60 protein-coding genes and 5 pseudogenes (1 of these 65 running past the window's edge) are annotated in these 53,837 nt (G+C 69.0%); 29 read left to right on the top strand and 36 right to left on the bottom strand.

Annotated features, from left to right (window positions below; translation table 11 throughout):
• Positions 1-2,399, top strand: the 3' portion of a protein-coding gene (locus ACOBQB_RS10070; protein ID WP_423590880.1) for an RHS repeat-associated core domain-containing protein. Its footprint begins 721 nt before the window's first position; the window shows 2,399 of its 3,120 coding nt (coding positions 722-3,120); the start codon falls outside the window, past its left edge; the stop codon is at positions 2,397-2,399.
• Positions 2,400-3,135: 736 nt separating this feature from the next.
• On the opposite strand, the gene ACOBQB_RS10065 is transcribed toward ACOBQB_RS10070, so the two are convergent.
• The 4 genes from ACOBQB_RS10065 to ACOBQB_RS10050 all read right to left on the bottom strand — a co-directional run bounded on the left by ACOBQB_RS10065 (position 3,136) and on the right by ACOBQB_RS10050 (position 4,916).
• Positions 3,136-4,035: a Ku protein gene (locus ACOBQB_RS10065; protein ID WP_423590726.1), complete on the bottom strand. Its 900-nt coding sequence runs from the start codon at positions 4,033-4,035 to the stop codon at positions 3,136-3,138.
• A gap of 127 nt (positions 4,036-4,162) precedes the next feature.
• A complete protein-coding gene (locus ACOBQB_RS10060; protein ID WP_423590702.1) occupies positions 4,163-4,495 on the bottom strand; it encodes a DUF6233 domain-containing protein in 333 nt (110 codons plus the stop codon).
• On the bottom strand, positions 4,492-4,719 hold the full coding sequence (locus ACOBQB_RS10055) for a LexA family protein (protein WP_423590700.1): 228 nt from the start codon (positions 4,717-4,719) through the stop codon (positions 4,492-4,494). Before ACOBQB_RS10055 ends, ACOBQB_RS10060 begins: the two co-directional genes overlap by 4 nt.
• Positions 4,716-4,916, bottom strand: a complete 201-nt coding sequence (locus tag ACOBQB_RS10050) for a hypothetical protein (RefSeq protein WP_423590698.1) — start codon at positions 4,914-4,916, stop codon at positions 4,716-4,718. The genes ACOBQB_RS10055 and ACOBQB_RS10050 overlap by 4 nt, the downstream gene beginning before the upstream one ends.
• 370 nt (positions 4,917-5,286) lie before the next feature.
• Between ACOBQB_RS10050 and ACOBQB_RS10045 the strand changes: the two are divergent.
• The 3 genes and pseudogenes from ACOBQB_RS10045 to ACOBQB_RS10035 form a co-directional block, all read left to right on the top strand.
• Positions 5,287-5,421 (top strand): annotated as a pseudogene (locus ACOBQB_RS10045) (hypothetical protein); the annotation flags it as partial.
• Positions 5,422-5,445: 24 nt separating this feature from the next.
• Positions 5,446-5,883: a hypothetical protein gene (locus ACOBQB_RS10040; RefSeq protein ID WP_423590889.1), complete on the top strand. Its 438-nt coding sequence runs from the start codon at positions 5,446-5,448 to the stop codon at positions 5,881-5,883.
• An 11-nt stretch (positions 5,884-5,894) separates the two neighbouring features.
• The gene (locus ACOBQB_RS10035; protein ID WP_423590724.1) at positions 5,895-6,695 is read left to right on the top strand and encodes a hypothetical protein; all 801 of its coding nucleotides are present in this window, start codon (positions 5,895-5,897) and stop codon (positions 6,693-6,695) included.
• Here the strand turns inward: ACOBQB_RS10035 and ACOBQB_RS10030 are convergent.
• Together ACOBQB_RS10030 and ACOBQB_RS10025 are read right to left on the bottom strand one after the other, a co-directional pair.
• Positions 6,679-7,338 carry a hypothetical protein gene (locus ACOBQB_RS10030; protein ID WP_423590723.1) on the bottom strand — a complete coding sequence of 220 codons (660 nt, stop codon included), beginning with the start codon at positions 7,336-7,338 and terminating at the stop codon, positions 6,679-6,681. The two genes, ACOBQB_RS10035 and ACOBQB_RS10030, sit on opposite strands and share 17 nt — an antisense overlap.
• Positions 7,339-7,637: 299 nt before the next feature.
• Positions 7,638-10,289, bottom strand: a complete 2,652-nt coding sequence (locus ACOBQB_RS10025) for an ATP/GTP-binding protein (protein WP_423590722.1) — start codon at positions 10,287-10,289, stop codon at positions 7,638-7,640.
• Positions 10,290-10,467: 178 nt separating this feature from the next.
• Here ACOBQB_RS10025 and ACOBQB_RS10020 point away from each other — a divergent pair, with 178 nt between their 5' ends.
• Entirely contained in the window at positions 10,468-10,809 is a 342-nt protein-coding gene (locus tag ACOBQB_RS10020) for a hypothetical protein (RefSeq protein WP_423590721.1), read from the top strand.
• Here ACOBQB_RS10020 and ACOBQB_RS10015 read toward each other — a convergent pair.
• The 3 genes from ACOBQB_RS10015 to ACOBQB_RS10005 form a co-directional block, all read right to left on the bottom strand.
• A complete protein-coding gene (locus ACOBQB_RS10015) occupies positions 10,773-12,575 on the bottom strand; it encodes a zeta toxin family protein (protein WP_423590719.1) in 1,803 nt (600 codons plus the stop codon). The genes ACOBQB_RS10020 and ACOBQB_RS10015 overlap by 37 nt on opposite strands.
• 98 nt (positions 12,576-12,673) lie before the next feature.
• On the bottom strand, positions 12,674-13,078 hold the full coding sequence (locus ACOBQB_RS10010; protein ID WP_423590717.1) for a DUF4357 domain-containing protein: 405 nt from the start codon (positions 13,076-13,078) through the stop codon (positions 12,674-12,676).
• 137 nt (positions 13,079-13,215) lie between these two features.
• Positions 13,216-14,271 (bottom strand): hypothetical protein, encoded by a 1,056-nt coding sequence (locus ACOBQB_RS10005; RefSeq protein ID WP_423590715.1) that lies wholly within the window; start codon positions 14,269-14,271, stop codon positions 13,216-13,218.
• A 398-nt stretch (positions 14,272-14,669) separates the two neighbouring features.
• Between ACOBQB_RS10005 and ACOBQB_RS10000 the strand changes: the two genes are divergently transcribed.
• The gene (locus tag ACOBQB_RS10000) at positions 14,670-14,933 is read left to right on the top strand and encodes a hypothetical protein (protein ID WP_423590713.1); all 264 of its coding nucleotides are present in this window, start codon (positions 14,670-14,672) and stop codon (positions 14,931-14,933) included.
• A 7-nt stretch (positions 14,934-14,940) separates the two neighbouring features.
• Here ACOBQB_RS10000 and ACOBQB_RS09995 read toward each other — a convergent pair whose 3' ends face one another.
• Together ACOBQB_RS09995 and ACOBQB_RS09990 are read right to left on the bottom strand one after the other, a co-directional pair.
• Complete coding sequence (locus ACOBQB_RS09995; protein WP_423590712.1) at positions 14,941-15,390, bottom strand: hypothetical protein; 450 nt, start codon at positions 15,388-15,390, stop codon at positions 14,941-14,943.
• Between the two features lie 96 nt (positions 15,391-15,486).
• Complete coding sequence (locus ACOBQB_RS09990) at positions 15,487-15,789, bottom strand: hypothetical protein (RefSeq protein ID WP_423590710.1); 303 nt, start codon at positions 15,787-15,789, stop codon at positions 15,487-15,489.
• Between the two features lie 469 nt (positions 15,790-16,258).
• On the opposite strand from ACOBQB_RS09990, the pseudogene ACOBQB_RS09985 reads away from it, so the two are divergent.
• The 5 genes and pseudogenes from ACOBQB_RS09985 to ACOBQB_RS09965 form a co-directional block, all read left to right on the top strand.
• Positions 16,259-16,444, top strand: a pseudogene (locus ACOBQB_RS09985) (helix-turn-helix domain-containing protein); the annotation flags it as partial.
• A 903-nt stretch (positions 16,445-17,347) separates the two neighbouring features.
• Positions 17,348-17,617 carry a hypothetical protein gene (locus ACOBQB_RS09980; RefSeq protein WP_423590709.1) on the top strand — a complete coding sequence of 90 codons (270 nt, stop codon included), beginning with the start codon at positions 17,348-17,350 and terminating at the stop codon, positions 17,615-17,617.
• Positions 17,618-17,925: 308 nt separating this feature from the next.
• On the top strand, positions 17,926-18,549 hold the full coding sequence (locus ACOBQB_RS09975) for a hypothetical protein (protein WP_423590708.1): 624 nt from the start codon (positions 17,926-17,928) through the stop codon (positions 18,547-18,549).
• Between the two features lie 435 nt (positions 18,550-18,984).
• Positions 18,985-19,755, top strand: a complete 771-nt coding sequence (locus ACOBQB_RS09970) for a transposase (protein ID WP_423590706.1) — start codon at positions 18,985-18,987, stop codon at positions 19,753-19,755.
• Positions 19,756-19,982: 227 nt separating this feature from the next.
• Entirely contained in the window at positions 19,983-20,444 is a 462-nt protein-coding gene (locus ACOBQB_RS09965; protein WP_423590705.1) for an RICIN domain-containing protein, read from the top strand.
• Positions 20,445-20,724: 280 nt separating this feature from the next.
• On the opposite strand, the gene ACOBQB_RS09960 is transcribed toward ACOBQB_RS09965, so the two are convergent.
• The 5 genes from ACOBQB_RS09960 to ACOBQB_RS09940 form a co-directional block, all read right to left on the bottom strand.
• Entirely contained in the window at positions 20,725-21,639 is a 915-nt protein-coding gene (locus ACOBQB_RS09960; RefSeq protein WP_423590704.1) for a Ku protein, read from the bottom strand.
• A 127-nt stretch (positions 21,640-21,766) separates the two neighbouring features.
• Positions 21,767-22,099 (bottom strand): DUF6233 domain-containing protein, encoded by a 333-nt coding sequence (locus tag ACOBQB_RS09955; protein WP_423590702.1) that lies wholly within the window; start codon positions 22,097-22,099, stop codon positions 21,767-21,769.
• Positions 22,096-22,323, bottom strand: a complete 228-nt coding sequence (locus ACOBQB_RS09950; RefSeq protein WP_423590700.1) for a LexA family protein — start codon at positions 22,321-22,323, stop codon at positions 22,096-22,098. The genes ACOBQB_RS09955 and ACOBQB_RS09950 overlap by 4 nt, the downstream gene beginning before the upstream one ends.
• Positions 22,320-22,520, bottom strand: a complete 201-nt coding sequence (locus tag ACOBQB_RS09945; RefSeq protein WP_423590698.1) for a hypothetical protein — start codon at positions 22,518-22,520, stop codon at positions 22,320-22,322. The genes ACOBQB_RS09950 and ACOBQB_RS09945 overlap by 4 nt, the downstream gene beginning before the upstream one ends.
• A gap of 103 nt (positions 22,521-22,623) precedes the next feature.
• Positions 22,624-22,752: a hypothetical protein gene (locus ACOBQB_RS09940; protein WP_423590697.1), complete on the bottom strand. Its 129-nt coding sequence runs from the start codon at positions 22,750-22,752 to the stop codon at positions 22,624-22,626.
• Positions 22,753-23,233: 481 nt separating this feature from the next.
• Between ACOBQB_RS09940 and ACOBQB_RS09935 the strand changes: the two genes are divergently transcribed.
• The gene (locus ACOBQB_RS09935; protein ID WP_423590695.1) at positions 23,234-24,310 is read left to right on the top strand and encodes a hypothetical protein; all 1,077 of its coding nucleotides are present in this window, start codon (positions 23,234-23,236) and stop codon (positions 24,308-24,310) included.
• A 10-nt stretch (positions 24,311-24,320) separates the two neighbouring features.
• Here the strand turns inward: ACOBQB_RS09935 and ACOBQB_RS09930 are convergent.
• Positions 24,321-24,605 (bottom strand): annotated as a pseudogene (locus ACOBQB_RS09930) (2'-5' RNA ligase family protein); the annotation flags it as partial.
• A 170-nt stretch (positions 24,606-24,775) separates the two neighbouring features.
• Between ACOBQB_RS09930 and ACOBQB_RS09925 the strand changes: the two are divergent.
• A complete protein-coding gene (locus ACOBQB_RS09925; protein ID WP_423590693.1) occupies positions 24,776-25,195 on the top strand; it encodes a hypothetical protein in 420 nt (139 codons plus the stop codon).
• A gap of 97 nt (positions 25,196-25,292) precedes the next feature.
• Here ACOBQB_RS09925 and ACOBQB_RS09920 read toward each other — a convergent pair whose 3' ends face one another.
• Positions 25,293-25,712, bottom strand: coding sequence for a hypothetical protein (locus ACOBQB_RS09920; RefSeq protein WP_423590691.1), 420 nt, complete (start codon positions 25,710-25,712; stop codon positions 25,293-25,295).
• Between the two features lie 47 nt (positions 25,713-25,759).
• Complete coding sequence (locus tag ACOBQB_RS09915) at positions 25,760-26,152, bottom strand: winged helix-turn-helix transcriptional regulator (RefSeq protein ID WP_423590689.1); 393 nt, start codon at positions 26,150-26,152, stop codon at positions 25,760-25,762.
• 147 nt (positions 26,153-26,299) lie between these two features.
• Here ACOBQB_RS09915 and ACOBQB_RS09910 point away from each other — a divergent pair, with 147 nt between their 5' ends.
• The gene (locus ACOBQB_RS09910) at positions 26,300-27,145 is read left to right on the top strand and encodes an NAD(P)H-binding protein (RefSeq protein ID WP_423590687.1); all 846 of its coding nucleotides are present in this window, start codon (positions 26,300-26,302) and stop codon (positions 27,143-27,145) included.
• Positions 27,146-27,341: 196 nt separating this feature from the next.
• On the opposite strand, the gene ACOBQB_RS09905 is transcribed toward ACOBQB_RS09910, so the two are convergent.
• From ACOBQB_RS09905 to ACOBQB_RS09875, 7 genes are all read right to left on the bottom strand, one after another.
• Positions 27,342-28,220, bottom strand: a complete 879-nt coding sequence (locus ACOBQB_RS09905) for a protein-L-isoaspartate O-methyltransferase family protein (protein WP_423590685.1) — start codon at positions 28,218-28,220, stop codon at positions 27,342-27,344.
• 18 nt (positions 28,221-28,238) lie between these two features.
• A complete protein-coding gene (locus tag ACOBQB_RS09900) occupies positions 28,239-28,583 on the bottom strand; it encodes an SPASM domain-containing protein (protein WP_423590684.1) in 345 nt (114 codons plus the stop codon).
• Positions 28,584-28,601: 18 nt separating this feature from the next.
• Positions 28,602-29,132 (bottom strand): radical SAM protein, encoded by a 531-nt coding sequence (locus ACOBQB_RS09895; protein ID WP_423590683.1) that lies wholly within the window; start codon positions 29,130-29,132, stop codon positions 28,602-28,604.
• A gap of 76 nt (positions 29,133-29,208) precedes the next feature.
• Complete coding sequence (locus ACOBQB_RS09890) at positions 29,209-30,345, bottom strand: hypothetical protein (RefSeq protein ID WP_423590681.1); 1,137 nt, start codon at positions 30,343-30,345, stop codon at positions 29,209-29,211.
• Positions 30,339-31,241 (bottom strand): lactate/malate family dehydrogenase, encoded by a 903-nt coding sequence (locus tag ACOBQB_RS09885; RefSeq protein ID WP_423590679.1) that lies wholly within the window; start codon positions 31,239-31,241, stop codon positions 30,339-30,341. Before ACOBQB_RS09885 ends, ACOBQB_RS09890 begins: the two co-directional genes overlap by 7 nt.
• Complete coding sequence (locus ACOBQB_RS09880) at positions 31,238-32,404, bottom strand: phosphotransferase (RefSeq protein ID WP_423590677.1); 1,167 nt, start codon at positions 32,402-32,404, stop codon at positions 31,238-31,240. Before ACOBQB_RS09880 ends, ACOBQB_RS09885 begins: the two co-directional genes overlap by 4 nt.
• Before the next feature lie 128 nt (positions 32,405-32,532).
• Positions 32,533-32,730 carry a hypothetical protein gene (locus ACOBQB_RS09875; protein WP_423590675.1) on the bottom strand — a complete coding sequence of 66 codons (198 nt, stop codon included), beginning with the start codon at positions 32,728-32,730 and terminating at the stop codon, positions 32,533-32,535.
• A gap of 184 nt (positions 32,731-32,914) precedes the next feature.
• On the opposite strand from ACOBQB_RS09875, the gene ACOBQB_RS09870 reads away from it, so the two are divergent.
• The 6 genes from ACOBQB_RS09870 (at position 32,915) to ACOBQB_RS09845 (ending at position 38,474) form a co-directional block, all read left to right on the top strand.
• On the top strand, positions 32,915-34,195 hold the full coding sequence (locus ACOBQB_RS09870; RefSeq protein ID WP_423590673.1) for a Tat pathway signal protein: 1,281 nt from the start codon (positions 32,915-32,917) through the stop codon (positions 34,193-34,195).
• On the top strand, positions 34,192-34,743 hold the full coding sequence (locus tag ACOBQB_RS09865; protein WP_423590671.1) for a GNAT family N-acetyltransferase: 552 nt from the start codon (positions 34,192-34,194) through the stop codon (positions 34,741-34,743). Before ACOBQB_RS09870 ends, ACOBQB_RS09865 begins: the two co-directional genes overlap by 4 nt.
• A gap of 76 nt (positions 34,744-34,819) precedes the next feature.
• Complete coding sequence (locus tag ACOBQB_RS09860) at positions 34,820-35,329, top strand: hypothetical protein (RefSeq protein ID WP_423590669.1); 510 nt, start codon at positions 34,820-34,822, stop codon at positions 35,327-35,329.
• Between the two features lie 946 nt (positions 35,330-36,275).
• Positions 36,276-36,506, top strand: coding sequence for a hypothetical protein (locus tag ACOBQB_RS09855; protein ID WP_423590667.1), 231 nt, complete (start codon positions 36,276-36,278; stop codon positions 36,504-36,506).
• Positions 36,507-36,595: 89 nt separating this feature from the next.
• Complete coding sequence (locus ACOBQB_RS09850; RefSeq protein ID WP_423590666.1) at positions 36,596-37,396, top strand: XRE family transcriptional regulator; 801 nt, start codon at positions 36,596-36,598, stop codon at positions 37,394-37,396.
• A 10-nt stretch (positions 37,397-37,406) separates the two neighbouring features.
• Positions 37,407-38,474: a hypothetical protein gene (locus ACOBQB_RS09845; RefSeq protein ID WP_423590664.1), complete on the top strand. Its 1,068-nt coding sequence runs from the start codon at positions 37,407-37,409 to the stop codon at positions 38,472-38,474.
• Between the two features lie 178 nt (positions 38,475-38,652).
• On the opposite strand, the gene ACOBQB_RS09840 is transcribed toward ACOBQB_RS09845, so the two are convergent.
• The 5 genes from ACOBQB_RS09840 to ACOBQB_RS09820 form a co-directional block, all read right to left on the bottom strand.
• Entirely contained in the window at positions 38,653-39,270 is a 618-nt protein-coding gene (locus ACOBQB_RS09840) for a nucleotidyl transferase AbiEii/AbiGii toxin family protein (RefSeq protein ID WP_423590662.1), read from the bottom strand.
• The gene (locus ACOBQB_RS09835) at positions 39,267-39,632 is read right to left on the bottom strand and encodes a hypothetical protein (protein WP_423590661.1); all 366 of its coding nucleotides are present in this window, start codon (positions 39,630-39,632) and stop codon (positions 39,267-39,269) included. Before ACOBQB_RS09835 ends, ACOBQB_RS09840 begins: the two co-directional genes overlap by 4 nt.
• A gap of 236 nt (positions 39,633-39,868) precedes the next feature.
• Positions 39,869-41,407, bottom strand: a complete 1,539-nt coding sequence (locus ACOBQB_RS09830; protein WP_423590659.1) for a hypothetical protein — start codon at positions 41,405-41,407, stop codon at positions 39,869-39,871.
• A gap of 64 nt (positions 41,408-41,471) precedes the next feature.
• Complete coding sequence (locus ACOBQB_RS09825; RefSeq protein ID WP_423590657.1) at positions 41,472-42,068, bottom strand: hypothetical protein; 597 nt, start codon at positions 42,066-42,068, stop codon at positions 41,472-41,474.
• A gap of 725 nt (positions 42,069-42,793) precedes the next feature.
• Positions 42,794-43,096, bottom strand: a complete 303-nt coding sequence (locus ACOBQB_RS09820) for a hypothetical protein (protein ID WP_423590656.1) — start codon at positions 43,094-43,096, stop codon at positions 42,794-42,796.
• A 253-nt stretch (positions 43,097-43,349) separates the two neighbouring features.
• On the opposite strand from ACOBQB_RS09820, the gene tap reads away from it, so the two are divergent.
• Both tap and tpg read left to right on the top strand, forming a co-directional pair.
• Positions 43,350-45,482, top strand: coding sequence for a telomere-associated protein Tap (tap, locus tag ACOBQB_RS09815; protein ID WP_423590654.1), 2,133 nt, complete (start codon positions 43,350-43,352; stop codon positions 45,480-45,482).
• Positions 45,483-45,486: 4 nt separating this feature from the next.
• Positions 45,487-46,044 (top strand): telomere-protecting terminal protein Tpg, encoded by a 558-nt coding sequence (gene tpg / locus ACOBQB_RS09810; RefSeq protein WP_423590652.1) that lies wholly within the window; start codon positions 45,487-45,489, stop codon positions 46,042-46,044.
• Between the two features lie 252 nt (positions 46,045-46,296).
• Here tpg and ACOBQB_RS09805 read toward each other — a convergent pair whose 3' ends face one another.
• Positions 46,297-47,361, bottom strand: a complete 1,065-nt coding sequence (locus ACOBQB_RS09805; protein ID WP_423590651.1) for an aldo/keto reductase — start codon at positions 47,359-47,361, stop codon at positions 46,297-46,299.
• Between the two features lie 126 nt (positions 47,362-47,487).
• Between ACOBQB_RS09805 and ACOBQB_RS09800 the strand changes: the two genes are divergently transcribed.
• The gene (locus ACOBQB_RS09800) at positions 47,488-48,345 is read left to right on the top strand and encodes a helix-turn-helix domain-containing protein (protein WP_423590649.1); all 858 of its coding nucleotides are present in this window, start codon (positions 47,488-47,490) and stop codon (positions 48,343-48,345) included.
• A gap of 131 nt (positions 48,346-48,476) precedes the next feature.
• Here the strand turns inward: ACOBQB_RS09800 and ACOBQB_RS09795 are convergent, their stop codons facing one another.
• Positions 48,477-49,175: an endonuclease domain-containing protein gene (locus tag ACOBQB_RS09795; RefSeq protein ID WP_423590647.1), complete on the bottom strand. Its 699-nt coding sequence runs from the start codon at positions 49,173-49,175 to the stop codon at positions 48,477-48,479.
• 521 nt (positions 49,176-49,696) lie between these two features.
• Between ACOBQB_RS09795 and ACOBQB_RS09790 the strand changes: the two genes are divergently transcribed.
• The 4 genes from ACOBQB_RS09790 (at position 49,697) to ACOBQB_RS09775 (ending at position 50,865) form a co-directional block, all read left to right on the top strand.
• Complete coding sequence (locus tag ACOBQB_RS09790) at positions 49,697-49,975, top strand: hypothetical protein (protein ID WP_423590645.1); 279 nt, start codon at positions 49,697-49,699, stop codon at positions 49,973-49,975.
• A gap of 77 nt (positions 49,976-50,052) precedes the next feature.
• Positions 50,053-50,226 carry a hypothetical protein gene (locus tag ACOBQB_RS09785; RefSeq protein ID WP_423590643.1) on the top strand — a complete coding sequence of 58 codons (174 nt, stop codon included), beginning with the start codon at positions 50,053-50,055 and terminating at the stop codon, positions 50,224-50,226.
• 76 nt (positions 50,227-50,302) lie between these two features.
• Positions 50,303-50,608: a DUF6247 family protein gene (locus tag ACOBQB_RS09780; RefSeq protein WP_423590879.1), complete on the top strand. Its 306-nt coding sequence runs from the start codon at positions 50,303-50,305 to the stop codon at positions 50,606-50,608.
• Positions 50,605-50,865, top strand: coding sequence for a hypothetical protein (locus tag ACOBQB_RS09775; RefSeq protein WP_423590641.1), 261 nt, complete (start codon positions 50,605-50,607; stop codon positions 50,863-50,865). The genes ACOBQB_RS09780 and ACOBQB_RS09775 overlap by 4 nt, the downstream gene beginning before the upstream one ends.
• A gap of 44 nt (positions 50,866-50,909) precedes the next feature.
• Here the strand turns inward: ACOBQB_RS09775 and ACOBQB_RS09770 are convergent, their stop codons facing one another.
• Positions 50,910-51,488, bottom strand: a complete 579-nt coding sequence (locus ACOBQB_RS09770) for a hypothetical protein (RefSeq protein WP_423590639.1) — start codon at positions 51,486-51,488, stop codon at positions 50,910-50,912.
• A gap of 399 nt (positions 51,489-51,887) precedes the next feature.
• Positions 51,888-52,160, bottom strand: coding sequence for a beta/gamma crystallin domain-containing protein (locus ACOBQB_RS09765; RefSeq protein WP_423590637.1), 273 nt, complete (start codon positions 52,158-52,160; stop codon positions 51,888-51,890).
• Positions 52,161-52,883: 723 nt separating this feature from the next.
• On the opposite strand from ACOBQB_RS09765, the gene ACOBQB_RS09760 reads away from it, so the two are divergent.
• Positions 52,884-53,222, top strand: a complete 339-nt coding sequence (locus ACOBQB_RS09760) for a hypothetical protein (protein WP_423590635.1) — start codon at positions 52,884-52,886, stop codon at positions 53,220-53,222.
• 41 nt (positions 53,223-53,263) lie between these two features.
• On the opposite strand, the pseudogene ACOBQB_RS09755 reads toward ACOBQB_RS09760, so the two are convergent.
• Positions 53,264-53,389: pseudogene (locus ACOBQB_RS09755) on the bottom strand (peptidylprolyl isomerase); the annotation flags it as partial.
• 228 nt (positions 53,390-53,617) lie between these two features.
• Between ACOBQB_RS09755 and ACOBQB_RS09750 the strand changes: the two are divergent.
• Positions 53,618-53,837, top strand: a pseudogene (locus tag ACOBQB_RS09750) (hypothetical protein); the annotation flags it as partial.

The raw sequence follows: 53,837 nt of genomic DNA, 5'->3' as shown, positions 1-53,837 counted from the left end.
ACTCCGGCCGCACCGCCGTCTTCGACCTCGACCCCGACGGCAACCTCCACAAGACCACCGACGCCGAAGGCAAGACCACCACCTTCGGCTACGACACCTCCAACCGCCTCACCAAAATCACCACAGCCGAGGGCCGCGTCACCGTCTTCACCTACGACGACGCCAACCGCGTCACCTCCATGCTGCGCGCCACCGAGCTCAACGGCACCGGCCACACCGGCCCCACCTGGACCTACGCCTACACCGCGGACTCGCCGACGGCCGCGGGCACGACGACCGTTACGGATCCGGAAAAGCACGCGACGAAGTACAAGCACGACGGCGACGGCCAGGTCACCGAGGTCACTGACGCACTCGACCGGAACCGGAAGACGAAATTCGACGCGAACCACAACGTCGACACGGCCACCGACGCGATGGGCACCGGCACCACCGGCGGCAACGTCACCGACTACACCTTCAACACCCGCAACAACCTGGAGTCGGTGAAGTCGCCTACCGGCGGGAAGTCGGTCACCAGCTGGCAGACGATCGCCGGCGGAGACAAGCCCAAGGACTCCACCAACGCCGACGGCGAGAAGACCTCCTTCACCTACGACACAGCCGGCAACACCAAGTCGGTCGCGCAGACCGGCACGGGCGGCGGCAGCGTCTCCTACACCTACAACCCGGCCACCCCCGATTGCGGCGGCTTCGAAGGCCAGCGCTGCACGGCCGAGACGAAGATGTCGTCGACGAAGACGGTCAAGACGTCCTTCACCTACGACGCCAAGGGCAACCTCACCAAGGTGACGCCGCCCAAGCCGTTGGGGGAGACCACCTTCACGTACGACAGCCTGGGCCGCACCGAAACCCTCACCGACGGCCGGGGCATCAAGAAGGTCTTTACCTACGACAACCTCAACCGGATCAAGACCGTCTCCACGCCCAACGGAACGGTCCGCTACTGGTACGACGGTGATGGCAACCTGCGCCAGCGCGACGACTCCACCGGCTCCATCACGTACAAGTTCGACCCGCTCCAGCGCGAGACCGTCCGCACCCTGCAGGACGGATCGCAGACCCTGCTCGCCTACACCCCGGCGGGCAACGTCGACTTCTACCAGGACCCGGCCGGCAAGGTCGACTACACCTGGAACGAGGTCAACAAGCTCAAGGATCTCAAGGACCCGCAGGGCCGGATGACAACGTACAAGTACAACCGCAACGATGTTCGTACTGAGAGCGCCTACCCCGGCGGCACCGTGCAGACGGTCGACGTCGACAACTCCAGCCGCCCTAAGAAGATCACGGCCAAGTCCGGCAAGGGCACCCTGGTCGACCTCGCCTACACCTACGGCTACGGCACCGACGCCGCGACCGACGGCGACAAGATCCGCACCCTGACCGACGCCGTGGCGGGCACGAAGATTAGCTACACCTACGACGGCGCTGGACGCTTCTCCTACGCGGAGGAGAAAAAGGGCTCCACGCTCAACTCCTCCTGGCAGTACTGCTACGACCTCGCGGGCAACCTCACCAGCCAGGGCGTGGAGAAGGGCTGCCCGCGCAGCACGACGTACACCGTCAATGACGCCCAGCAGATCACCGGCAAGAACGGCTCCACCACCAACTGGTCCTACGACCTCGAGGGCAACGAGACCGCCGGCGCCTCCACCCCAGAGGGCACCCGGACCGGCGAGAAGTGGTCGGACCACAGCCAACTCACCTCGCTGACCGTGGGCGGCAAGACGTACGCGAGCCAGTACGGCTCCACCGACCAGAGCGAGCGCGTCAAGCTCGGCGACACCTTCTTCCACAACGGCCCCCTGGGCCTGTCCGCCACCTCCACCGGCGGTGTGGACACCAGCTTCAACCGCGAACCCGGGGGCACACTCAACTCCATGACCCGGGACGGGAAGACGTACTTCTACCTCACCGACGCAATCGGCTCCGTCGTGGCGCTCGCGGACGAGTCCGGTACGAAGGTCAACTCCTACTCCTACAGTCCCCGCGGAGTCACCCGGGCAGCCACCGGCGAAAAAATCGCACAGCCCTACCAGTTCGCTGGCGGCTACCAGGACCCGACCGGCCTGTACCACTACTCCGCCCGTTACTACGATCCCAACATCGGCCGCTTCACCCAGCCCGACCCCTCCGGCCAGGAACAGAACCCCTACCTGTATGCGGCCGGTGACCCTGTCAACAACATCGATCCCACAGGTCTTTGGCCTGAGTTCGTGAAAGCATCGGCCCGCTTCATCAAAGACAAGGGGCCCCGATTCCTGGGTAGGGCCTCAAGCGTGGCACCGGCCGGGTGTTATGCAAAGAAGGCTTGGGAAGACACCGATAACTCGCTCAAGGATGAAGCAAAGGACCTGAACAGCTGCTTCAACCCGTACGCGTGGGCGACTGAGTGAGAGGAAAAGAATAGTGAGCCCGGAAAAGTATGCCAACGGCGCTAAAAGCGCTTTATGGCTTACCTTTTCACTCGCGGTTATGTTGAACCTGGCAGAAGCGCTGTGGCACCCGCCTGGCAACGCGTGGCTTGCCGTACGCGTCACCGTGTCAGTGCTCTTCACCGCTGCCCTGATCGCATGTATTGGGCTCTGGATGGTTCGGCATCGACAACGCGAAACAAGGACAAAGTAGACGAGGGCCCCGACCGGACATCTGGTCGGGGCCCTCGCGCTTCCGGGGTTAGTTGCTGGCGCGCACGTGTTCCTGCAGGGCTTGGACCAGGCCTGCATCACTGACCGCGCCACTCATGCTCCTGGCGCCCGGAGTCGCGATCGCGGTAATCCGCTACAGGCACTTCAAGCACGTTAGGACCGAGACGTGTGGGGCCCCGCAAGCCGCACACAGCAGTGACAGAGGTGGTGCAGGTGAATATGGGGCCAATCATGGCTCGCGGCGTCTATGAGGTCAGCAGTACGACCGACCTTGTGGTGCTCATCGTTCTTGCCATAGCGATCTTTATCGGCATGGTGTGGTGGGCACGGCATCGCCGCAACTAGGTCATCAGCCCCCACACCTCACCTCCCGGCAGGGACGGGGCCCCGACCAGAGCATCTGGTCGGGGGCCTGTCGATCTCCGCCCCGTCTGGGTCTCTACGGGCGGAGGCGTCCGGCGTATCCCCCTGACCGATCCGCCCCCTAGGCGCCGCGCTTCCTGGCCGTGGTCTTCCTCGCCGGAGCCTTCTTCGTGGCCGCCTTCTTCGCGGTCTGCTTTGGTTTCATCTCATGCACGGTCGCGTGCTCGCCCTCGCCGCGGCTTTCCTGGGCGCGCTGTACCGACTGCTCGAGGGCGGCCATGAGGTCGACGACCTTCCCGGCCGGCTCCTCCTCGGCCGCCTGCGGGGGCTTCTTGCCGTCGGCCTTGGCGTGGATGACCTCTTCCAGAGCCGCGGTGTAGCGGTCGGTGGCCCACTCCTGGCCGGTGATGTCGTCGAGGGTCATGGAGTCGACGAGGAGAACGGCCTGCTCGATCTCATGGTCTGTCAGATCCATGGGTGTTGGGGCGATCGTGTCGGGTGAGCGGACTTCGTCGTCCCATTTCATGGCGTGCAGAACGATCGCGTCGTCTTTCACCCGCAGCAGGCCGAGCCTTTCGCGCCCGTGCCACGCGAATTTCGCGATGGCCGCCTTGCTGCTGCGTTCGAGGGCCTTCCTGAGCAGCACGTAGGGCTTGGCGGCGACCTGCCCGTCACCTTGCAGGTAGTAGCCCTCCCCGATGCGTACCGGGTCGATCGATTCGTAGGGGACGAACGCGGCGATCTCGATCGCCTTCGCCGTGGGGAGCGGCATGTCGTCCAGTTCCTGGTCGGCGATTGCGATGATCGTGTCCTTGTTGACCTCATAGCCTTTGCCGATCTCCGCGGTCGGGACCTCGCGGTCTTCCAGCTCGCAGATCTTCCGCGTGCGGACGCGGCCCATGTCCTCCAGGTGGTACTGGTGGAAGCGCAGGCTGTGGTTCTCGGTCGCGGGCAGCACCTTGATCGGGATGGTCACCAGACCAAAGCTGATGGCGCCGGACCAAACAGGACGGGCAGGCATGGCAGTACCTCCATGGACAGCCCCGAGATGACCAGCCTAGGAGGGTGCGCCGCCGCTCGCATGCCCGGCCCCGCCCCCTCAGCCGTCCTGTGCCGCCGTACCTTGACCCGCTGATGGGGTGGCTTCCTCAGTCCAGTACGCCGAGCTCGGTGTCGGGCCGGCAGTGGATACAGGCGGCGACGCCCTCGTTGAGCGCCTGGCGCGCTTGGGCCAGGCCGATACCGCGGCTCCGTTTGCCGGCCATGTGGCAGCCGCCGACGTGCACACACACCGGGGACTTGCCCTGGCCGATGCCCAGCTCGATCAGCCAGTCCGGAGTTGGAGGCCGGGCCTGCCGGCCCCGGACCCGTTCTGCCTCTCGCCGTTCCTCATCCGCGATCCACCTACGGGTGCGCGCCAGATCCCGCTCCTGGACCCGTTCCAGGAAGCGGAGCACCTCGATACGGCGGATCTCGCTCATCGCGCGAGCCGGTAATTCCTCCAGCTGCCGCTGTCAGCGCGCACGAGGGCGCCGGCCTGCTCCAGGCGACGCAGCTGGTAGTGAACGCTGGAGGGGCTGGACAGGCCGACCGCGGCCCCGATCTCCCGCACGGTGGGAGCCTCGCCAGTCTCCAGGATGCGGTCACGGATGCAAGCCAGAACCGACCGCTGGCGGTCGGTGATGCCCCACGAGCGGCGGGTCATGACGGCTCCTGGGCGCGTCGCCGCAGGGCGGCCTGCTCGGCCCGCGGCACGTCTTGGACGAGGCGGCGGGAGAGGCCGAGGAGCCGCCGTCGCAGGGCGGTGTTGTGGCCGGCGCGGGCGTGGGCGAGGGCCTGGCAGGTGCGGGTCCAGTCACGTTGAGTCTGTACGAGGTCGGGGGAGTAGTTGTTGTGCACCATGCCGCCAGTAGAGCATGTGTTCGAATTTTCGGGCCAGTCGTTACGTCACTGGGCCTGCGGCTGCATCACCAGCCGCTTGCGGCGCACAAGCCGCACGCCCTGGTGAGCAGACAGCCGCCTCCGCGCTCTTCACCGGCGCCTGGGCGCGTACAAGAACCGCGCCATCCACCGCCCCGTCGAATTTGACGATCCCATCGAGGCAGCCGAGATCATCCCGTTCGCCGACCTGCTGCTACGACAGGTCGAACGCGCCAAGCGCCGCCAGACGGCAGGCGGCAGCCACACCCCCTAGCGGAGGAGGCGAGCCGGGGACGAACCGGGCGCGTGGCGGAGCCAGCGGATCAGCCCGGCGGAGTGAACACTGTCCTGCGTGAGTCGAGCAGTGCCGCCGGCTGTCCGTGAACGCGCCCGCAACCGTAGCTGTCCGCAATGCCGTGCCAGGCCAGGGGAGAAGTGCGCCCCGGACCAGGCCGGACGCTCCCAGCTGCACCGCGGACGACTCCGTGATGCCCAGCAGGCCATGGAACCTATGCCGCCATACCGGATCCTCCCGCCGGACGAGGAGCGCGCCTTCCAGGAGCTACAGCCAGGGCTGGCCGACACACTCGTGGCCTCCTGGCACAAGGAAGTCCTGCTCGATCTGGCGCCCTACCCCTACGAGGCGGCTGCACTGCTTGAACTGGCCCTGCGCCAGGCGGAGGCCAGTACGTTCCACAACTTCACGGTAGCGATGTGCCTCATGCCGCTAGAGCTCATCACCACCGACGAAGCATGCGAGGCGGTCGACCGGCTCATCGCCCGCGGTTTCGTGGAGCGGGTGGATGACGCGTACGTATCCGTCAACGCGCTGGCCCTCGACATCATCGAACGCGCCACCCTGCCCGCGCAGTTCCGCATGGAGTGGAACGCGGCCAAGGCGAGCTGGCCCGGACTGACACCGCCCACCGAGCAGCTACCCCTCACCTGAGAGAGGACGACGTGCCCCGCAAGCAACCGCTCACCCCGGCCGAGCTCAGCAGGATGTCCCCGCTGGAACTGCGGGCCTTCGCCTACCTGGCATGGGCCTCGGCCGCGCACCGGCAGGTCAGTTACCGCGACGTCGGCCGGCTCTCGCTGCCCAGCGGTGACTTTATCGGGGTGCGCACGGCCGTGAAGGTCGTGCAGGATCTGGCTGACAGCGGCCTCCTCGAAGTCCACGGAGTAGCCGGCATCCTCCACGCGCCGCTGAGCGTGCACGTCGCCGGACACCAGCCACGACCAGCCCGCGCTCCCCAGAGCGAACCGACTGCCACCGCCGCCCCGGCCCACGTCCCCGCTGCACGGGACCGATTCACCGGCGCGCCCGACCCGGGAGCGGCCGAGACGATCCCGGCGAGCCAGGTGCGCGGCCCCGGGTGGTCGACGCTGCCTGAGCCGACGAAGCTGCGCCGCCGCCTGTGGGGTGTGGTGCATGGCAAGGGCCCAATGATCTGCTCTCGCGCCGCCCAGTTCAAAACGTCCAAGGGGCGACCGCCTACCGTGCAAGAACTCGCCGGTCTCCTGGGCTGGCAGGACGGTACGCCGGTCACCCAGGCGCTCGGGCGTCTCATCCAGACCGGCTGGCTGGTACAGACGCCGCACGGCCTCCTACGTGTCGGCCCGGCCTACGAGAAGCACCTCGCGGGCGCGGCCAAGGTATTGGACGCTGCATGTGGAGGGGGAGGGCGCGACGAGTCCTGCGCGCAACTCGTCGGCGAGGACGCATGCAGCCCGGGGCCCGCGCTCAGGGGCGCTGGCTGAGCACGGTGTCGACCCGCGAGGCGGAAGCGACCCACGCGGCGGCATCATGGTCGAGGTAGGCCAGCAGGTTGTGCACGTCGTTACGGCGCCCTGCGAGGTCCTGATCCCAGATGCTTTCGTGGTGGGCTATGCGGTTGCGCAGCTTGTGGAGCCGTTTGACCGGGTCCTCGACCAGGGTCAGGGCCCGGCGGGGAGCGTTCGGAAAGGCGCGTGCCAAGTCGGGCCAGAGGGTCGTCTGGTACTGGCGTGCGAGCAGGAAGCGCCAGAAACCGAAGCTGAGCTCAGCGATGATTTTCCCGCGAGGGGTCGTGGCACCGGTCATGGAGGCTCGCCGGCGCGCCTCGCGGATGTCGGTGCGGGCCCTTGGTGCCAGGGGGAGAGCAGGGTCGTCGAACCATTCCTGCCAGCTGTTCCGCCGTTGCTGGCGCAGAACAAGGCGTTGGTCCAAGGCGTTACGGAGCATCACCTCGAGATGCCCGAGGTCTTCGAAGAAGGCGGCGGCGATCGCACTGTTCCAGCGGTACAGGCTGAGTGCTTGATCTTGCTTGCCTGAGCAGGCGGTCAGGTAGGGGCTGATCCTGGCAGGGCTGAGCAGAGCGATGACGGCTGCATGCTGGGGCAGTGAAGGCGGCGTACTGGGCACGACAGGTAATGCTATGTATAATCTCCAGCGAAGACCCTGGAATCGTCCCTAGTAGCCCCAAGCAGGCAGGCTATACGCCCAGGGTTCAGACTTTGCGAGGGCCGCCCCGATCGGGGCGGCCCTCGCTGCGTTTAGGGCAGACCTTCTCGCAGCGCAGTCTTCGGCCCCCTGGCCCCCAGGAAGAGCCGCCAGCCCTGACCGGGGCTCACCGCATCGCGCGCAGGCGGCGGCCAGGTCCCGATCGAGCAGACCCCTGGTGAGCATCCGGTACTCGGAGACACGGGTTTGTTCCCAAACGCTCAGTTCCCGGCGAGCAGGTCCTGTCGGGCCTGGACCAGGCGGCGCCATGCGGAACGGACCTCGTCTTCGCTGGTGATCCAGCGGGTGGTGGAGAGCTGTGGCAGGGGCAGGTCGGCCATGAAGTGGGCGATGTCGGTGAAGTACACGAAGTCGCCGCCGACGGTGAGCGCGCGGAGCCGTTCGATGGTGGCGGCCAGCTGCGGGCCGTCGTCGCGGACGGCATGGTGGAAGGCGCGGGCGAGTTCCACGAAGCGGTGGAGGAAGGGCAGCCCGGCGGCTTCGATGTCGGTGTTCAGGCTGTGGGCGCGGTCAGTCACGCTGCTGGTTCCGGCGTCCTTGATCAGGGCGACGACCTGGGCGAGGAGTGTGTTGGAGCGCTGGTCGAGGCTGTCCAGAAGCTGGTGGGCGAGGCCGAGTTCGTCATCAGCCCGGGCGGGATCGGCGAAGGAGAGGGCCAGGGCGAGGCGGACCTGCATCATGGCGCGCTCGCCCGCGGCACCGTGCTGTTCGGCTTCGGCGCGGCCGGCTTCGAAGGCGGTGACGGCCTGGGCGGTGTGGGCGTGGGACCAGTGGATGTCGCCCAGGACGCGGTGGTGGCGGCCTTTCCAGCCCAGGGTGGGGACGGCGGCCAGGGCGGTGGGGAAGTCGCCTGCGAGGCGGGCCAGGTTGGCAAGCCCGCGGCGGGCCTTGGGTGCGAGGCGGCCGCCGGCGTCGGCGACCTGCTGCATCCCGGTGCGGGCGGCGTCGTTGTGGCTGAGGTCCTTGTGGGCCTTGGCCCGGTAGTAGAGGGCCATCTCGTTCAGTTCGGCGGGCAGCAGGCCGGTGTCCAGGACGGCGGTGAGACGGTCGACGGTGCGCTGGCGGTGCTCGCGCTGGCGGCGGGCGATGGCCGTGAGGAGTTCGGCCACGGCGTCGGCGGGGGTGTCCGGCGTGGGGTCCGCCGGTGTGGGCGGGGCGAGGGGTTCCCAGACGGAGTCGTCGGTGTAGGCGAAGGCGGCGTCGATGAGCCAGCCCAGGCCGGTCAGGCGGTGGGCGCAGGCCAGGCGTAGCCCTTGGCGCAGGCAGGCCACCAGGAACATGCGGCTGGGGGTGAGGGACGTGTTGGTGGCCCATTGGTCGCCGAGGGCGGCCAGGGCGCGGTCGGCGGCCTGCTGCCAGTCGGCGGGTGTCCAGCGGTCCTCGGTGTGGTCATCTGCTTCGGTGAGGGCGGAGCGGATCGCGCCGTGCAGGTGGTAGGGCCACAGCGCGTAGGGGTTCTCGGTGACGATGGGCCGCTCCGTCAGGCGCCGTGCGGGCGTTTGGTGGGGGAGGCCCGCGGCGCGGGTGGCGAGATCGAGGTCGAAGGCGTCCAGGAGCGATACCGAGCGCAGGACGTGCCGTTCGTCGGCGGTGAGGTCGGACAGGGCGCGGGCCAGGAGCGCGGGGAAGGTGTGATCGAAGTCGGCGGGCTGCGGCTCGCGGGTGCGGCGGATTTCCAGGAAGCGGGAGGCGGCCAGATCGAGGTGGAGGGGCAGGCCGTGGGAGCGGCCGGTGATCACGGAGCGGATTGCGGGGCTGATGAGGGGGCGGCCGTCCTTGGCCAGGCGGCGGGTGAGGTGGTCCTCGCAGTCCTCGGGGGAGAGGTCGCCGACCAGGTGCTGGCGCCCGCCCGGTGTGCCGTGCCGCGGTGCCGGTACCGCCACCGCCGTGGTGGCGAGGCCCGGCCAGGCGGCGGGGCCGGTGTAATCGAGTTGTCCGTGCAGTGCGGACTCGGCCCACTGCAGGCGGGAGCGGCCGCTGATGACGAAGAAGCAGTTCGGCATCAGCCACACCAGGCGCTGCAGGAGGCGTTCGAGGTCGCGGTGGCGGTCGGCGGTGTCCTCGAAGGTGTCCAGCAGGATCACCGGCGTGATCTTTTTGTCGTCGGGCAGCCGGTTCAGCTCCCATGCCAGCAGGTGCGGGTAGAAGGACAGCGCCTCCAGATCCGGTTCGCTCTCCAGCAGGGGTGCGAGCCGTGCGCAGGCGGCGAGCGCCCGTACGGTCTGCCGCCGCTCCCGCAGCGCTCCGGCCAGGGCGCTGGTGACCTCCCCGACGACCGAGCCGACGGTGCCGGGCAGCAGCAGGGCCTGGGCGACGTCACCGAGGGCGGCCTGGGTCTGCTGCGGCAGTGATTTGCCGAACCGGCTGACCAGGCCGCCGCGTTCAAGGTAGGCGTCGAGCGGGTCACCGGGATGCTGGGCCTCCCAGTAGCGGCGCAGCGCGATGTCGAAGGCAGGCAGCGGCCGGGCGATGGCTGTGGCGAGGGCGGCCCGGATGGTCAGGACGACGTCTTCGAAGGTGGTCCCTGCGGAGCGCGCCAGGTCGATCCGCACGGGCAGGATCTTGTGCCCGGCCCAGACCGGCTCTCCCCACTGCGTGGGCCGGGCGCCGCCGAGTGCTGCCTCCAGCTTGCGCACGAGCGTGGACTTGCCGACGCCGCCCACGCCATGGAAGACGACCAGATGTGTCCGGGGCGCCTCAAGGTCTGCGGGATCGAAGCCGGCAGTGGTGATGCGCCGCAGGTGCTCTTCGAGTGCGGTGGCGACGAGCTCCCACTGGCGCTGGCGGTTGGTGAACGCCTCGCTCGTGTCGATGGGGTCATTGGAGCTGAACAACGCCCGCAAGTCGGTCACTTGGTCCCCCCGCCAAAAGATCATCAGTCGGTCAAGCCTATGCCCGTGCCCCAACCGCACGGCAGCCCCACCCCGGCCGCCGCGACCGGCGCCGGGCCGGATCCAGCCGCCGCGCGCCGGCCCGTGCAAGTGTGCGTCGCTTGCCGCAGTGTGCCGGGGCCTTGAGAATGAGCCCTTCTTGCTCTTCTTCGACTTGGTGGCTCTGATGCACGACCCCGCGCTCCCCGACCCCGACGCGCAGCCCGGCCAGGACGCGGAGGACGCGCACCCCGATGGCCAGGGTGGAACTGCGGACGAGGCGGTGGCGGAAGGGCTGCTGACACAGGTGATCGCCCGGTACGGCCAGCTGATCCACGCCGAGCGCCGGGCCGGAACCGAGCCGCAGCGGCTCGAGGAACTGCTCGTCCAACACCGGGATGCCTTGCAGGACCGTGCACGGCTCGCGGAAGCCGACGCCGAAGAAGTAGCCCGCCTCGCGGCCCTCTACGCGGCCCGGCTGAAGCAACTGGGGGCCTCGTAGGGGCGTGCGGGCAGGGCGGCCACTGCGGCGGGCCCGCGCAGCCGGTAGGGCAGCAGGTGCTCGGGCATCAGTGGCTGCGCCAGCCGGGCGGTCTGATCCAGGTCGCGGCGGTAGTGCGGCAGCTGACCGCGCAGCCGCCGCTGGGTCGCCCAGAAACGGGCGGCCTCCTGATCGGTGTACGGGCGGCTGTGCTCACCGGCCAGGGCGTAGAGCGCGCCCGCCGGCCGCGCCCACGCCTTCGCGATCGCGCGCTCGTTGTGGTAGAGCACGCTGCCGTCCCGCCGCATCACCGTGACCAGGTCGGCCACCGGCACGTGCTCGGCGGCCGCCACCGCCTCGCCGAGCGCCGCGAAGTGAGCGTCGTGCCCGCCGGCGGTGGTGAACCGGCCCGCCGCACCCAGCTGCAGCATCCGCGCGCAGCGATCGGCGGTGCCCTGGCGGGAGTCGGCGGCCCGCACGGCAAGCACCACCACCTCCACCCGGTATCCCGCCTGCCGGTACAGCATCGCGGCATTGACGAACGCGGCCGCGCTCAAGGGGGCGATCTCGATGACCGTGTCGCTGCGCCGCTCGCGTACGTACTGTTCGGCCAGGACCTGCCAGGCCCGGTAGTCCGCGCGGATGCGGGCCCCTGCGGTGCGGGGCTCCTCCTGCAGCAGCCGGTAGTAGTCGGGGTGGAATGCTTTGAAGTCGTCGCCGCTGATGCGGGTGGGCTTACCGCGCAGGGAGCGCAGGATCATCCGCGTCATGGTCGTCTTGCCGGCCCCGGGCTGCCCCATGAGGTAGACCACGACGGGCTTCTCCTGCGGGCTGGTGCGCGCGGCGAGGTCCGGCAGGATCAGGTTGTCGAAGATCCACCGGTGTTCCTCGCCGGTCAGCCGGTGGTAGTCGACGCCGGGCGCCTCACTCCTGGGCTGGGCGATCCGCCGGACAGGCTCAGCCAGCGCGGCGGCGCGCTCCGCATCCCGCCGCACGGCCAGGGCCCAGTCCTCGGGAAGGAGCGGGTCGTGGGCGCGCCGGTCAGCCTGCGCGAGCTGACGGCGAAAGGCGCCGGTCTCGGCCGGCGTCCACTTGCGGGCCCGTTCGGCCAGCAGCGTCTCGCGCGCACCCGGCGGGCGGGCCCACTGTCCGGGGCCTGTGAGCTCGTTGACGTACAGCACGTCCGCGCCACGCCGCACGACCACGACCCGGTCGGCCAGGTGCCCGGCCTCGATGTCCCCCAGGACGTCGGTCAGGGCGCTGGCGCAGGCGTCATGGTTGTTCCAGGACACGTACCGGGCCCGGCCTTCTTCGGCCAGACGCAGATAGCGGTCCAGCACCCCGAGCTGGCTGACCGCCTCCGGCACGGCCAGGGCCACGAACTCGATCCGGTACCCGGCCTCGCGGTAGGCGGCGGCTGCGGCTTTGAACGCGGCCGGGTCGGCCAGGGCCTCCTCAACCACCACGTCGTAGCGGCGTCCACGGGCATGGGCCTCGATCTCGGCCTGCCACCGGTAGGTCTCCGGCCGCACCCGCACACCGGCCGTCCGCACGTCCTCCGCCAGAAAACTGCGGTAGTGCGGCTGGGCGGCCTTGTACGTGTCCCGCTCTACCCGCACCGCGCCACCGCGTCGTTCCAGAGCGGCGTGCACGAGGTCCATCACCAGTGTCTTGCCGCTGCCGGCCTGCCCGGCCACGAACACCACCACCGGGTGTTCCTGGGGGACCGCGTCTGCCGTCAGCGTGGGCACGATCATCTCGGCGAGCAGCTCGCCGTACTTCTCCACCAACGTCTCCCGGCCGCGTTCGAGCTGTGTCTGTCCGATCCGGTGTGCCGTTCCGGCCTGCGAGTGACCTCGAGGCGGGCCGGAACGGCCGCGGCCTCCTACTGGGTGTCCAGTTCCCGGCGCAGCTCGTCCAAGGTGCGGCCGTCTCCCTCGATGTGCCACAGGGTCCAGCCGTTGATGATGTTCCCCGTGACGGCTTCCGCCGCCTTCGAAGGGGAGGGGAACGGAGTGGAGTGACCGTCGACGATGAGCTGCCCCTCGGCCGTCACGACAGCGCGACCCGACCGGTTGGCCCGGCGCTGGTGAAAGGTGAGGACGGTGCCCGGCTTCAACAGCTCAGCCTGCATCAGTGCGGCGAGAGGCCCGTGCGGGATGACTGGTGCGGCCGTGCCGGTGGGTGAGTCGCCGCCGAGGGACAAGGTGACGTGGATGGTGTCGTCGCCGCTCGCGCTCGTGAGACGGGCGATGACGGCAGGATCGAAGTGAATGCTCAGCGTGGCCATGCGATCTCCCGCCAGTCAGGGCCTCATGACCCTTTCGCTTACTTTCGCTTCGATCTTATGCGGCACGAGCTACTTACGTCTACTCTGCTTCTCAGTAGTTCAGCAGAACTGCGAGATTAGCGCCTTGGGGCATTCCATTACCGCAGCCGCTCCTCCTGACGGTGACGATCATGCTGTTGGACTGCTTGCTCAGGAAAGGCGCGGGCCATCCAGTCCGCTGGGGCGCCGACCTGGCGCAGCGTCGCGACCTGCCGGTCGTAGTCGTGCCCTTCAGGGCTGGCGTGGACGCGCAGGTAGATGGGGTCGTCGTTGCCGGTGGTGTGGCCGTCGAAGTAGAAGGCGCAGGTGTGATCCCACCGGTAGGGGGTCTCGAATTCGGCGCAGTGGCAGAACCGGTGGGCCACGTGGACCGGCAGGCCCCAGCGTGGGTGGCACAGCCGCTGTAGTAGTTGGTCGTGCCAGCGGGCTCGGGGGTGGGCGGTGCGGGCGTCGATCTTCCAGCTGTCGCCGTCGTCCCAGCACTGGACCCGGTAGAAGGCGGTGACGGTGTGGAAGAGCGCGATACGCCGCAGCAGCCCGCTGCCCACCGCGGCCCGCCTGGCCCGTGAGCCTTCGAGGCTGGGGCAGGCGCTGAGGTAGGCGGATTCCACGGCGTCGAGCTGCGGGGTGGCCCACAGCGGCCGCAGACCGTTGTCCTCACACCAGCCTCGGTGGCGGCGCTCGATGTCTGCCCAGTTCTCCGTCAGCCCCTTGGGCAGGGTGAGCACGAGCGTGGCTGTCTGCCCAGGGTCTTTCACCATGCGCAGGTGCAGCTGCCGGCCGTCGGCATTGATGCCGCTCATCCGCAGCCCGGGGATCCCGTGCGGATCGTCACCGCTTCCGGGGGCGGGAGCCGCGGGCAGCAGCCGGCTCAGACAGTACTCGGGGAAGGAGTACCGCCTGTGCCCCATGTAGGCATCGACGTGCAGCGTGAGGGACGTGGCGGCGCTGCTCAGGGAAGCGATGCCGAAGGGGTGTGCGCACAGGTCCGGAGCGGTGCCTAGTTGCTCGAGGACGAGGCTCTCCAGCCGGGCCTGTGCCGGCGAGCCCGCGGACACCGGGTGGCTGATGCGAAGGCCAGCGCGGCGGGACTGCCCACTGCACTCGGACCAGTAGCGGAGCTTGCGGGATTCCCACGAGGAGCGGTTGCTCACGGCAGTGCCTTCCTGACGCGCCTCTGCCCGATCCCGGCACGTCAACGAACACTGACGAGCTGCCGCTGTGCTTCCGTGTGGTGCAGGCCGGTGCAGTGACACGCTCCTTGCGTTCCGGTACGCCGGATCGGGCGGCGGTCGGAACGTGGCCCGCCTCGGGCCACCGCCCATCATCCAGCCGGTAACCGAGCCGGAGCGGTCGACACCGTCACGAGTTCACTCGGACGGACGCAGGCAGCCCAAGGCGTGTAGGACGATGCCGCGCCGTCGGGCCGAGGTGGCCCGGACTTTCGCCGCCACGGCTCTCGTCAACCCAAGCCGTGGAGCGCACCATCCGTTCCGGTGATCTCCGGCCCGTTAGCCGTCATGGCGCCGAGGCCGTCACCAAACTCGCGATCGTGACCGACCTGAACCTCCCCGGCGCCGCCCCCGAGGACTCTCCTGACGCGGCATGCCGGACGACAGCCGGCAGCCGCGTCCGCTTCTCGCTCATGCGGTGGGTCCTCGCCCCGCGTACGACGTGGGAGGCACGGCGCCTTGCCGCCGACTTCGGCGAGGGGATGGACGCCCGGACCGCGTGGGTAATGGCCCGTCTGGCCCGTCATCCGGGTGAGCGCGGCTACGCCGTGGGCCACCTGGACGGCGATCGGGCCGCGGACTGAGCAGAGTTCAGGCGCCAGCCTCCGGCTCGCGCAGAGCGGCCCCCTCGCTGGGCACGGCCTCGCCGGTGCTGTCGTCGGTGGACCACAGGGCGCGCCCGAGGAAGTACAGGGCGACCATCCCGGCGTAGATGAACGCGCCCCAGCCGAAGATCAGCATGAAGACGTTGGCGTCGCCGCGCGGGGCGCTGTAGGCGACGCCCTGCCCGGTGGTGAACAGCCACGGGAACCACGCGGAGCGTACGAAGCCCGGGTCGGCGTAACGGCCGTCGCCCCGGCGCCAGGACATCAGCGGGACCGACGCGAAGCCGACGCTGGCCAGGCAGTACATGAAGGCGAAGAAGTCGTTGGCGATGAACTGGTGGCCGTTGGTGATCCCGAGGTAGGAGACCCCGGGCAGGAAGAGCACAACCGGAAGGCCGTAGCCCAGCACCTCGCCACGGTCTCGGATCTTCGCCACGCTCTCCCCCTGCTGTCGACGTCTCACCGGGCACCGTACCGGCCGCGCCCGGCCCGATCCGCCGATCGCCGGGAAGGGGCAGGAGGCCGGGGCCGGCTACTCGCGGCGCGCGAGCTCCTCGGCGGTGGGCACGTGGCGGGTGACGTACGGCTGGCCGCTGTAGTCGACGGTGATGGTGTGCCGCAGGACGTCGTCGTTGCCGTCGTAGAAGACGTGCTCGATCTCGAGGCAGACCCGGTCGGTGGAGATCCCGAAGTCGCGGGCCTCCTGCTCGTTCACCTGCCGGGCCGTCGTTCCGGTGACCATCCGCACCGTGCCGGGCGGTGCTCCTGGCGGTGGCTCGACAGCGCCCAGCTGCGCCCGTCCCGGCCCGCCCCATGTCTTGCCCTGGTCCGCCATGGTCGCCACCGTACCGAGCACGCCGGTCCGCGAGGGGCGATCTCCGGCAACTTGTGCCGCGCTCTGTGAGTCTCACACGGCATTTCCCCAGGTAGATGCGGTGCGGTGGGTGCCTGTGAGCTGTGAGGCAGGGCCTGCGCCTGCTGTGACCGTGCGCCGTAGTTGGCGGATCGCCTGCGGAGTCCTCGCAGGTCACGATGTTTCTGTTCAGCGCAGTTGGCGGGACCTGTTCGCGATAGTTGGCGACTCCGTGGGGCCGCCTTGGGCACGCCACCAGCGAATAAGCAGCTCACGTGATCAATCGGCGCTTCCGCCAACAACCGTGCACATCCGCCAACTACGGCGCACGGTCACACCTGCCGCCTGACGGCGTCCACTTCCCACCCGCCGGTCAATCCAAACGGGTTAAAAAAATGGGTTAAAGAGTTGGATAAACGGTGCTAGGGTGAGGGCACGAGAGGAGATCCACATGGCATCCGAAGAGGAGCTGTTCGCGAATATCGACGCCCTGCTGGAGGAGGAGCCGCAGCTCCCGCCCCCGGCGGAGCGCGCCCGGCTGCGTGAGGCCGCCGGCATCACCCAGGCCCGCCTCGCGCAGGCGCTGAAGTCGACCGTGCAGACGGTGAAGAACTACGAGAACGGCAGGAGCGAGCCGAATGTGGACGGTCACGTAATTCCCCAGGGGCTGTGGTCACGAAATTCCCCAGCCCCTGGAGTCTGACGATGAGTAGTCTGGCCATCAACGACATGCCGCTGAGGCAGCCGAGGAGACTCGACGGGAGTTGGTTATGCGGGTCCTCCAGCCTGGGGATGGAGTGGTCACAGCGTTCGCTGATCCCGAACTCCCCGAAGGAAGCGTCGGCACTGTGGTGAGCGTGTCTGACGATGCCTGTGACGGGGTCGATGTTCGGTTCAGCAACGGCATGTTCAATGTCGTTGCCAGCGGGTTGGATCTCGTGAACGAACCGAGCACGAAGCAGTAGGCGGCCGGGCGCCTTCCGGTTCGCAGATCGAGGGACCGCGACGGCTCCGAGAGGCCGGGACCCTCAACCCGGGCACCGGCATGCCCATGGGGAACCCGACCGATTCGCAAGGAAGAGCTAACTACCGTCCAAACCACCCGAACCAGGGAAGATCACTCCCAGTTCGAGCGTGGTCAGCGGCACCACAGATGGTCAGCGCCCCGGTGAGGAATCGTGACCACGGGGGTGGGGAATTACGTGACGCTGATCATCAAGATCGTGGGGAATTGAGTGACCGCCGACACCGAAGTCGCCGCGCCTGGAGGCGTACCAGCGGCTGCTGAACGGCTGGGCCGCGAAGTACCCCGCGCACGCCGCTCCGGCCCCCGCGCCACAGTCCGCCCCGGCGCCGCAGACGTTCACCGGCTCGGCCGCGCCGCAGGTCCCCGACACCGCCGCCCCGGCCCCGGCTGCCCAGGCCGCCCCGGAGCGCCCTGCCCGTCCGGCGACGTCGCGCCGCCCGGCCACGAAGAAGGCCGCCAAGGCGCAAGACCAGATGTCTCATGAGACATGCGGAACGCGAAGAACACTTCCACTTGGACCTCAAGAACGAGTTCTACGAGAAGGTCCGGGCCCGAGGTGGGATACCCGACAGCGAGAAGCGACTCCGTCGGCAACTGGTCAAAGCCAAGGAACTCCGGACCGAGGCGTTGAAGGAGATCGGCCGCCTCAAGGCTGACAACGAGGCACTGGTCGGTGCCCTGCACCAGGTCGTGATGGAGAACCGTCAGCTCCGACTCCAGCTGACGCAGCAACCGATCAACGTTCACGTTTTGCCCACCCAGCCTCAGCCACCTGCAAAATGACGTTGAGGGCAGGGGATCACTGGATCCAGTGATCCCCTGCCCTGGATATCCCTTGGGCAGTCGGAACCGTGCTCACTAAGCGTTGTCCCGTAACTACTGATCGGTGCTCGCGTGAGCCGAAGCACGGTAGCTGTCACATAGGCAGGCTGGTTGTCACCGGCAAGGCCGTAGGTGCGCACGGGTGAAACTTCGGCAACGAAGGCTTCGCCGCACCACACGGCATGAACGACCGGCCTGTGGGCCTGAGGTGCGCCCCGGCGCCCCGGCCGTGTGGAACCGGGCGCTCGAGGCCGTACGTCCCCCCGTACATGCTGATCGTCCTAGGGGTACTCTTCGCCGTCGCGCCAGCCGTCGTCTGGACGACGATCGCCCGCACCCGCCCTGTCGGCTTCGCGATCGGCGGCACGCTGCTTGCCGGAGCCAGTCTGCTGATCAGTGTCCAGCAGTGCTGGATCGACGCCCCCAGGCCCGATGCGCATCTCGTGTTCACGGCCCTGGCGCTTGTGCTCATCGCCTGCGGCGCAGGACTGGAGGGTCGGCACGAGAACTCCCCTCCCCCGGAATGGATTCCCCGCCGCAACGGAGCGATCGGCTTCCTGGGGATGCAGTTCACCCTCACCCTCGTGGCCGGCCTCCTGTACGCGCTGATCATCAGCGACGGCTCGGAAGCCCCGCCGTCCAAGGCCCTCCCCTCATTGCCGCCGGGCATCAGCCTGGTCAACGAAGGCACCAGCTGCGGCTCCGGCGGCTGCTGGCGCGTCGCGACGGTCACCAGCCGGGACGGCCTGTCCCGCCCGGAGATCATCCGCGAACTGGGTCTCCAGCAGGAGAGCTGCCGCTCCAACGGCTGGCTGCTCGACCGGCGTGACCTGTGCGTCGGAGCCAGGGACAACGGCAAGAACGTCACCATCTACGCCGGCTTGGGATACTGAGGCCGTTTCCGGTCGGGTCACGGTGGTCCTCAACGAGGACCTGTGACAAGCAGCGTGCCTCACTGGTGACAACCAGGCTGCTTCGACCGGTCTTCTACACCAGCTCAACCAACTCTGCCTGTGACAACTGCCGTGCTTCGGCTCATCGCGTCTGGTTACCTCAGCTGGGCGCCGTGCAGAGAGTCCGTAGCCGCTGATTCTCGGGTCGGCTGTGTTGTCAGCGGTTCAAGATACGATCACGGCTCGATGGGCCGGACGGAGATCGTGAGGGACTCGCGGCCATGGGGGGTGGGTCGCACAGGCCCCGGCATCCAGCTCGGGACTGGAGGTATCTTGCCGTAACCCCACCCCCCTTCTCTCCCTGCAACGTCCGGGCCGTATCGGGAAGGCAGTCTGCCGACGGATGCAGGAAGCCACCGATGACATGATCTTGATGTGACTGGTGTGATCACGGCGTCGGAGCCCTCCTGGATAGCCCCGTTCACCGGGCTGAGCCCGCGACAGTTCGCCAAGCTGGTCACCGCACTGCGGCGCGAGGGTGCCGACCCAGTCCGGAAGGGCCGGCCCTGGCGCCTGCCGCTGGAGGACCGGGTCCTGCTGGTCGCCGCGTATTGGCGCACGAACCTCACCCTGCGACAGTTGGCACCGCTGCTCGGGGTGTCGAAGTCGGCCGCGGACCGCATCATCGACCACCTCGGCCCGAGGCTCGCGCTCCAGCAACGCAGGCGGTTCCGGAAGGACGCCGTGCTGATCGTGGACGGCACCCTGGTCCGCACCCGCGACCACACCGTCGCCGAGCAGTCGAAAAACTACCGGTACTCCACCAACCACCAGGTCGTCATCGATGCCGACACCCGGCGCGTCGTCGCCGTCGGTCGGCCGGTCACCGGCAATCGCAACGACTGCAAGGCATGGGAAATCTCGGGCGCGAAGGACGCCGTCGGCCGCACCACCGTGATCGCCGACGGCGGCTACAGGGGCACCGGCCTGATCATTCCGCACCGCCGCGCACCCGGCCAGGCTGGCCTTCCAGCGTGGAAAGAGGAGCACAACCGCTCTCACCGCAAGGTCCGCGCCCGCGTCGAGCACGCCTTCGCCCGCATGAAGACCTGGAAGATCCTCCGCGACTGCCCCCTCAAAGGCGAAGGCGTCCACCACGCCCTGCTCGGCATCGCCCGCCTGCACAACCTCACACTGGCCGGCTGAGAGGCAACAGCACTGGTCAACCGGCATACCGGAGATCATTTACGGGACAACGCTTAGGCCGATTCTTTCGGATCGCCTCTGAGCGCTCCAGCACGGCTGAGAAGCGAGGTGGGCATGATCCTGCCGATGGAGTTCGAAGGCATTGACCCTCGCTCGCAGACCGGGAACGATGGCTAGCGGCCTAAGTCCAGTCCACGAGGACTCTCTTCTCACGTAGGGATCACCGCATGATCCGTACCTTGCGTCGCGCGGGCATGGTGGCCGCGCTCTGTCTGATCGCCAGCACCACCGCCGGCACAGTGTCGGCGTCTCCTCAAGCGGACTCCGTCCAGACCTTCCGCAATTTGGCCACGGGCGGGTGTCTCGACCACAACGACAACGACGGAGTCCGGGATTATCCCTGCAATGGCGGTCCCTGGCAGAAGTGGGAAGTCCATCGGTGGGGCGACAACACCCGGCAGCTGAAGAACGTAGCCACCGGAAAGTGTCTGTACTACAACGTCCTCGGCGGCGACACCATCCGAGCAGGGGCTTGCAATGCCAGCACGTTGTCGAGCTGGTACATCCAATACCCGAGGGTCGGCGGCATCGCCTTCCAAAACCAATCCGAACGTGCATGCCTGACGAGCGATCGATACATTCACCTCTCCTCCTGCAACACGGACGCCCGCTCACAGAGCTGGTCATGAGTAGGTGACACTCCAAGCCCCAATAGATCGTCAAGTTCCAGAAGGTGCCGATGATGCGATGCCGAATGCACTGGTGAGGCGGCGGTAGACCTCTCGTGCGAAGCTCCTGAGGCACGACACTTTCAGGCGGTCGCAAGTGGAGCGGGACACGCCCCGTATCCGTGTCCGGTCATGCACAGGGTGCCGCCAATGGCAGCAACGGCTCGATCCTTGCCCACTGGGCGTCAGTCAACGACACACCAGGCCAACGATCAGATGATCCGAAGGGAATGCCCTAGGGCTAGGCGCCGCGCTTCTTGGCCGTCGTCTTCCTCGCCGGGGCCTTCTTCGCGGTCGTCTTCTTGGCAACCGTCTTCTTCGCGGTCTGCTTTGGTTTCATCTCATGCACGGTCGCGTGCTCGCCCTCGCCGCGGCTTTCCTGGGCGCGCTGTACCGACTGCTCGAGGGCGGCCATGAGGTCGACGACCTTCCCGGCCGGCTCCTCCTCGGCCGCCTGCGGGGGCTTCTTGCCGTCGGCCTTGGCGTGGATGACCTCTTCCAGAGCCGCGGTGTAGCGGTCGGTGGCCCACTCCTGGCCGGTGATGTCGTCGAGGGTCATGGAGTCGACGAGGAGAACGGCCTGCTCGATCTCATGGTCTGTCAGATCCATGGGTGTTGGGGCGATCGTGTCGGGTGAGCGGACTTCGTCGTCCCATTTCATGGCGTGCAGAACGATCGCGTCGTCTTTCACCCGCAGCAGGCCGAGCCTTTCGCGCCCGTGCCACGCGAATTTCGCGATGGCCGCCTTGCTGCTGCGTTCGAGGGCCTTCCTGAGCAGCACGTAGGGCTTGGCGGCGACCTGCCCGTCACCTTGCAGGTAGTAGCCCTCCCCGATGCGTACCGGGTCGATCGATTCGTAGGGGACGAACGCGGCGATCTCGATCGCCTTCGCCGTGGGGAGCGGCATGTCGTCCAGTTCCTGGTCGGCGATTGCGATGATCGTGTCCTTGTTGACCTCATAGCCTTTGCCGATCTCCGCGGTCGGGACCTCGCGGTCTTCCAGCTCGCAGATCTTCCGCGTGCGGACGCGGCCCATGTCCTCCAGGTGGTACTGGTGGAAGCGCAGGCTGTGGTTCTCGGTCGCGGGCAGCACCTTGATCGGGATGGTCACCAGACCAAAGCTGATGGCGCCGGACCAAACAGGACGGGCAGGCATGGCAGTACCTCCATGGACAGCCCCGAGATGACCAGCCTAGGAGGGTGCGCCGCCGCTCGCATGCCCGGCCCCGCCCCCTCAGCCGTCCTGTGCCGCCGTACCTTGACCCGCTGATGGGGTGGCTTCCTCAGTCCAGTACGCCGAGCTCGGTGTCGGGCCGGCAGTGGATACAGGCGGCGACGCCCTCGTTGAGCGCCTGGCGCGCTTGGGCCAGGCCGATACCGCGGCTCCGTTTGCCGGCCATGTGGCAGCCGCCGACGTGCACACACACCGGGGACTTGCCCTGGCCGATGCCCAGCTCGATCAGCCAGTCCGGAGTTGGAGGCCGGGCCTGCCGGCCCCGGACCCGTTCTGCCTCTCGCCGTTCCTCATCCGCGATCCACCTACGGGTGCGCGCCAGATCCCGCTCCTGGACCCGTTCCAGGAAGCGGAGCACCTCGATACGGCGGATCTCGCTCATCGCGCGAGCCGGTAATTCCTCCAGCTGCCGCTGTCAGCGCGCACGAGGGCGCCGGCCTGCTCCAGGCGACGCAGCTGGTAGTGAACGCTGGAGGGGCTGGACAGGCCGACCGCGGCCCCGATCTCCCGCACGGTGGGAGCCTCGCCAGTCTCCAGGATGCGGTCACGGATGCAAGCCAGAACCGACCGCTGGCGGTCGGTGATGCCCCACGAGCGGCGGGTCATGACGGCTCCTGGGCGCGTCGCCGCAGGGCGGCCTGCTCGGCCCGCGGCACGTCTTGGACGAGGCGGCGGGAGAGGCCGAGGAGCCGCCGTCGCAGGGCGGTGTTGTGGCCGGCGCGGGCGTGGGCGAGGGCCTGGCAGGTGCGGGTCCAGTCACGTTGAGTCTGTACGAGGTCGGGGGAGTAGTTGTTGTGCACCATGCCGCCAGTAGAGCATGTGTTCGAATCGCGAGGCCAGTCGTCACGGGCTCTGTGGCTGCATCGTCAGCCGTTTACGGAGCACCAGCTGCACGACCCTGGTGTCTCATTGCCCGAGGTCGCGCAGGTGCTCGACGATGTCGTCGCGGCCGACGAACGGTGTGCCTGCCGCTCGCAGGTACACGTTGAGTCGGTGCGGGTCGCTCTCGCGCGGTGCGTCCGCTGCAACGATCAACAGTTGCTCGACACGATGCGTGCCCTGGAGCGAGGGGCGGGTCCCCGTCGCCCGGGCGGCAGCCATCCGGACGTGGGCGGGGGCCAGCTGCCAGAACTCCGAGGCGTGCCCCTGCTCGCATTCGATGGTGGCCTGCGGGCCGTCGCGTCGATGCGGACGGCGCGTACCGCGTCCGCGTGCTGGTGCGGGCAGGGCAGCGGCACGAGGCTGCCGGAAGTCACGATCTGGAACCTCTGCGCCTCAAGCAGGAGGGGCCCGGGTTCCACCTCGGGCACGGCGGCTTCCCGTCGTGCGACGGTGCTGTAGGTGCTGAGGAACTCCACCAGGCGCCTGGCTGCGCGGCGCATGGCAGAGGGGCCCGGTACCGGCGGCTCGATATCGTCGGACAGCAAGCTCGCGCCGAAGCTGCATCGCCGAGGAACTCGAGCCGTTCCGACGCGCATTGGTGGCGGTGGAACGCCCCGATCACGCCAGCGTCTGGATGGCCAAGCTGAACGTCCGCGCGCTGCTGACGGCCCTGGGCAAGGACCCGCGCCCGGTGACCCACGAGCTGCTCGACGAGCTGCCGGAGGACAAGACCCTGAGCTACCTGCGCGGGCTCCTGATGGCCACCGGCGCGCTCTCGGCCCGCGATCAACGTCCCACCAACCTGGAACGCTGGATCAACGAGAAGCTGGCCACGCGCACGGATCTCGAAGACCGGCGGGTCCTGCACGGCTACGCCATATGGCACCACCTACGCCGACTGCGACAGCGGGTGCGCGGACAACAGCTGACAGTCGACCAGGACCAGAACGTGCGCATCCACGTCAACGCCGCCGTCCAGTTCCTTGACGATCTCGCCGGCCGCGGCACGCGGCTGGTCGCGTGCACCCAGAGCGACGTCGACGATTTCATGGCCCACCGTGCCACCTACCCTCAGCGGACGGCGCACTTCGTGCGCTGGGCCGTTACTCACCGCCACGCCCACAACCTCACGGCTCCCGCCACGCGCTGGGCGGGCCCGAGCGGCCCCCACGATGAGGACCGGCGGTGGGACGTCGCGCGCCGTCTCCTGCACGAAGACGCCGCGCCGACCGCCGACCGCGTCGCCGGCCTGCTCCTGCTGCTCTACGCGCAGCACGTCAACACCATTCGCCACCTCACCGTCGACCATGTGCAGCGCGAGGGGGACACGCCGAAGATTCTGCTCGGGGACCGGCCGATCGTGCTGCCCGCGCCCCTCGATGCCCTGGTAGAGGAACTGATCGCCAGTCGGCGCGGTCACACGCTGGTGCATGCGCCAGGGACCTGGCTCTTCCCCGGGCGGCTCCCCGGGCAGCCGCTCAGCAGTGACCAACTCGTCATCCGGCTGCGGGCTTTGGACGTCAATCCGCGCCAGGACCGAGCCACCGCCTTGTTCACCCTGGCCGCTCAGGTGCCGGCGGCGATCCTGGCGCGCATGCTGGGCATCCACCGTTCGGTGGCCGTGCAGTGGCAGCAGGCCAGCGGCGGGGACTGGGCTGCGTACGCGGCCGACGTCGCCGCCCGGCCGGTCCGCAACCGCCCCGCCACCTGAGAGGTAGTCCTCAGCCGCCCGCGCCGAGCGGGATCGTCGCAACGTGGTCCCATGTGATCGTCTTGGCCTTGGCGTCGGCGGTGACGTCCACGAGGTGAACGGCGTCCACCCGCATCGGGGCATGTCCAGAGCGCACTTCGTTGCGTAGCTTTCTCTGCACCTGGTCGGAATCGCACTCCTCGGCCGCGTACCCGAGGGTGAGGTGCGGGACCTTGGTGGGGTAGCCCGTCGCGTGAGGTCCGCGCACCGCCTGGATTGCGGCACGTACCGTGGAGTGGAGTGCGTTAAGGGGCTCGTGACCTGCTGGTTCTCACTGTGTCTCATTCGTGGGCCACGGCATCTTGTCTCACGATCTTGGCCCTTATGTTGTGGTGCCACCCAGCGGGACCGTCTCCCAGGTGATGGTCTTTTCAGCGTCGTTGGCCACCACGTCGACGAGCGCGGTGGTGTCGATGCGGAGCGCGCATGGCTGGGGCGGACTCGGCGTACGCGTCGGTGGATCTGGTGGTAGTGGTTGAGATCGACTTCGGCGGTGGCGTACGACTCAGTCAGGTGCAATACGCCGGTCTCGTACGAGGTGGCTTCGGGGCCGAGCACGGCCTCGAAGGCTTGCGTAGCGGCGGTTCGCAGCTCGTTCAGCGGCTCGTCAGGCCCGAGATCGAAAATGATGCCGGTGCCGTATGCGAGGGCGCTGCCGACGGTGATGGTGAAGGGGGCGACTGTCTCCATCTGCCGCGTCAGTTCGGCGGCCAGGGCCTTCCGTTCGGCTGCGGTGACCTCGGCGGCAGGCTTGGCGCTCAGCTGGTAGAGCGTGATGTGGAACCACTCGTCCCCGACGTGCGTGAGCGGGTCGTCCTTGGTCGCGGCGCGAACACCCTGCTGTAGGACCGCAATTGGAGTGTCCTGTTCCGCGATGGTGACCTGCTGGTTCTCCCTGTGTCTCATTCGTGGACCACGGCATCTTGTCTCACGATCTTGGCCCTTATGTTGTGGTGCCACCCAGCGGGATCGTCTCCCAGGTTTCCCAGGTGATGGTCTTCTCAGCGTCGTTGGCCACCACGTCGACCAGCGCGACGGTGTCGATGTGGAGCGGCGCGTGGCTGGGGCGGACTCGGCGTACGCGTCGGTGGATCTGGTGGTAGTGGTTGAGATCGACTTCGGCGGTGGCGTACGACTCAGTCAGGTGCAATACGCCGGTCTCATACGAGGTGGCTTCGGAGCCGAGCGCAACCTCGAAGGCTTGTGCGGCAGCGGTTCGCACCTCATTCAGCGGCTCGTCAGGCCCGAAATCGAAAATGATGCCGGTGCCGTATGCGAGGGTGCTGCCGACGGTGATGGTGGGTGTCGGGGCTCCGTGAAAATCGCCAGTCCGGCTCTTCGCCCCACTTGCTTGCGGGATCAACCAGGTAGCGGAAGTTCCGACAAGGACCGAGCCCTCTCGCTGACGCGCTACCGGGGTGGAACGGTGTCGTAGTCGTGCCGGGCCTGCTCGACCTTGTCCAGGTTGCCGGCAGCCCATTCGGCGAGGTGCGCGAAGAGTGGGGCCAGGCTGCGGCCCAGCTCGCTGATCTCGTACTCGACCCGAGGGGGGACCTCCGGGTGGTACGTACGCACGACCATGCCGTCGCGTTCCAGCTGCCGCAGCCGCTGGGTCAGTACCTTTGGTGTGATTGTGCCGATCCGTCGTTCCAGCTCGACGAACCGTTGCCGACCATGCGTGTGGAGAGTCCACAGGATCGGCGTGGTCCACCGGCTGAACACGATGTCCACGACCGCACTGGTCGGACAGGCGAGTTCCGGCTCGGTCGCAGCGGCTGCCACCCAGTCAGCGTCGCCAGCCATACACACCCCTCGGGATAGTCACTTTCCTATAGGTACCTACTATACCGACGGTGTTAGCGTCCCCGTGTCGCCCGGAGAGCAGCTCTCCGCGGCGGTCCCGCCCGCTCGGGCGGCGACAACCATGCTGAATTGACACGGGAGTTGTTCATGTTCGTAGTGACCGGGGCGACCGGTAACGTCGGCCGATCGCTCGTGCAGGCCCTCGCGGCAGCCGGTGCGCAGGTAACCGCGACATCCCGGGGGATCTCGGACGCGGACGTACCGAAGGGTGTTCAGTACACGCGGGCCGACCTGGTCGATCCTGAGAGCCTTCGGCCCGTTTTCGACCGAGCCGACGCGCTGTTCCTGCAAAGCGGCGGCCCCAGCGCGCACCTGCTCAGCCCACAGGACATCCTCGACGTCGCCAAGGCCGGCGGCGTCGGACGGGTCGTCCTGCTGTCCTCCCAGGGAGTCGCGACCCGCCCGCAGTCGGCCTCTCACGGGGACCTGGGACGGTCCATCGAGGACGCCGTCCAGCAGTCGGACATGGACTGGACGATCCTGCGGCCCGGAGGCTTCAACTCCAACGCGTACGCCTGGGCCGAGTCGGTCCGCGCCCGAAGGACCGCCGCCGCGCCGTTCGCCGACATCGGCCTGCCGACCATCGACCCGGACGACATCGCCGAGGTCGCCGCCACAGCCCTGCGCGAGGACGGCCACGCCGGACAGATATACGAGCTGACCGGGCCCGCCCTCAGCACGCCCCGCCAGCGGGCCGCAGCAATTGCCGACGCACTCGGCGAACCCGTCCGGTTCATCGAGCAGACCCGTGACGAGGCCCACGCGCAGATGCTGCGGTTCATGCCCGAGCCCGTGGTCGAGACCACGCTGACCATCCTGGGTGAGCCCACCCCCGCCGAGCAGCGCATCAGCCCCGACGTCGAGCGGCTCCTCGGCCGCGCGCCCCGCACCTTCGCCGACTGGGCCCAGCGCCACATCGCTGCCTTCCGATAGGTCCGGCGTCTCCGGCCAAGGCATTCCTGGACGATCCATCACGACGCACTGCCGACCGCACCCAGACGGTTCGCTCACCTCGGAGTGGGGGTCCAAGGTGAGCAGGTCCGGGGGAAGTACCGGGCAAGGGGTGGGGAAAATCAAAGAGTCCCAACAAAGGGAGCGACTGTCTCCATCTGCCGCGTCAGTTCGGCGCTCAGGGCGTTCCGTTCGGCTGCGGTGACCTCCGCGGCAGGCTTGGCGCTCGCCGGTAGAGCGTGATGTGGAACCACTCGTCCCCGATGTGCGTGAGCGGGTCGCCCTTGGTCGCGACGCGGACACCCCGCACTAGATCGGCGAGCCCTGGGCTGCTTCCGAGATCCACGGGGGCGTAGGCGTGGACGAGGGACGGCGCCGTGCCAGCCTGCCATGTGTCCTTGCCCTGCTGGAACGTGAACGGCTTCATGAGTAGCCCGGTGGCCGTGGCGCGGGCCCAGGAGACGGGCACCGTGGGCACGGAGACGGTGGAGATGATCCGGTCGTAGGTGCCCTCGGGCAGGGCGCCGGTCAGATCGCAGACTTCGACGCGCGGATGGTGGCCGGCCTCGGCCAGCCGCTTGCGTGCGGCCTGTACGAGATACGGATCGACGTCCGCGCTGGTGACCTGCTCGGCGCGGAGACGAGCGCAGGCCAGAGCGGTGCCGTAGCCGCTCCCGCAGGTCACCAGGAGCCGGGAGGTGTCGGTGATGAACGCGGCCCGGTACATCATCAGCACCAGGGAGGGCAGCGTGGAGGACAACGTGGACCGCCCTTCTCGGCTCCGGGTGAGGGGCTGGCCCGCCTGGGCGTGGTCGGCGTGGTGGGGACCGACGCGGGTGACGAGCGTGGAGTCGGCGTAGACGTCCCGCTGCCACGCGTCGGGGTCGCTCGCGCCGTCGCGCAGCTCCCACACCGCCTCGCCGCCGGTGGTGGCCCTGGTCCACCACCGGGGCACGAAGACGTGCCTCGGTGTGGTGGCCAGCGGCTGGTACCAGCGCGACTCGGCCCGCACCACGGTCTTGGTGGCCAGCCGGCGCGCTGCTGCTTCCCAGTCCATCAGGGAGATCCCTACCTTTCAGTGCGCCGCGCCCGGGAAGACCCCGTCGTCCGCGGGGCCACACGTTCCGCCACCGCCCTGACTGTCGTCGTTGGGCCCGCAGTCAGGGCCACACGGGTCCGCGTGGGCGGCCGGGATGCTCGCGGCGATCTGCTGCCACTGCGGCGAGGTGAACACCCGCTCCAGTGTGGCGTCTTGGACCTGCCCGCCGGGCAGGAACCGCCCGATCACGCAGGGCGTCACGGTGCCGTCCGCGAGGACGGCGGCCGTACCGGTGGCGCACCGGCCGCACAGCTCGGACGTGGACGGCAGACTCTCGCCCTTGACCGCGTTGTCGACGGCTCGCACCCGGTCGACATGCACCTGCGTGACGCCGAGCGCCTACAGCTCCGCGCGGGCCTCTTCGACGCGCTGGCCGTCGAGGACGTCCACGATCGCGACCCGGATGCGGATGCCGCGCCGCAGCGCCTCGATGATGTTCGCGCGGGTCGCGGCATGGGAGCCCTCGCGCCCCGTTACTTCGTCGTGCCCCTCGTCGGTGTCGGCGTGGTAGGACGTGGCCAGGGAGACGCCGGGCCGCTCGAAGAGGGTCCAGTGGTCGCGGCGGACGCGGTACAGGTTGGAGAACACCTCCACCTTGAGTTCTTCGTCGAGGGCGTGTTCCACGATCTCGACGAAGCCCGGGTGGAGTGTAGCTTCCCCGCCGATCAGCTGGATCTTCTTGACGCCGAGCTCGGCGGCCTCGCTGATAACCCGCTTCCAGTCCTTGACCGCCATGGTGCCGTGCCCCTGGGTCGGGCCCGCCTTGACAAAGCAGAGCGTGGGATACGTGAGCTGACAGCGGTTGGTGATCTCCAGCTCAAGGCGGCTGGGAACGAGGGGCGTTGTTGGGGCTTCTCGTGCGATCGTCACGGTCAGTTCCCTTCGACGGTGTTCCACGGTGGACCGGCCGGACCCTTGGGGGAAGGGTCCGACCGTGGTACCTGCGCTATGCGGAGAGGAGTTCCTCGGCGGTCTTGGCCAGGAGCTCAGCGGAGGTGTTGCTGTCGTGGTTGAGGACGAGGGCACGGCGCGGCAGCAGGGCGAGCCGGTCGGCCAGGTCGGTGACCGGGGCCGGCTTGTCGGGGGCGAGTCGGAAGATGTCCGGATAGCGGTCCTCGGTCTTGCCGGTGAAGAAGTCCTCCTCTCCCAGGGCACGCGGCGCGGGGGCCGCCTGGGGTTCGGCGTCCTTGTCCACTTGGGGGAAGAGCAGCGCGGTGGCGTGGGCTTGGGTGGCGAGCGTCATGCGCAGGATCGAGGAGAGCTGGTCGGGGAAGAACTGGGGCTTGAGTTCTTTGCCCTTGGCGTTCCAGATCGGTGTCGTGCTGCCGGCGTGCAGGGCGTCAGTGACGCGTTGGTCCTGGGTGGGATGCATCTGCTCGCCGATCAGGACGCGGGCGCGCAGCGGCTCGTACAGGCCGGTCGAGTCCAGCAGGCCGAAGCCGATCGCGGCGGCCGACGGCCAAGGCAGGATCCGCAGCCCCTTGTCCTCGGGGCGGATGAACACCCGGTCGTTGGCGAGGAGTTCGAAACCGGAACGGGCCAGCAGGAGGGCGCTGGTGGTCTTGCCCGCTCCCTTGGGGCCGAAGGTCAGGAGTGCGCGGCCGTCGCGGACGACGCAGGAGGCGTGCAGGATGTGGAACCCGGCGCCCAGCAGCTGGCCGCGGATGAGTTCGCGGGCCAGGCGGGAGGCGGCGACCGCGACCAGCTCGGCGTGCACGCCGACGATGACGAGGCGGCTGGCGGCCGGGTCGTAGTGGTAGGCGAGGCGTTCTGCGGGCTGGGTCGCGTAGATGGCACCGTCCTCGTGCCGGGCGACCAGGGTGTGGGCGTTCGCGTAGTCGACTTCGTCGTGGTCGTAGTCGCCGACCATGGTCTCGATGTCGGCCAGGCGGCTGCTGTCGACGTCGGCCAAGAGCAGGGCGCCGCCCTCGGCGATGCTGCCGGTGTTCGGCATCGGGACCTCGGCCTTGGTTGCGTTCCACCAGCCGCCGAAGTAGCGCAGGGCCCAGTCGGTGATCTCCGTGGTGTCGCTGACGACCGTGACGGCGGCCTGGTCGGCGTGGATTCGGGTGGCGCTCAGCACGCGTTCTCTCCTTGAAGTGTCTGCTGGTAGGCGGTGGCGAGCTTGATCTGGGCGGCGGTGAACTGCCGCTGTTCGTCGGGGTTGAGAGCGGGCAGGGTCACGGTGGGGCGGCCTGCGGTGAACTGCAACGGGATTCCGAGCCACACCCCGCGGTGGTTGACGGAGAGCACCTCGGTGCCGTCGGCCAGGCCGAGCGTCCTGCGCAGTGCGCCGAGGACCGCGCCGGCGGGGCCACAGCGGGTGCGGCCGATCCCGGCGTTGATCTGGCGCGGCCGGGCGGACATCTGGGCGCGGACGTACTCCAGCGGCACCTTGGCCGGGCGGCCGTTGACCGTGGTGGTCGAGGCGCAGATGACCGCCCGGTCGCCGTGCTCGCCGATCACGAGGCCCCGCACGGCGTCCACCGGGACGCTGAAGTGGGTGGCGAGGGCGAGGCGGTAGCGGGCCGAGTCGGTACTGGAGCCGATGCCGTAGACCCGGGCGGCGGTGCCGACGGTGGTCGCGAAGACGCGGGTCAGGACGTCGACCGGGTTGGTGACCACGATGACCTGTCCGCGGTAGCCGGACAGCTGCTCGGCCAGGGAGCGGATCAGCGGGGCGTTCGCGGCGAGGCCGGCCATCCGGATGTCGCTGGTGGCCGTGTTCGTGAACGTCGCACGCGGGCACACGACGATCGCGTCGGCAGTGCGCATCCCGGCGACCGGGGTGATCTCCGCTCGTACGAGGGACCGGGTGATCTCCCGCATGTCCTCCAGATCGGTGACGAGTCCGGTCGCCGACTCCTGGGTACGGGAGGCGATCATCAGGCGGGCGCACCAGCGTTCCTGGACCAGGAGCGCGGCCACGCTCTGCCCGACCGCGCCCGCGCCGATCACGCCGACCGTGAACCCGGTCACCGCGTTGCCGCCTTCGCGGCCTGCGCGAGAGCGAGCCGCCAGGCCGCCGAGGCATCGGTGTCCGCGACCAGCAGGGCGCTCACCCGGTCCAGGAGGGTGGAGACGGCTTCGATCTGCTCGACGACCGCGCCGGCGTGCTCGGGCAGCGGCAAACCGGCCGGGGCGGACAGGTAGGTGGTGGTGATGTTGGTGGTATCCATCAGCCATGTGACCAGCAGCCGCCGCAGATACAGGCCGCGCACCGTACGGCCCATCGGCCGCAGCTGCTCGCGGACGAAGCCGTCGATGCCGTCCAGGGCCGCGGCCGGTCCGCCGGGCGGGGGCATGGCGATCAGGGAGAGGACGGTGCGGGAGACGAGCTTGGCGGCATCTGCGTGTCCAGGGCCGCGCTGCAGGCCCGGGTCGATGAACACGGGCAGTTCGTCCGGGCCGTCGGGAAAGATCACGTGCTCGGGCTTGAGGTCGCCGTACAACACCTGAGCCGCGCCGAGCGGCGGGGCAAGGCGGAGTTTCAGCAGCCGGGCGATGACCTGGCGGAGCACGATCGCCACGCCGCGGCGCATGGGTTCCTCAAGCCGGGCCTCGCCGAGCTGGTCGAGGTAGGTGCGCCCCGAGATGCCGTTGAACTTGCGGCGGAAGGTCGCATCGATGCCGCGCTCGGTGATCGCGGAACGGTCCGCCTCCTCGGCCACGACCGGACGCTGCAGCACCTCAAGGGCGCCGAGCGTCCGGCCGAGTAACTCGCCCGTCTTCTCCGGGGACTTGAAGACCAGGTCGGCCAACGTCGGGCCGTGCACCGCCTCGGTGAACAGCACCCCGCCCGCACATCCGACGGCTCGCGGGACGGCGAGTCCGCCCGCGGCCAGAGCCTGGAGCTGGGCAGCTTCGCGCACCAGCAGCGATGCCGGCGAACTGGCGTAGGCAGTCTGCTCCGCTTGCACCTGGTCCCAGGTGCCCGAGGAGCCGCGCATCACGGAGACGAGTGAGATCCCCAGGAGACTGTGCTTGGCGAACAAGGGACGTCCGTCCACCTCGACCTGCAGTACGTAGCCGGTGACGCTCGGCGCGTGCGCGCCGAGCACGGCGCTCGCCCCCGGCCACAGCGCGCCCGCCGCCTGCCGTATCTGCGCGGAGCAGAAGCTCTGCAGCGCGTCGGTCGTCATGACGGGGATCATTGCCCCTCCAGCCGGTCGGTGGTCTCGGTCGGCAGATGCATGGTGCTCGGCGATCGGAACTCCTGCCGTCGCGGGTCGTGGGTGACGGCCGAGCCCCGAGCGATGGCGTCGAGTGATCATTGCGGCACCTCCGACGACCGGTCCACGGGCGCCGGATCCAGAGCGGACAGGCGGCCGGGCCAGACCTCGTCGCCGTGCGCCGCCCGGAGCAGGAGGCGCTTGAAGCGGGCGGAGTCGGGGAGCTGCTCGATGAAGGCGATCCGGGAGGAGTCGTTGTCACGTACCCGGTCGCCGACCTTGAACCGTGGGGCCATGGGGGGCCTCCCTCGTAGGGAGCGTCGGAGCATGAGATGTGGGTCACGGTGCGTGTGCTTCAAGTAACCGCACTGCGCGGGCAGTTGGACATGACGAACCCGCCTCTACCTGATCACCGCCAAACTGACGAGTTTGCCATTCCTTGACTTTCGGCGCGGAGTGCGGCGGCCCTACCGTGAGGACATGGCGGCGATCCCGAACCAGGAACTCGCAGCTTGGATGGCCGATCAGGAGATGAAGCCGCCCGAGCTGGCCGAGGAACTCAACGACGCCCTGGAGTTACTGACCGGCCGGCGAGGCAAGCTCACCGAGCGGACCGTGTTCCGGTGGCTGTCCGGAGAGAACCGCTGGCCGCAGACCAAGTTCCTCGTCGTCCTGGAGCAGGTGACCGGCCGCAGTCCCACCGACTTAGGGTTCGTCCGCCCTCAACGGAGCACGGCCGGCCCCGCACCACAGGAGGCCAATGTGCTCCGCCGCCGCTTTGTCACCGCCACCACCGGCACGGTCCTCGCCGTCGCCGCCTCCTCCGCAGTCGCCCGGCCCACCGTCGGCACCACCGATGTGATGAACCTGCGCAGCGAACTCGTCGAACTGTGGCTCATGGACGACACGGCTGGCGGCAGCGCCGAACTGGAGGCCCGCGCCGTCGCCCTGGTGGACAGAACCCGCGGCCTGCAGCAGAACGGCAGCGCCACCCAGAAGACCCGCTCCCGCCTGTACGCACTCGCCGCCGCTTTCACCGCGACCGCCATGTGGGCCGCCGTCGACTCCCGCCGCTTCACCGACGCCCAGACGCACCTGAACGAGGCGATCCACCTCGCCGGGCTCTCCGGCGACGGCCAGGTCCAGCACCAGATCTGGCGCTACGCGGCCGTGCTCGCCGACCAGCGCGGCCGGTACGCCGACTCGATCGCCGCGGCCGAGGCCGCGATGAACACCCGCGCCCACCGCACCGATCCGCTGTACGCCTCGCTCAGCCACGCCCGCCTGGCCCTGTCCGCCGCGTCCGCGGGCGACCGGCTGCGTTCCCAGCGCGCCATCGGCCGGGCCGCTGACGCCTTCGAGCGCGCCGACCTCGCGCTGGCCCGCCCGGCGTCCATGGACTTCTACACCCTCGGCGAACTCCACGGTCTGACCGGCATCACCCACTACCGCCTCGGCCAGGGCGAGCAGGCCGAGTACCACTCCCACCGCTGTCTCGCGGCCCTGCGTCCCGAGCAGCACCGCAACCGCGCTTACTACACCGCGCAGACCGCGCTCTCCCAACTCCAGCAAGGTGAGCTGGAGATGGCGTGCGCGACCGCCGAGCGCGTCCTGCCCGAGCCCGGGCCGGCGTCGGCCGCGTCTCCCACCTGCTCGGCGGCTTCACCGCCAACCTCAACCAGCGCGCCCCCGGCGCGCAGATCACCCGCACCTGGAACACCCTCGCCCGCACGGCCTGACCCCGAATCGGAGACCACGTGACCGAGACCGGCACCATCAAGCTGCACCGCTACGGCATCGACCAGCTCGACCAGATCCGCCCCACCCTCGTCGCCCTGTACGCCGAGGTGTACGCCGCGGACATCGAGAGGGACGCCTTCTTCTCCGTCGAGCGGTTCGTCGAGCGCCTTGCTGGTCACGCCTCCCGCCCCAGCTGGGAGGCCGTCGTCGCGTACGACGGCGGTGAGGCGGCCGGGTACGCCTACGCCTCCGCGCTGCCCGAGAAGACCGGCTGGTGGGTCAACATGCTCGAGCCGCTCCCCGACGAGGAGGTCCGGGAGACCGGCGAGCGCACCCTCGCACTGTTCGAGCTGATGGTCCGCACTCCGTGGCGCGGAACTGGTCTGGCCCAGCGCATCCACGAGGAACTCCTCCAGGGCCGTGCCGAAGAGCGCGTCACGCTCCTCGTCGACCCCGAGCACCCCAAGGTCAAGGCCCTGTACGAGTCCTGGGGGTATCGCGACATCGGCGGCCAGCAGCCGTTCCCCGACGCCCCGATCTACGCCACCATGGTCCGCCCGCTGGCCTGATGGCCTTGAGGCCCGGAACTTCTCGATCATCACCCGCCGACGCAGAGTTCTTCGCTGGGCTTCGGAAGGACAGCGCATGAACACGACGCCCAGCCGTCCCGCGCTTGACCAGGGTCTCTCCTGGCCCACGCTCCGCATGTGGGTCCGCCGAGACGGCGAGTGCGTCGACCTCGTCTCACTGGCTCCCGCACGCGGCGCTCACCCCGAGGAAGTCCTGCTGCCGTCCGACCCAGAACCCCTTATCCAGCTCGGGAAGATCTCGCTCGGCAGCAGCCGCGCCGGTCTGTACGCCGTGTGCCTGACACAGGAGGGCACAGACCGCCGGCTGGTCCTCTGCCAGCGAGGTTCGGAGGGCGCGGTCCGGATCAGCGGCATCATGTCCTCGATTGCGGCCCCGCTGTATGGGAAGACGCGAGCAGCCATGCTCGCGGCCGGCCGCGAGCAGAGAGCCGCAGGGAACCAAGACGCCGCCGCGCAGTGGAGCACGATGGCCCGCCAACTGCTGCTGGCCAAACGATCCTCCCGGCGCGGACGCAGTGTCCGAACGATCTCGGGTGGACTGCCCACTCTCGGCAAGCACGGATGAATGAAGGGACGAACTGTGCCAAAACTCAGGGCATTCCGAGACATCCAATATCCGACGCTACCGTCACGCGACGACGCAGACTCCGACGAGGTTCAGCGGTACCTGCGGCGCGTACGGCCTGGCCACGCAGTACTACACGTGAGCAGCGTGCACCTGGTTGACGTCACCGCTGACAGCGCGGCCAAGACCATCACCTGGGAGGACCTGGCGGAAATCCCGCTCGGGTGTACCGGGTGAGTCAAGGGCTGGGGAGGCCCCCGCACGCGGCAAGGACACGTTGCTGAGCTCTCCTGTGGCTCTGTCGATCACGAGGAGCAGCGTTTCTCGGGCAGTTCGGGAGGCGCTGCCCGCGTCGAATGTCGATGGCTTCGGGCAGCAGCTCGATGCCGACCGGCGAGACGCCGTGTGCCGCTCGTCCGGTGCCCGGGGCAAAAGCGCTGGCTACGGGCGCAGATGGCGGCCGTCGTCCCGCCGTTGCCGCCAGCGGGTGCCTCCCGTACTCGTCGGCCACTCCTGCGCGTGTCCTACTGGATGCCTGTCGCCTTTGAGGGCGGCCGCTTCCGCCCAGTGCGTGGGCGGCTGGACGGAAGCGGGGCGGTCCCCTTCGGTTGTTCTTGAGCACAAGGAGGCCGCCTGGCCTTCCGGACCGGAAGGTGCAACGCCCGGGGAGGCGTCGTCTTCCATGGTGCGCCATCGCCCCGGCACCGCAACGAGAAGTACGTTTTCGCCTCCGAAAGCGTTCATTCGGCCACCATTTGTTGCTGTTGCTGCTAGTTCAGGGAGCGGTAACCGGGTGGGGGCCGCGAGGCCATTGTTCCGTAATCCCATGATCACGTTGAGTGGCGTGTATCCGGCGCACCATGCTGTCGTCCAGCTCCTCCGGGGCGCTTGAGCACCGCCCCGGAGGAGCCCTTTCCAGACCCCTGACCCCTTTAGGGAAGGTGCGATGAAAAGCAAGCAGGTGCTGGCCGTGACCGCGTTGGCCGCGGTCCTTGTGTGGAGCACGGTGATGACCGTGCTGGGGCAACTCGCGGCAGTGGCCGCGCTGTTGCCCTCGCTGGGGCTCCTCATCCAGCAGATCATCTCCGCGCTCAGCGGCCCGAGCGCACGGCAGAGCGCCACACCGGCAGCCGGTTCTCCTGCCGGAGCAACCGGAGTTGAGGGGGCGTCACGGTGAAGCCGCCTCAGGTACCCAACCAGTCCGGAGGAGATCCTCCCAGTCGCCTCGGACGCCCGCCGGGGCCGATCGCCGAGACGGCGGGCGAGGTGCACCGCACGTGGCTGGAGCCGGTCCGTAACCGGCTCGTGGCCAGCGGCCTGACCCTCGAAGGCCTTGTCAGCCGCTCGGGCTACTCCAAGACCCGGCTCTCTGAACTGCTGCGCGGCAAGGGCTACTACCCCGGCTGGGAGATCACCTACAGCGTCATACGCGCTCTGGACCTCCCCGTCAGCCCGGCGCTGCGACTGTGGGCAGCCGCCGCCGAGGAGGCCGACAAGGACAAGGACTGGATCAAGAACCGGATCCGCGCTGTCCAGCCGCCAACCGGGGAGGACCAGCCCGTCGCCCATCTCGGTCTCACTCAGGCCATGTGGCAGCCCTACACCGCCTACACACGCGCCTTCCTGCAGTCCGAACAGCGCGCCCGCCAGGTCGTCGTGGAAACCTACGACATCCTCTGGCTCACCTGGGACACAGCCACCCTCACCCCCGACACGACCCGCCACGCCTGGCTTCTGCTGCGCTCGCGGGTCCTGGCCTGTGCCGCCAAGCGGCCCGATGGCCGCCCCGATCTGCGGGCGGCCGCCTTCTCCACGGTGGTGCAGGCCGACATCCCCGACCTCGCCGAGCGCCTGCACCGCATCGACGTCCAGGCCCAGTTCTTCGACACCATCACCCGTCTGCCGCCGGACCAGATGGACGTCACCATCCTGCGCTACCTGTGCGGCATCCCCGCCGACGCCGTGCCAGGCATCGTGGGCCTGCCGCCGGCCATCACCCACACCCTGGACCACCACGCCCGAGGGGCCCTGCACGAACTGCGTCCCGATCCCGAAACCCAGGAGTGATCACCCCGCCATGAGCACCGTCGACGCCCTCCTCGCCCAGTCACTGCTCCTGCCCCACCCCCACGTCCCCTCCGACGTCGTCGGCTACGACGACCTCGGCTACGCCGGACTCACCGAGGACTTCCTGCTGCGGGACGGTGAGGGTTCCCAGCCGGCCGACGACCGCGCCGCACACAACCTCACCGCTCTGTGCGAGGCGGTCGTCACCCACTGCACCATCGAACAGCTCGCCGACTTCCTCACCGACCAAGTCCCCCAACCACAGGCGGCCTGGATCCTGGGCTGCGCCCTGCAGCTCGCTGACGCCAAGGACGGCGCCCGTTTCTGGTGGCAGTACGCCGCCGGTGCCGGCGACGCCCCCGCCTCCTACTGCCTCTACCTGCAGCACCTCGCCCACGGCGACACCCACGCCGCCGCGCTGTGGCAGGACCAGGCCAGCTTTCACGCCCCCCAGCAAGACGATGCCGCCGACACCGGTGCACAAGCCCCGGCCCGCCAGGTGATGACGGCGGACACCAGTCTGTCCACGCTCCTGCGGGTCCTGAGCCGGCTCAGCCGCACCGTCCCGCGTACCCACACGCAAGCGGCCCAGGCCGTCATCGAATTCGTCGCCGCCTCCGTGAGCGCCGGATACCACCGCAACCCCGACCTCGAGCTCCCGCTGCCGGGAACGCATTTCGTCGAGCAACTGGTGATCCTCGCAGCCTCCCTGGCCGACCGCCCGGGCACCACCGAGACCAGGCCGGCTGAGGACCTGCCCAACCGCAACGGCTGCGGCACCGACCATCTCCCAGTCCCGGGACGCGGAGCTGACCCCGAGCGGCTGCTGGTACAAGTCACCGCTGACGAGCACGAGGGCGCCTCGGCGCAGGTGTTCTTCAAGGAAGCGGTCGCTGTCTGCTGGGAGAAGGCAACCGCCGCCGGCAACGCGAGCGGACGAGGCAGTGCCATGGCCTACTACCTCAAACGCTTCCGTACGCGGGCCGCCCTGGCGCTGGCTCCCGCCCCTTCGGGCCGCACATCCAAGCACCACTCGGTGGCTGTACCCCAGCCCGCCGTGGGATACAGTAGATCTTGAACTGGTCGCCCCAACACAGGGGAACCGGCGTTGCGTTGGTGGTCCAAGGAAAGACGCCCCGCTTCCTGCGGGGAAATGCAGGTGCAAGGCCTGCCCGGCGCTCGATCAAGGGGTCCGTACACGCACAGCGTGTACGGACCCCTTGTCTTGTGAGACGTGCGGCCCACGTTGCCCACGTTCAGATGCCGCCGGGGGGGTCTTCCTCGGCGTGGAGCCGGGTCGCGAGGTCCCCTGCCCAAGACAGGGCCCACGTGCGCAGAGCGGCCACCTGGCCGGGGTCCAGGCCGTACGCGGCGAAGTCGTCGTCGTCCCACCACTCGGCGCCGAGCATCTCCAGGTCGGTGGTGGTGCGGTGTCGGGAGGCGGCGTGGACGTCGATGAGGTCGCGGACCGCACCGCGGTCGGCCAGTGCGCGGACCTTGGTTCCGATCACGTCATCGAGAGCGAGGACCGGCCCGTGCTCGGTCACGGTGGGCGGGGACCAGAAGGCTTCCTTGAGGATGTCGATCTCGCACTCCTCGTCCGTGGCGGGGTCGGCGGCGATGAGCCGGCCGGAGAGCGGGCTGGTCTCGACCCGTCGGACCCGCCAGCCGCGCTGGAGCAGGCCGTCGCTGACGGCGTCGGCGATCTCGTCCATGGGGGCGGGGTTTTCGGTGGCCACGTCCAGGTCCTGGCTGAGGCGGTCGACCAGGCCGTGGGCCTGGACGGCATAGCCCCCGGTGATGACCAGGGGGTAGGGCGTGCCGATGGCCAGGACGTCGGCCAGGAGCCGGCGGTGCAGGGTGCTCAGGTTCACGCGGCCGCCGTGGCCGTGGCGGTGGCCAGCTCGGGGTACGCGGTTTCCCACGCGTGGCGGACCGGGCGGCTGATCAGGGTGCGCAGCACGGGCCACTGGGCGATCAGCAGGTCCCGGTGCAGGAAGTCGATGAGGTCCTGGTGCTGGCCCTCGGCCAGGACGGTGCGGTACAGGCTCATCCGGGAGCGGGGCTGGTCCAGGGTGTAGGAGCGGCGGCCCGACCAGACGACATGCAGCGGCAGATCGACGGTGCCGTGAGCGGGGCCGGCCAGGTCCTCCAGCCGGGCGGGCAGGCGCTTGGCGTACTGCGTGCACAGCACCTCGAATGCGTTCGGCACCGGAAACGTATGGGGAGCGGCCATGGCACCCAGTATCGCCTGTAGGGGCGCCCCGGTCATCACGGCCGCCCCATCACCACGGGCCTTTCGAATCAGCGTGTGGTCCGTGCGGGGGCAGGCGTGACAACTCCCGTCGCTTCAGATGACACCCAGGAAGAGCCGCACTCACCATCGCGCGCAGGCGGGGGCGGCCAGGTCCCGATAGCAGGTCCTGGTGATGATCACCTGGTGCTCGGAGACACGGGTTTGTTCCCAGGCGCTCAGTTTCCGGCGAGCAGTTCCTGTCGGGCCTGGACGAGGTGGCGCCATGCGGAGCGGACGTCGTCTTCGCTGGTGATCCAGCGGGTGGTGGAGGGGTGTGGCAGGGGCAGGTCGGCCATGAAGTGGGCGATGTCGGTGAAGTAGGCGAAGTCGCCGCCGACGGTGAGCGCGCGGAGTTGTTCGACGGTGGCGGCCAGCTGCTGGCTGTCGTTGCGGACGGCGTGGTGGAAGGCGCGGGCGAGTTCCACGAAGCGGTGGAGGAAGGGGAGTCCGGCGGCTTCGATGTCGGTGTTCAGGCTGTGGGCGCGGTCGGTGACGCCGCTGGTCCCGGCGTCCTTGAGCAGGGTGACGACCTGGGCGAGGAGGGTGTTGGAGCGCTGGTCGAGGCCGTCGAGGTACTGGTGGGCGAGGGCAAGTTCGTCGTCGGCCCGGAGAGGGTGGGCGAAGGAGAGGGCCAGGGCGAGGCGGACCTGCATCATGGCGCGCTCGCCCGCGGCACCGTGCTGTTCGGCTTCGGCGCGGCCGGCTTCGAAGGCGGTGACGGCCTGGGCGGTGTGGGCGTGGGACCAGTGGATGTCGCCCAGGACGCGGTGGTGGCGGCCTTTCCAGCCCAGGGTGGGGACGGCGGCCAGGGCGGTGGGGAAGTCGCCTGCGAGGCGGGCCAGGTTGGCAAGCCCGCGGCGGGCCTTGGGTGCGAGGCGGCCGCCGGCGTCGGCGACCTGCTGCATCCCGGTGCGGGCGGCGTCGTTGTGGCTGAGGTCCTTGTGGGCCTTGGCCCGGTAGTAGAGGGCCATCTCGTTCAGTTCGGCGGGCAGCAGGCCGGTGTCCAGGACGGCGGTGAGACGGTCGACGGTGCGCTGGCGGTGCTCGCGCTGGCGGCGGGCGATGGCCGTGAGGAGTTCGGCCACGGCGTCGGCGGGGGTGTCCGGCGTGGGGTCCGCCGGTGTGGGCGGGGCGAGGGGTTCCCAGACGGAGTCGTCGGTGTAGGCGAAGGCGGCGTCGATGAGCCAGCCCAGGCCGGTCAGGCGGTGGGCGCAGGCCAGGCGTAGCCCTTGGCGCAGGCAGGCCACCAGGAACATGCGGCTGGGGGTGAGGGACGTGTTGGTGGCCCATTGGTCGCCGAGGGCGGCCAGGGCGCGGTCGGCGGCCTGCTGCCAGTCGGCGGGTGTCCAGCGGTCCTCGGTGTGGTCATCTGCTTCGGTGAGGGCGGAGCGGATCGCGCCGTGCAGGTGGTAGGGCCACAGCGCGTAGGGGTTCTCGGTGACGATGGGCCGCTCCGTCAGGCGCCGTGCGGGCGTTTGGTGGGGGAGGCCCGCGGCGCGGGTGGCGAGATCGAGGTCGAAGGCGTCCAGGAGCGATACCGAGCGCAGGACGTGCCGTTCGTCGGCGGTGAGGTCGGACAGGGCGCGGGCCAGGAGCGCGGGGAAGGTGTGATCGAAGTCGGCGGGCTGCGGCTCGCGGGTGCGGCGGATCTCCAGGAAGCGGGAGGCGGCCAGATCGAGGTGGAGGGGCAGGCCGTGGGAGCGGCCGGTGATCACGGACCGGATCGTAGGTGAGGGCGGCCCCGTGTCACGTGCGAAGGGTCAAGGCCCGTCGGCACGATTACCTAAGAATGTTGCGCCTCCGCGGCGCTCCTTCGCTCATGTACGCCTCCAAGCGCCTCTCGATGGCTTCGCTCAAATGGCCCCGCGCGCTCCAGGCGCGGTCGCTGAGCGCCGTCAGCTCTTCAAAGGTCTCATGCGACATCCCCGGACCGTCCTGGGCAGCCTGACTGATTCGCAGTCCGTACTCTGTCAGCGCCTCAGTCAGGACCGGTGGCCGGAATGTTCCGTCGGCCAGAGGATGGCCGCTGCTTACCTCGGCGCGCAGACCCACCCAGTCATGCATGACCGCATCCAGGGCTTTCCAGCCGGCGTTCATGGCATTTAGCTCATCTTGCCTGAACCGGTCCATGTCGACGTTGCGCCTGGAGTCCTGCAACTCATTGAACGTTCTATTAAGCAAGATGTTCCATTCGCGCAGCGCCGAGCGCACCTCGACCAGCCGTTGGATCTTCTCGTGCCTCTCGGCATACATGCGCGCGACCGCCGCCTGGAGCGCCGCCTCACGCTGTTGGCGCAGCGGGCCCAAGTAGGCGCCCATCGCCCCCAGCGCAGCCCCACCGAGGGCCCCAATCAGTCCATGCAACGCGTCCGACATACACACAATCTGACAGAGCATCGGCGTCGGGCGCATACGTTTTGAAGGAGGTCCCCAATGGACACATCACAGATCCTCAGTGTGGTGTTCGGAACGGGTGGGATCGCCTCCCTCGTCGGGTTCATCAAGCATGAGCGCGGACTACTCGTTCCAGCTCCGGCAGAACGGCATCGAGCCGATCACCTCCGCCGTGGAGCCGACGAGAGAGACCGAGTAGCCAACTCTTCCGCCCCTGCGGGGCCGTCAGTGACAGCGTCATCGGTGCGACCGATCAGGACGCCGCGGGTGAGCCGGAAGCCTTCTCAGGTCAGTGAGCCGTTGCGGTCTGCGAGGTCTCCGCACTGGCAGGCCAAGTCGGATCGTGCCTCTGCACGCTTCGTAGCCACCGTGAGCCGTCAGGACAGGGCGTCTTGGTCCGACTCTTCACGGGGCAACGGACCGACGTCCTCACCCCTCCACTTGCGGCCGTTCCGTCCCCGCTCTACTTTGCGTCTACTTTGCGGTTGCCAGGATGCCCGTCATGGTGATGACGAGCCGTTGGTGATCCCGAGGTAGGCGACCCCGAGCAGGAAGAGCGTGACGGGAACTCCGTAGCTCAGCACCTCGTCACGGTCTCGGCTCTTCGTCACGCTCTCCCCCTGCTGTCGGCGTCTCGCCCGGCACCGTACCGGCCGCACCCGGCCCGATCCGCCGATCGCCGGGAAGGGGCAGGAGGCCGGGGCCGGCTACTCGCGGCGCGCGAGCTCCTCGGCGGTGGACACGTGGCGGGTGACGTACGGCTGGCCGCTGTAGTCCACGGTGATCGTGTGCCGCAGGACGTCGTCGTTGCCGTCGTAGAAGACGTGCTCGATCTCGAGGCAGACCCGGTCGGTGGAGATCCCGAAGTCGCGGGCCTCCTGCTCGTTCACCTGCCGGGCCGTCGTTCCGGTGACCATCCGCACCGTGCCGGGCGGTGCTCCTGGCGGTGGCTCGACAGCGCCCAGCTGCGCCCGCCCCGGCCCGCCCCATGTCTTGCCCTGGTCCGCCATGGTCGCCACCGTACCGAGCACGCCGCTCCGGGAGGGGCGATCTCCGGCAACTTGTGCCGCGCTCTGTGAGTCTCACACAGTATTTCCCCAGGTAGATGCGGTGCGGTGGGCGCCTGTGAGCTGTGAGGCAGGGCCTGCGCCTGCTGCCTGACGGCGTCCACTTCCCGCCTTCCGGATCAATCCGAACGGGTTAAAAAATGGGTTAAAGATTTGGGGCAAACAGTGCTAGGGCGAGGCGCGAAAGGAGATCCACATGGCATCCGAGGAAGAGCTGTTCGCGAACATCGACGCGCTGCTGGAGGAGGAGCCTCAGCTCCCGCCCCCGGCGGAGCGCGCCCGCCTTCGCGAGGCCGCCGGCATCACCCAGGCCCGCCTCGCGACCGCGCTGAAGTCCACCGTGCAGACGGTCAAGAACTACGAGAACGGCAGGAGCGAGCCGAAGTCGCCGCGCCTGGAGGCGTACCAGCGGCTCCTGAACGGATGGGCGGCGAAGTACCCCGCCCACGGAGCTCCCGCCGCCCCGGCCCCCGTGGCCGCGCCGCAGCCCGCCCCGGTGCCCGACACGTTCACCGGCCCGGCCGCATCCGCACCCGCCAACACGACCACCCCGGCGCAGGCTCCCGCCGCCCCGGCCGCGCCGGAGCGTCCCGCCCGTCCGGCCGGACGCCCGGCGACGTCGTCCCGGCGCCCGGCGGCGAAGAAGGCCGCCGCGCCCGCGACCGACCCGCGCTTCCCCTACGGCCCGCTCGCCGTCCTGGACGGCGACGGCTCCGCGTACGCAGTGGGCGGGATCGTGCTGGACTGCCCGGCGACCACCGTGGTGGAGCTGGTGGAGTGGACGCTGCGCGAGTCCGGTCTCGGCGCGCCGAAGCTGAATCGGTACGGCAAGGACAGCGACCCGCTGATCGTGCTCACCGCGGCCGCCGCCGTGAAGCTCGGGCTGCCCGAGCGCCTGGAGGGCCACGAGCAGCGCCGCTCCCTGCGCCTGCCCGAGGACCACCCCGTGGTCAAGCAGGTGGCGAAGGCGAAGTGGCAGCTGACCCAGCGCGGGTTCGGCCCGTGGGCGCGGATCTACCGCAAGGCGCAGGGCCGCGACCGGCAGTGCGTGCAGCTGGCGATCCTGTCCTGGGACGCCCTCGATGAGCGGTCCTGGCCCGGCGTAGCCGAGATGGAGCCGGCCGACATCGCCCGCGTCCTGGGCGTGTACGCGACCCGGGTCATCACCCCGCGCGGCTCCACCGCCGTCTCCGGCCTCGAGCTGATGACCGCGCTGCGCCCGCCGACGAAGGCCGTGCAGGACCCCACCACCGGGAACTGGGTCTCCGGCTACAACCCGGGCAGCCTCGGCATGGAGCCGATGGACCCGGCGCCGCCGGAGGCCACCCCGGAACACCCCGTCGTCGTGAACTCCGGCTGGACCGGCGGCTTCCTGAACGAAGAGGCGTACCAGTGGGTGCGGGACGTGGACACGCTCTCCGATGAGGAGTGCACCCTGCCGTACGCGGTCGGCCTCGACCTCAACACCGCGTTCCTCGCCGCCGCAGCCCGCCTGGTCGTCGGCCTCTCCGCCCCGGACCACTTCCACGCCCCGACGTTCAACCCGAAGATCCCCGGCTCCTGGCTGGCCGACCTGTCCCACATCGAGCTGGACCCGCGCCTGCCCAGCCCGTTCACCCCCGACGGCTCCCGCCCGACCGGCCCGGCCTGGCACCAGACGCACACCCTCGCCTACGCCCAGGAGCTCGGCCACGACGTGCACCCGATCGAGGCGTACCTGCGCCGCGAGACCGGCGCGTACCTCGACCCGTGGCACGACCGCCTCAAGAACGCCTACGTCGACACCCTCGCCGACATGGGCGTCACCCGGGACCTCTCCGACACCGAGTTCCTCGCGGCGATGGAGCACCACAAGGAGAAGGACCCGGCGCTGGCCGCCGTCCTCGCGGCGATCAAGGCCACGGTGAAGGGCGGCGTCGGCAAGCTCCGCGAGCGCCCCCAGGGCAAGCACTACAAGGAGGGCGAGCCGTGGCCGGCCCTCGCGCGGCCGACGTGGCGCCCCGACATCCGGGCCGCCGTCATCAGCAAGGCGCGGGTCAACATGCACCGCAAGCTCCGCAACATGGCGGACATGACCGGCCTGTACCCGCTCGCCGTGCTGTCCGACTGCGTCGTCTACCCGAGCCCGGGGACCTCCCCGCTCGACTTCCTCCCCTACGCCGCCTCGGGCAAGCCACAGCCGGGCGCCTTCCGCCTCGGGCCCACCCCGGGCCTGGCGAAGCTGGAGGGCGTCCAGCAGATGCTGTGGGCGGTCGACCTGATGGAGAAGGGCCTGAACCCGGCCCGCCACATCAAGGGCGGCGACGCCGTCCTGGACGAAGGGGAGTAGAACTGTGGGGGAGATCGAGGACGCGATCGAGCGGGCCGACCGCGAGGCGTTCACCAAAGACCCGCCCAAGACGTTGAAGGGTCAGATCGGGTTCCTGCTCAAGCAGTTCGGCAGCGCCAAGGCCGTCGCGGCGGAGCTCGGCGTCACCGCCGACTCCGTCAACCGCTACCGGCGCGGCGCCCGCAAGCACGCCCGCGCCGACGTCGCCGCGAAGATCGACGAGACGGTCAAGGCCCGCTGGCAGCCACTGGTGCGCAAGCGCCGCCAGAAGCAGGCCGCCACCTCGGGCGGGATCACAGTGGAGACCCGGGCCCGGTTCGGGTACTCCGCCGCCGTCGGCACGACCGACGACGGGCGGTTCCGCAGGCTCACCGTGCACCTCCCCGCGACGTACGCGCAGCGCCTGTTCGACGCCCGCAACTCCGGTGCGAGCGACCAGCAGATGCGTGGAATCATCGCCGAAGGCTTTAAGGAAGTGTATTTCCAGGACGGCGGAGGTCGCGCTATGGGACTGTCTGATGTGGAAATCAACGCCATCGATTACCTCGATCTGGATTACTGACTAGGAGCGAAATCATGACCACTGAATTCCCGGTGTGACTGAGCGCGTCACTTGGCCAGTGAGCGCTTCATTTGGCCGCTTGAGAACCTTCAGTGATGCACGTTGGTGAGTCGTGACACGCTGGTTGGAGCCTGGTCACGAGAGTTGGAACCAGTTCGACCGTCGCCGACGTGGAAGCGATCCGGACGTGGCTCGCCCGGACGGTGAGCCGACCGCGGCTCCGGGCTCCAGCTCCGGCCGCTGGCGGCCGGGTCAGCGGCGGGTCTCGATCCGCAGGTCGCCGGTGGTCACCCGGCGGATGGGCTCGCTCGTCAGCAGCTCGTGCGGCTGGCCGAGGGCGATCGCGCCCGCCGCGTCGAGCCGGGCCAGCTGGGCGTCCGTCAGCTCGACCGCCAGGGCGCCCAGGTTGTCCTCCAACTGGGCGGGGGTGCGGGCGCCGAGCAGCGTGCTCGTCACGCCTGGCTTCCGCAGCGTCCAGGCCAGCGCCACCTGGGCCGGGGTGTGCCCCAGCTCGCCGGCCACCTCCCGGACCACCCCGGCCACGCCGAGGCTGCGTTCGGTGAGGGTACCCAGGGCGAGGTTGTGGCTCCGGCGGGTGCTCCCGTCGGGGCCGGCGCCCGTTGCGCCCACGTCGTCCCGGCCGTACTTGCCGCTGAGCACCCCGCCGCCGAGCGGCGAGTACGGGATCACGCCCAGGCCCAGTTCCCGGGCCATCGGGATCAGGTCGCGCTCCGCGGTACGTTCGATCAGGCTGTACTCGAGCTGCAGCGCGACCAGCGGCGACCAGCCGCGCAGGTCCGCGATCGCCTGCATCCGGGACACCTGCCAGGCCGGGGTGTTGGAGATCGCCACGTACAGCACCTTGCCCTGCCGGACCAGGTCGTCCAGGCCGCGCAGGACCTCCTCGGCCGGGGTCCGGAAGTCCCAGACGTGCAGGTACAGCAGGTCGAGGTAGTCGGTGCCGAGCCGCCGCAGGCTGCCCTCCACCGAGCCGAACAGCGCCTTGCGGTGCCCGCCCCCGGAGTTTGGGTCGCCGGGGCGGCGTAGCGTGGAGTACTTGGTCGCCAGCACCAGGCGTTCGCGCTCCTCGTGGGCGAACTCGCCCAGCAGGCGCTCGGAGCTGCCGTCGGTGTAGGTGTCGGCGGTGTCGAGGAGGTTGCCGCCGAGCCCGACGTAGCGGTCGAACAGCTTGCGGGCTTCGGCCCGCTCGGCACCCCACCCCCATTCGGTGCCGAAGGTCGCGGTGCCCAGGGCCAGCGGTGAGACCCGCAGTCCCGAGCGGCCCAGCAGCCGGTAGTCGTCAAGGGCCAGTGCCATCAGGTTCTCCTGTGCTCGCGTGGTTCGTGTTCCGTTGCCGGGACCGAGTCTGCGGCGGCGGCAGACCCCGGATAAGGGAGGGACTTTCCTGGGAAGGCCGGTCCCACCCTGGCGGTTGGACCGGTCATGACGACACGAACCATGGACACCACCGAGGAACTGGCCGCCTTCCTGCGGAGCAAGCGCGAACGGCTGGACCCGGACCGGCTGGGCCTGCCCGCGCATCGGCGGGCCCGGCGGACGCCCGGACTGCGCCGCGAGGAGGTCGCTGAGCTGGCCGGGGTCAGCACCGACTACGTCGTCCGGCTGGAACAGGGCCGGGGGCTTCGACCCTCCGCGGAGGTGCTGGCGGCGCTGGCCCGGGCCCTGCGGCTGGCACCCGGCGAACGCGACTACCTCTTCGACCTGGCCGGACGGCGCCGCCCCGGCGGCACCCGCGGCGGGGCAGCCACCGGTCCGGCGCCGTCACTGGCCCACCTGGTCGACGAACTCTCCCCGCTGCCCGCCGCGCTGCTCAACCACCGCTACGACCTGCTGGCCTGGAACCCCGAAATGGCCTGGCTGCTACCGGAGTTCGACGCCGTTCCGCCGGAGCGGCGGAACGCGATGTGGCTCTGCCTGCTGCACCCGCCGATGCGCGGCTTCTACGCCGACCGCGAGGGGGTGCTGCGGGACGGCGTCGCCCATCTGCGCGCGGCTTGGGCCGGTCACCCGGAGGACCGGGCACTGGCCGGGCTGATCGCCGAATTTACCGCGCGGGACGAGGACTTCGCCCGGCTCTGGGCCGAGCGGGAGGTCCGCGTCAACGGCCGCGGCCGCAAGCTGCTGCGGCACCCGGCCGTCGGGACGATCGCCGTCGACTTCGAGGTTCTGCTCCCGCTGGAGGACCCGGAGCTGCGGCTTCTGGTCTACCGTGCCGCGGACGACGAGAGCCGCGCGTCCCTGCACCGGCTGTGCGGCGGTGACGGGTGCGAAGAAGGCTGACAACTCACGCTTGGTTGCAAGAAGCGTGACCACTTGGTGCCAACAAGCGTGTCCCACGGACCAGAAACCACAGCTCACCGACCCTCACTGGTTCCAACTGACGTGTCCAGGCTCAGTTGGTCAGGCCCTCTTTACGCCTTCAGGTAGTCGATCATCCTGCTGAGCGTGTCTGTGTTGTCCTTGACCTTGCCGAGCGCGATGTTGCAGTCCATGCAGAGCAGTCCGCGGTTGTGCCCGCGGGCATGGCAGTGATCGTCGTTGGCGTCGCCCATCCGGAAGTTGTCGGGATCGACCGTACTGAAGGGGGTCAGGCATGTGGCGCAGGCGTTGTCCTGATCCGTGAGCATCTGGGCGATGTCCTCGAACGTCAGGCGGTAGCCCTTCTTCAGGTTGCCCTTCGCGCTCTTGATCCGGACGCATTCGTTGCAGATGCGGCCCTCGCCGCGATTCTTGAAGCCGAACACGGCGTATTCGTGGCCCGATCGGCACTGCGTATCCCCCCTTCGGTAGGGCTCATACGGCACCGACTCCGGGTCGATCCCGCGTGCACGCAGCTTTGAGTCGCGCGTACAGCGCCGACAGCTCTGAGCGCCCGTCCTCGGGTTCACATAGGGCATGTTGGCGTCGTCAAACCCGTGCCCGTTCGCGCACTTTTCCCTGGGTACGGTGTTGTCAGAGGCCCCGTCACCTCTGCCACTCACAAATGCTCCGCTTCCCAGGTCCCGCCACAAGGCGGCGTGCTCGTGATCGACGCACAGCAGCTTGTTCTTGCAGTTGCGTGTGACTGTCTGTCCCGTGGCGAGCGGCGTGCCGGAGTAGTGCTCGAACACCGCAGCGTTGAACGAAGACGAGCGGGTTCTCACCTGCCGCATAGCGTTCGCCGTCGTAGTAGAGCGGGCGACCGTCTTTGTCCGTCATCCCCTTCCAGACCAGACATCCCGACTCCGTGCGCTCCACGTTCTGAAGCACTATCTCGATGCTGATCGGAGGCCGGGGACCTGTTCTCTCGAAGGTTCCGTGCTTCCGGTGGTAGCGGTAGCAGGCTTGGCACTTGGTGCCCCCCATCCGCGTCGCGGGCCTTCCACCGCCAGAGGCACAGAGCTTTGACATGGCGAAGATCCAAGCGCAGAGGTGCAGCCGAGCACAAACCGCAGATGGCAACCCAGCCATCCAGCCCCCATGAGACCTACCTCCGGGCCTGGGAGTTCCCCATGCCAACTCCCGGACGCGTTGGCCGGGCGCTCGGTGTGCTCAACCGGCCAACCGAAGTCCTCAGTCACACCCGGCCATCGACCGCGACAAGAGCCCGCTGCTCGACGCCGACCATGACGCTGTCCGTATCGCCGACGCGTTGCGTCGCAGCCCGCACATCACCTTCGTCGCCCCGGCCGCGCCCGGCGACGAGAGCGTCTGGTTCCGCGACGCCGACGGCACCGGCTTCGAACTGTCCCTGACCACCGTGGAGCCGGACCCCGAGGCTGAGCGGGTCGCCTACGCCTGGGACGCCGTCGTCGCCGCGATCGGCAACCACCCGCACTTCATCCGCGCCGCCCTCGAACAGCCCCCTTCGGGCCGCTCAACCTCGACACGATCACCGCCCTCACCCGCACCGGCAACGAATACACCCTGAAGCTGGCCGCCTCCCTGCTCCCCGTCGACGACCAGAAGCCCGGCGCCCCAGCCGCCGATGTCGAGCAGCCGCCCGAGGTGGTCACCAACATCCTCAGCGCCGTCGGCCAGCTCCGCGCTCGCCTCAAAAGCGACCCCGCCGCCATGACGTTCAACGCGACCGCCAACCTCCTGGAGCACATCGCCGGAACCTGGGACCAGCAAGACAACCAGACGCGTCAGCGCGCCTACATCCTCTCCCAGTCCCTGTAGGAGGAATCAGCTCATGTCCGCATCCACGGCCACACGGCGCGCGTACGGTGAGGTAACGACCCGCCGGGAGGACCAGATGAGCGCGCAGCCCAACCACGCACCCGTCACGCCGTACGCCCCCGCGCCCGGGGCGCCGGCCGAACTCCTCGCCCAGCTGCGCGCCGACAAGCGCGCGGCGACGTGGGTGCCCGCCTTCGAGCGCGAGTGGGCGGCCGCCCTCGAGGAATCCCGCCGCACGTTCTCCCTGGCCGGGCTCTACGAGGTCGTCCAGGACTGGCAGGGCCGCCTCGCGCACGCCCCGGCCGTCGACGCGTTCATCGCTTCCGGCTACGACGACAGCGACTTCATCGACGTGGCGGAGCTCCGCGGGCGGCGCCGGTGACCGAGCAGCCGTACGCGGTCCGCTTCTCCGCTCCGGCCGCGAAGGTCCTCGACACCCTGCCCGAGCACGTCGAAGACATGGTGTGGGACGTCCTGGACGCCGCCGCCGGCGACCCGTGGGGCTTCCGGCAGTGGAACGCCGACGACCCGGAGGGCGAGGACGTGCGCCACGCCTCCGTCGGCCAGCTCTCCCTCACCTACTGGGTGAACCGGCCCCTGCGCCGCCTGTCCGTCCTCACCTTCACCTGGCTCGGATAGCCACCGGCGAAAACGGCCTGACCCCGGCATCGCAACTGCCGGGGTCAGGCCGATTCCGATCGTAGCCACGCCGTATCCACCCGTTGCCACCCGGCGGCAAGCCGTATCCACCCGGCCGTTGTCACCAGGCGCCGCGGGGCCGGTCGGCACCGAGCCGGCACCTCGCGCCGGCACTCCGGGCACTCCGGCAGCCCCTCCACCCGGCGCGGCCTATCGTCCTTCGCCCAGCTGAACCCGCACAGCGCCTTGTGCGTGACGCCCCGGAAGGATTCGTCCTTGATGGTGTGCGAGCCGTAGCCCGGCACCATCCAGGTGAACGTCGCCTCCCCGTCGTCCGGGGCGCCGTTCGGCCAGACGTACGCCGCCTCGGTCGTGGTGCAGCGCATCCGCACATCAGGCCCTGTCCAGCGCTTGCCGTACCGGAGCTCCGAGCTGGCGTCGACCGCGTCCGCGAGGCGCTCGAAGGACAGGTCGTAGTCGTTCATGTGCTTCCACTTGCCAGGTGGCTGCTCGCGCATCACCTTGCGGAACAGCAGCAGCCGCGCCAGGTCGTGCTGATCGACCCGGACCGTGTTCGTCTCCGCGTCGTAGCCGTACGTCGGGTCGTGGGGCTTCTTCGGCATCTGTGCAGAAGCGCGGTAGTTGTCACATAAGCAGGCCTGTTGTCACCGAAGCCACGGACGGCCTGCCAGCGTTCGTCTCCCGGTTCTGAAGACGGTGGAGTCGCCAGGCCCAGGAGGAGGAGTGATGATCGTTGTGCTCCCCTCCCGTTCATTGTCGAGCGGAGCGAGGAGGCGCGGGCGCACGACTTCTCCACGGCACTCCGCGCACGGCAAGTGCGCCCTCCGGTGGCGGGACTGCCCCGCGCCGCAGGGCGCACGACCTGTATGGCGGCCCAGGGCGTGGGACCTCCCAGTGGGCATTGGTTGACAACAGCCGGGCCTATGGTCTGCGAAGGCAGGGCTGGCTGTGCCCTTCCGCCCCGGAGGCCTGGTGCACGACATCGGCCGCTCGCCTAGGTCCTACAGGATGGTGATCTGCGAGATCTTGTGCACGGGGCCGCCCTCGGCCAGGATGTCCCACCGTTCCCACTTGTTCATTATGCGGGACTGGTACACGCCGTTGAGGTCCTTCTGGTACGTGACGACGACCTTGTTGTTGCCCGAGCGGACCAGGCCCACGCCGTACAGAGCCACATCGACCGTGCCGGCGTTCGCCCAGCAGACGACTGTCGAACTGGACTGTCCAGCACCGGTCCAAGACCTTATAAATTCGCCCTGGGGCGGCTGCGTCAATCGTAAAGCGCTGCATCCCCACGCTGTTTGATGGCGCGGCAGGAGCGACGAGAAAGCGGATGCAGTCAGTCACGCAACCGACGACGAGAGCACTGCGAAGTAACGGTTTCATGCTCCATTCCTCGAGCATTGCAAAGCATTGAGCCGACGCGGCCGCCCCGGCGCCCCACGAGGCTGGCTCGTGTCGCCGCCAGTCCGCACGGGGCAGGTGAACTGCGACTGCGTCGATCCGGGCGCTTTGGTACTGAGCGAGACCCAGGCTCAGCCCCGGCCTCCCACAATGTGCCCGTGGCCTTGCCCCAGCCCGACTCTGCAGCGCGGTCCGCCCTTACCGCCACAAGAGCAGGGAACATGTGGACGCTGGAACGCGGAAACAGGCTGCACCCAGGAAGACCTGACCTGCCTGGAACGCGGAAACGGGACGCATCAGGCCACACGGACGATGACGAGCAGTGGTTCCTTCGAGGCCACTGACCCGGTTCGCGCTTCTTCTCGCGCCGCGAAGAACCTCAGGCTCCGCGATCTTCGTTTCTGGTGACAGAAAGACTGCTGAATGAGCGTCTGTGACAAGTCGGATGCCTCGTTGGTGACAACCAGGCTGCCTCGACCGCCCCGTTTCAGCAGCTGAGCCGGTCCCGTTCGGTGACAAGCTGCTTAGCTGGCTCAGCATCGGTCCTCGTTCGCGTTGCTGGGCGGTCAGCGCCGACCGCAGGGCGCGGCGGTATGGCCGGATGCTCAGCGAACCGGGCCCGCCGGAGCCACGCCGACCTCCACCGTCCATACGCCGGCCACCGCGAGGGGCTACGCGGCTCAGGCTGGCGGCGGCGTCGCGCCGGGCAGCTCCCGGAGAAGGCCCACCACTGCTCGATCGTCCACACCACGACGCTGGAGCGGTCGGTGGACATCCGCAGCCACGCCTCCTCACCGCCGGGCATGAGCACGACCTCCAGGTGCGGCTGCTCCACGTCCACCGGGTACATCCACTCGATGCCGTCGGGCCACGTCCGCATCGCCACCGTGCGCGCGCTCAGCGCTGCGTCGAAGGCGTCCAGGGCGGTCTGAGGTATGCGCACCTCCGCCGGCTCACGCTCGATCCCCGCCAGGCCGGAGCCCTCGTAGCCGAACCCGTGCTGGCCGGTGGCCAGCTCGCGGAAGTTCTTCGCGGTCTTCGGGACGACCTTGTCGAACAGGTTGAAGACGATGCGGCCCGCGGCGTTGCCGTCAGTCGTATGAACCGAGCGTACTTCATGGGTCTATTCGAGTTCACACTGCGTACGCGATGGTAATTCCGGCCCCACCGGCGGCCGACGATGCTGCCCGGACTCGACTGTGGCACGAACCGGTCGTAGATCATTTGGCAAACGAGCGAGATCTCCTGTCGAGGTCAGGCTGTACCGGTGGGGGTGGCTGGAGCGAACGCCGTCGCGCATCACCGGCGTCGGCCTAGCCTCGGTGCCATGGATGACGAACTGACCAACGATGACCATCTCCGGGCCCTGGCGGCGCTGGAGGCCGTCGTCCAGAACAACGACGGCGCCCTCGCGGTCCTGGCGAGCAATGCGCGCGAGCCCACTGGCGGCCCTGCTGGCTGCGTACGGGAAGCGCACCGGCTCGACCGCGTCCTGCTTGCCGCGTTCGGGATCGAGGCCACCATGACCCGCGACGAGACCAGCCAGC

Origin of the sequence: Streptomyces sp. G5(2025) (assembly GCF_049542075.1) — a bacterium.
GTDB lineage: Bacteria > Actinomycetota > Actinomycetes > Streptomycetales > Streptomycetaceae > Streptomyces.
Note: the sequence above shows the minus strand (reverse complement) of the source record. Positions and strands in the feature narration are given on the sequence as shown.

What these genes read in the sequence shown, in the direction of transcription:
- ACOBQB_RS09870 (WP_423590673.1), top strand. Translation starts at nt 32,915, where the DNA reads ATGGCGGCGATCCCGAACCAGGAACTCGCAGCTTGGATGGCCGATCAG.
- ACOBQB_RS09875 (WP_423590675.1), bottom strand. Translation starts at nt 32,730, where the DNA reads ATGGCCCCACGGTTCAAGGTCGGCGACCGGGTACGTGACAACGACTCC.
- ACOBQB_RS09760 (WP_423590635.1), top strand. Translation starts at nt 52,884, where the DNA reads ATGGCCGGATGCTCAGCGAACCGGGCCCGCCGGAGCCACGCCGACCTC.
- ACOBQB_RS10040 (WP_423590889.1), top strand. Translation starts at nt 5,446, where the DNA reads ATGCCGCCATACCGGATCCTCCCGCCGGACGAGGAGCGCGCCTTCCAG.
- ACOBQB_RS10060 (WP_423590702.1), bottom strand. Translation starts at nt 4,495, where the DNA reads ATGAGCGAGATCCGCCGTATCGAGGTGCTCCGCTTCCTGGAACGGGTC.
- ACOBQB_RS10010 (WP_423590717.1), bottom strand. Translation starts at nt 13,078, where the DNA reads ATGGCCACGCTGAGCATTCACTTCGATCCTGCCGTCATCGCCCGTCTC.
- ACOBQB_RS09780 (WP_423590879.1), top strand. Translation starts at nt 50,303, where the DNA reads ATGAGCGCGCAGCCCAACCACGCACCCGTCACGCCGTACGCCCCCGCG.
- ACOBQB_RS09805 (WP_423590651.1), bottom strand. Translation starts at nt 47,361, where the DNA reads ATGGCACTGGCCCTTGACGACTACCGGCTGCTGGGCCGCTCGGGACTG.
- ACOBQB_RS09910 (WP_423590687.1), top strand. Translation starts at nt 26,300, where the DNA reads ATGTTCGTAGTGACCGGGGCGACCGGTAACGTCGGCCGATCGCTCGTG.
- ACOBQB_RS09955 (WP_423590702.1), bottom strand. Translation starts at nt 22,099, where the DNA reads ATGAGCGAGATCCGCCGTATCGAGGTGCTCCGCTTCCTGGAACGGGTC.
- ACOBQB_RS09835 (WP_423590661.1), bottom strand. Translation starts at nt 39,632, where the DNA reads ATGGCCGCTCCCCATACGTTTCCGGTGCCGAACGCATTCGAGGTGCTG.
- ACOBQB_RS09855 (WP_423590667.1), top strand. Translation starts at nt 36,276, where the DNA reads ATGAAAAGCAAGCAGGTGCTGGCCGTGACCGCGTTGGCCGCGGTCCTT.
- tap (WP_423590654.1), top strand. Translation starts at nt 43,350, where the DNA reads ATGGCATCCGAGGAAGAGCTGTTCGCGAACATCGACGCGCTGCTGGAG.
- ACOBQB_RS09950 (WP_423590700.1), bottom strand. Translation starts at nt 22,323, where the DNA reads ATGACCCGCCGCTCGTGGGGCATCACCGACCGCCAGCGGTCGGTTCTG.
- ACOBQB_RS09960 (WP_423590704.1), bottom strand. Translation starts at nt 21,639, where the DNA reads ATGCCTGCCCGTCCTGTTTGGTCCGGCGCCATCAGCTTTGGTCTGGTG.
- ACOBQB_RS09820 (WP_423590656.1), bottom strand. Translation starts at nt 43,096, where the DNA reads ATGGCGGACCAGGGCAAGACATGGGGCGGGCCGGGGCGGGCGCAGCTG.
- ACOBQB_RS09915 (WP_423590689.1), bottom strand. Translation starts at nt 26,152, where the DNA reads ATGGCTGGCGACGCTGACTGGGTGGCAGCCGCTGCGACCGAGCCGGAA.
- ACOBQB_RS09825 (WP_423590657.1), bottom strand. Translation starts at nt 42,068, where the DNA reads ATGTCGGACGCGTTGCATGGACTGATTGGGGCCCTCGGTGGGGCTGCG.
- ACOBQB_RS09935 (WP_423590695.1), top strand. Translation starts at nt 23,234, where the DNA reads ATGGCCAAGCTGAACGTCCGCGCGCTGCTGACGGCCCTGGGCAAGGAC.
- ACOBQB_RS10050 (WP_423590698.1), bottom strand. Translation starts at nt 4,916, where the DNA reads ATGGTGCACAACAACTACTCCCCCGACCTCGTACAGACTCAACGTGAC.
- ACOBQB_RS09770 (WP_423590639.1), bottom strand. Translation starts at nt 51,488, where the DNA reads ATGCCGAAGAAGCCCCACGACCCGACGTACGGCTACGACGCGGAGACG.
- ACOBQB_RS10055 (WP_423590700.1), bottom strand. Translation starts at nt 4,719, where the DNA reads ATGACCCGCCGCTCGTGGGGCATCACCGACCGCCAGCGGTCGGTTCTG.
- ACOBQB_RS09860 (WP_423590669.1), top strand. Translation starts at nt 34,820, where the DNA reads ATGAACACGACGCCCAGCCGTCCCGCGCTTGACCAGGGTCTCTCCTGG.
- ACOBQB_RS10065 (WP_423590726.1), bottom strand. Translation starts at nt 4,035, where the DNA reads ATGCCTGCCCGTCCTGTTTGGTCCGGCGCCATCAGCTTTGGTCTGGTG.
- ACOBQB_RS09945 (WP_423590698.1), bottom strand. Translation starts at nt 22,520, where the DNA reads ATGGTGCACAACAACTACTCCCCCGACCTCGTACAGACTCAACGTGAC.
- ACOBQB_RS09905 (WP_423590685.1), bottom strand. Translation starts at nt 28,220, where the DNA reads ATGGACTGGGAAGCAGCAGCGCGCCGGCTGGCCACCAAGACCGTGGTG.
- ACOBQB_RS09880 (WP_423590677.1), bottom strand. Translation starts at nt 32,404, where the DNA reads ATGACGACCGACGCGCTGCAGAGCTTCTGCTCCGCGCAGATACGGCAG.
- ACOBQB_RS09990 (WP_423590710.1), bottom strand. Translation starts at nt 15,789, where the DNA reads ATGGCGGACCAGGGCAAGACATGGGGCGGGCCGGGACGGGCGCAGCTG.
- ACOBQB_RS09965 (WP_423590705.1), top strand. Translation starts at nt 19,983, where the DNA reads ATGATCCGTACCTTGCGTCGCGCGGGCATGGTGGCCGCGCTCTGTCTG.
- ACOBQB_RS09800 (WP_423590649.1), top strand. Translation starts at nt 47,488, where the DNA reads ATGACGACACGAACCATGGACACCACCGAGGAACTGGCCGCCTTCCTG.
- ACOBQB_RS09845 (WP_423590664.1), top strand. Translation starts at nt 37,407, where the DNA reads ATGAGCACCGTCGACGCCCTCCTCGCCCAGTCACTGCTCCTGCCCCAC.
- ACOBQB_RS09925 (WP_423590693.1), top strand. Translation starts at nt 24,776, where the DNA reads ATGGCTGGGGCGGACTCGGCGTACGCGTCGGTGGATCTGGTGGTAGTG.
- ACOBQB_RS09975 (WP_423590708.1), top strand. Translation starts at nt 17,926, where the DNA reads ATGCTGATCGTCCTAGGGGTACTCTTCGCCGTCGCGCCAGCCGTCGTC.